The 57,671-nt window shown below is 55.3% G+C and carries 48 protein-coding genes (2 of these 48 cut by a window edge); 14 read left to right on the forward strand and 34 right to left on the reverse strand.

Features of this window, described 5'->3' with window-relative positions; translation table 11 throughout:
• The 3 genes in view from RAHAQ2_RS11945 to RAHAQ2_RS11955 are tightly spaced (at most 15 nt apart) and all read left to right on the forward strand, a layout consistent with a single transcriptional unit that may run on beyond the window.
• On the forward strand, nt 1-241 hold the 3' end of the coding sequence (locus tag RAHAQ2_RS11945; RefSeq protein ID WP_015697477.1) for a gluconate 2-dehydrogenase subunit 3 family protein. Its footprint begins 509 nt before the window's first position; 241 of the gene's 750 nt are visible here — the last part of the coding sequence; its start codon lies off the left edge, out of view; its stop codon occupies nt 239-241.
• 15 nt (nt 242-256) lie between these two features.
• Nucleotides 257-2,020 (forward strand): GMC family oxidoreductase, encoded by a 1,764-nt coding sequence (locus RAHAQ2_RS11950; protein ID WP_015697478.1) that lies wholly within the window; start codon nt 257-259, stop codon nt 2,018-2,020.
• Entirely contained in the window at nt 2,017-3,252 is a 1,236-nt protein-coding gene (locus tag RAHAQ2_RS11955) for a cytochrome c (protein WP_015697479.1), read from the forward strand. Before RAHAQ2_RS11950 ends, RAHAQ2_RS11955 begins: the two co-directional genes overlap by 4 nt.
• 66 nt (nt 3,253-3,318) lie before the next feature.
• On the opposite strand, the gene RAHAQ2_RS11960 is transcribed toward RAHAQ2_RS11955, so the two are convergent.
• The gene (locus RAHAQ2_RS11960; RefSeq protein WP_015697480.1) at nt 3,319-3,738 is read right to left on the reverse strand and encodes a hypothetical protein; all 420 of its coding nucleotides are present in this window, start codon (nt 3,736-3,738) and stop codon (nt 3,319-3,321) included.
• Nucleotides 3,739-3,955: 217 nt separating this feature from the next.
• On the opposite strand from RAHAQ2_RS11960, the gene rstA reads away from it, so the two are divergent.
• From rstA to RAHAQ2_RS12005, 9 genes are all read left to right on the forward strand, one after another.
• Nucleotides 3,956-4,687: a two-component system response regulator RstA gene (gene rstA, locus RAHAQ2_RS11965; RefSeq protein WP_015697481.1), complete on the forward strand. Its 732-nt coding sequence runs from the start codon at nt 3,956-3,958 to the stop codon at nt 4,685-4,687.
• Complete coding sequence (rstB, locus tag RAHAQ2_RS11970; RefSeq protein WP_015697482.1) at nt 4,684-6,027, forward strand: two-component system sensor histidine kinase RstB; 1,344 nt, start codon at nt 4,684-4,686, stop codon at nt 6,025-6,027. The genes rstA and rstB overlap by 4 nt, the downstream gene beginning before the upstream one ends.
• Nucleotides 6,011-7,492 carry a carboxypeptidase M32 gene (locus RAHAQ2_RS11975; RefSeq protein ID WP_015697483.1) on the forward strand — a complete coding sequence of 494 codons (1,482 nt, stop codon included), beginning with the start codon at nt 6,011-6,013 and terminating at the stop codon, nt 7,490-7,492. Before rstB ends, RAHAQ2_RS11975 begins: the two co-directional genes overlap by 17 nt.
• Before the next feature lie 513 nt (nt 7,493-8,005).
• A complete protein-coding gene (locus tag RAHAQ2_RS11980; RefSeq protein ID WP_015697484.1) occupies nt 8,006-8,920 on the forward strand; it encodes a dihydrodipicolinate synthase family protein in 915 nt (304 codons plus the stop codon).
• Between the two features lie 145 nt (nt 8,921-9,065).
• Nucleotides 9,066-9,830 (forward strand): siderophore-iron reductase FhuF, encoded by a 765-nt coding sequence (fhuF, locus tag RAHAQ2_RS11985; RefSeq protein ID WP_015697485.1) that lies wholly within the window; start codon nt 9,066-9,068, stop codon nt 9,828-9,830.
• 105 nt (nt 9,831-9,935) lie between these two features.
• Nucleotides 9,936-10,274 (forward strand): hypothetical protein, encoded by a 339-nt coding sequence (locus RAHAQ2_RS11990; RefSeq protein ID WP_015697486.1) that lies wholly within the window; start codon nt 9,936-9,938, stop codon nt 10,272-10,274.
• Between the two features lie 191 nt (nt 10,275-10,465).
• Nucleotides 10,466-11,785: an MFS transporter gene (locus RAHAQ2_RS11995; protein WP_015697487.1), complete on the forward strand. Its 1,320-nt coding sequence runs from the start codon at nt 10,466-10,468 to the stop codon at nt 11,783-11,785.
• A 3-nt stretch (nt 11,786-11,788) separates the two neighbouring features.
• Complete coding sequence (locus tag RAHAQ2_RS12000) at nt 11,789-12,643, forward strand: MurR/RpiR family transcriptional regulator (RefSeq protein WP_015697488.1); 855 nt, start codon at nt 11,789-11,791, stop codon at nt 12,641-12,643.
• A 64-nt stretch (nt 12,644-12,707) separates the two neighbouring features.
• Nucleotides 12,708-13,796 carry an iron-containing alcohol dehydrogenase family protein gene (locus RAHAQ2_RS12005; RefSeq protein WP_015697489.1) on the forward strand — a complete coding sequence of 363 codons (1,089 nt, stop codon included), beginning with the start codon at nt 12,708-12,710 and terminating at the stop codon, nt 13,794-13,796.
• A gap of 608 nt (nt 13,797-14,404) precedes the next feature.
• Here the strand turns inward: RAHAQ2_RS12005 and RAHAQ2_RS12010 are convergent.
• From RAHAQ2_RS12010 to RAHAQ2_RS12040, 7 genes are read right to left on the reverse strand one after another with little or no spacing between them, the layout of a single operon-like run.
• A complete protein-coding gene (locus RAHAQ2_RS12010) occupies nt 14,405-15,520 on the reverse strand; it encodes a M24 family metallopeptidase (RefSeq protein WP_015697490.1) in 1,116 nt (371 codons plus the stop codon).
• Nucleotides 15,521-15,537: 17 nt separating this feature from the next.
• Complete coding sequence (locus RAHAQ2_RS12015) at nt 15,538-16,761, reverse strand: M20 family metallopeptidase (RefSeq protein ID WP_015697491.1); 1,224 nt, start codon at nt 16,759-16,761, stop codon at nt 15,538-15,540.
• A 17-nt stretch (nt 16,762-16,778) separates the two neighbouring features.
• Nucleotides 16,779-18,413, reverse strand: a complete 1,635-nt coding sequence (gene nikE / locus RAHAQ2_RS12020; RefSeq protein ID WP_015697492.1) for a nickel ABC transporter ATP-binding protein NikE — start codon at nt 18,411-18,413, stop codon at nt 16,779-16,781.
• A complete protein-coding gene (locus tag RAHAQ2_RS12025) occupies nt 18,413-19,240 on the reverse strand; it encodes an ABC transporter permease (protein ID WP_015697493.1) in 828 nt (275 codons plus the stop codon). The genes nikE and RAHAQ2_RS12025 overlap by 1 nt, the downstream gene beginning before the upstream one ends.
• Nucleotides 19,233-20,180 carry an ABC transporter permease gene (locus RAHAQ2_RS12030; RefSeq protein ID WP_015697494.1) on the reverse strand — a complete coding sequence of 316 codons (948 nt, stop codon included), beginning with the start codon at nt 20,178-20,180 and terminating at the stop codon, nt 19,233-19,235. Before RAHAQ2_RS12030 ends, RAHAQ2_RS12025 begins: the two co-directional genes overlap by 8 nt.
• A gap of 15 nt (nt 20,181-20,195) precedes the next feature.
• A complete protein-coding gene (locus RAHAQ2_RS12035) occupies nt 20,196-21,791 on the reverse strand; it encodes an ABC transporter substrate-binding protein (protein ID WP_015697495.1) in 1,596 nt (531 codons plus the stop codon).
• A 2-nt stretch (nt 21,792-21,793) separates the two neighbouring features.
• Nucleotides 21,794-23,110 carry a M20 family metallopeptidase gene (locus RAHAQ2_RS12040; RefSeq protein WP_015697496.1) on the reverse strand — a complete coding sequence of 439 codons (1,317 nt, stop codon included), beginning with the start codon at nt 23,108-23,110 and terminating at the stop codon, nt 21,794-21,796.
• Between the two features lie 77 nt (nt 23,111-23,187).
• Between RAHAQ2_RS12040 and RAHAQ2_RS12045 the strand changes: the two genes are divergently transcribed.
• Nucleotides 23,188-23,961, forward strand: a complete 774-nt coding sequence (locus tag RAHAQ2_RS12045; RefSeq protein ID WP_015697497.1) for a GntR family transcriptional regulator — start codon at nt 23,188-23,190, stop codon at nt 23,959-23,961.
• Between the two features lie 453 nt (nt 23,962-24,414).
• Here the strand turns inward: RAHAQ2_RS12045 and RAHAQ2_RS12050 are convergent, their stop codons facing one another.
• From RAHAQ2_RS12050 to RAHAQ2_RS12140, 19 genes are all read right to left on the reverse strand, one after another.
• Nucleotides 24,415-25,305 (reverse strand): LysR family transcriptional regulator, encoded by an 891-nt coding sequence (locus RAHAQ2_RS12050; RefSeq protein WP_015697498.1) that lies wholly within the window; start codon nt 25,303-25,305, stop codon nt 24,415-24,417.
• Between the two features lie 7 nt (nt 25,306-25,312).
• A complete protein-coding gene (locus RAHAQ2_RS12055) occupies nt 25,313-26,134 on the reverse strand; it encodes a M55 family metallopeptidase (protein WP_015697499.1) in 822 nt (273 codons plus the stop codon).
• 84 nt (nt 26,135-26,218) lie between these two features.
• On the reverse strand, nt 26,219-27,283 hold the full coding sequence (locus RAHAQ2_RS12060) for a DmpA family aminopeptidase (protein WP_015697500.1): 1,065 nt from the start codon (nt 27,281-27,283) through the stop codon (nt 26,219-26,221).
• 44 nt (nt 27,284-27,327) lie between these two features.
• On the reverse strand, nt 27,328-28,239 hold the full coding sequence (locus RAHAQ2_RS12065) for an ABC transporter permease subunit (RefSeq protein ID WP_015697501.1): 912 nt from the start codon (nt 28,237-28,239) through the stop codon (nt 27,328-27,330).
• Nucleotides 28,240-28,248: 9 nt separating this feature from the next.
• Nucleotides 28,249-29,169: an ABC transporter permease subunit gene (locus RAHAQ2_RS12070; protein ID WP_015697502.1), complete on the reverse strand. Its 921-nt coding sequence runs from the start codon at nt 29,167-29,169 to the stop codon at nt 28,249-28,251.
• A gap of 237 nt (nt 29,170-29,406) precedes the next feature.
• Complete coding sequence (locus tag RAHAQ2_RS12075; RefSeq protein ID WP_015697503.1) at nt 29,407-30,951, reverse strand: glutathione ABC transporter substrate-binding protein; 1,545 nt, start codon at nt 30,949-30,951, stop codon at nt 29,407-29,409.
• A 36-nt stretch (nt 30,952-30,987) separates the two neighbouring features.
• The gene (locus tag RAHAQ2_RS12080) at nt 30,988-32,856 is read right to left on the reverse strand and encodes an ABC transporter ATP-binding protein (protein ID WP_015697504.1); all 1,869 of its coding nucleotides are present in this window, start codon (nt 32,854-32,856) and stop codon (nt 30,988-30,990) included.
• Nucleotides 32,857-32,890: 34 nt separating this feature from the next.
• On the reverse strand, nt 32,891-33,856 hold the full coding sequence (gene dgcA, locus RAHAQ2_RS12085) for an N-acetyl-D-Glu racemase DgcA (protein ID WP_015697505.1): 966 nt from the start codon (nt 33,854-33,856) through the stop codon (nt 32,891-32,893).
• Nucleotides 33,856-34,866, reverse strand: coding sequence for an N-acetyltransferase DgcN (gene dgcN / locus RAHAQ2_RS12090; RefSeq protein WP_015697506.1), 1,011 nt, complete (start codon nt 34,864-34,866; stop codon nt 33,856-33,858). Before dgcN ends, dgcA begins: the two co-directional genes overlap by 1 nt.
• Nucleotides 34,867-35,138: 272 nt before the next feature.
• Entirely contained in the window at nt 35,139-36,248 is a 1,110-nt protein-coding gene (locus tag RAHAQ2_RS12095) for a porin OmpC (protein WP_015697507.1), read from the reverse strand.
• Nucleotides 36,249-37,024: 776 nt separating this feature from the next.
• Complete coding sequence (locus tag RAHAQ2_RS12100) at nt 37,025-38,737, reverse strand: ABC transporter ATP-binding protein (protein ID WP_015697508.1); 1,713 nt, start codon at nt 38,735-38,737, stop codon at nt 37,025-37,027.
• Between the two features lie 105 nt (nt 38,738-38,842).
• Entirely contained in the window at nt 38,843-39,148 is a 306-nt protein-coding gene (locus tag RAHAQ2_RS12105) for a hypothetical protein (RefSeq protein ID WP_015697509.1), read from the reverse strand.
• A gap of 14 nt (nt 39,149-39,162) precedes the next feature.
• Complete coding sequence (locus RAHAQ2_RS12110; RefSeq protein WP_015697510.1) at nt 39,163-39,687, reverse strand: hypothetical protein; 525 nt, start codon at nt 39,685-39,687, stop codon at nt 39,163-39,165.
• A gap of 270 nt (nt 39,688-39,957) precedes the next feature.
• The gene (locus RAHAQ2_RS12115; protein WP_015697511.1) at nt 39,958-40,866 is read right to left on the reverse strand and encodes a D-amino-acid transaminase; all 909 of its coding nucleotides are present in this window, start codon (nt 40,864-40,866) and stop codon (nt 39,958-39,960) included.
• Between the two features lie 168 nt (nt 40,867-41,034).
• A complete protein-coding gene (locus tag RAHAQ2_RS12120; RefSeq protein WP_015697512.1) occupies nt 41,035-41,274 on the reverse strand; it encodes an LPXTG cell wall anchor domain-containing protein in 240 nt (79 codons plus the stop codon).
• Between the two features lie 97 nt (nt 41,275-41,371).
• Complete coding sequence (narI, locus tag RAHAQ2_RS12125; protein ID WP_015697513.1) at nt 41,372-42,052, reverse strand: respiratory nitrate reductase subunit gamma; 681 nt, start codon at nt 42,050-42,052, stop codon at nt 41,372-41,374.
• Nucleotides 42,049-42,771, reverse strand: coding sequence for a nitrate reductase molybdenum cofactor assembly chaperone (gene narJ, locus RAHAQ2_RS12130; protein ID WP_015697514.1), 723 nt, complete (start codon nt 42,769-42,771; stop codon nt 42,049-42,051). The genes narI and narJ overlap by 4 nt, the downstream gene beginning before the upstream one ends.
• Nucleotides 42,771-44,306, reverse strand: coding sequence for a nitrate reductase subunit beta (narH, locus tag RAHAQ2_RS12135; RefSeq protein ID WP_015697515.1), 1,536 nt, complete (start codon nt 44,304-44,306; stop codon nt 42,771-42,773). Before narH ends, narJ begins: the two co-directional genes overlap by 1 nt.
• Nucleotides 44,303-48,067, reverse strand: a complete 3,765-nt coding sequence (locus RAHAQ2_RS12140; protein ID WP_015697516.1) for a nitrate reductase subunit alpha — start codon at nt 48,065-48,067, stop codon at nt 44,303-44,305. The genes narH and RAHAQ2_RS12140 overlap by 4 nt, the downstream gene beginning before the upstream one ends.
• 385 nt (nt 48,068-48,452) lie before the next feature.
• On the opposite strand from RAHAQ2_RS12140, the gene RAHAQ2_RS12145 reads away from it, so the two are divergent.
• Nucleotides 48,453-49,472, forward strand: a complete 1,020-nt coding sequence (locus RAHAQ2_RS12145) for a transporter (protein WP_015697517.1) — start codon at nt 48,453-48,455, stop codon at nt 49,470-49,472.
• A gap of 22 nt (nt 49,473-49,494) precedes the next feature.
• Here the strand turns inward: RAHAQ2_RS12145 and RAHAQ2_RS12150 are convergent, their stop codons facing one another.
• From RAHAQ2_RS12150 to RAHAQ2_RS12180, 7 genes are all read right to left on the reverse strand, one after another.
• Nucleotides 49,495-51,198 carry a chloride channel protein gene (locus RAHAQ2_RS12150; protein ID WP_015697518.1) on the reverse strand — a complete coding sequence of 568 codons (1,704 nt, stop codon included), beginning with the start codon at nt 51,196-51,198 and terminating at the stop codon, nt 49,495-49,497.
• 222 nt (nt 51,199-51,420) lie between these two features.
• Nucleotides 51,421-52,995, reverse strand: coding sequence for an ABC transporter substrate-binding protein (locus tag RAHAQ2_RS12155; protein WP_015697519.1), 1,575 nt, complete (start codon nt 52,993-52,995; stop codon nt 51,421-51,423).
• Nucleotides 52,996-53,244: 249 nt separating this feature from the next.
• A complete protein-coding gene (locus tag RAHAQ2_RS12160; RefSeq protein WP_015697520.1) occupies nt 53,245-53,922 on the reverse strand; it encodes an ABC transporter ATP-binding protein in 678 nt (225 codons plus the stop codon).
• Complete coding sequence (locus RAHAQ2_RS12165) at nt 53,915-54,784, reverse strand: ABC transporter ATP-binding protein (protein ID WP_015697521.1); 870 nt, start codon at nt 54,782-54,784, stop codon at nt 53,915-53,917. The genes RAHAQ2_RS12160 and RAHAQ2_RS12165 overlap by 8 nt, the downstream gene beginning before the upstream one ends.
• Nucleotides 54,774-55,643 carry an ABC transporter permease gene (locus RAHAQ2_RS12170; RefSeq protein ID WP_049796153.1) on the reverse strand — a complete coding sequence of 290 codons (870 nt, stop codon included), beginning with the start codon at nt 55,641-55,643 and terminating at the stop codon, nt 54,774-54,776. Before RAHAQ2_RS12170 ends, RAHAQ2_RS12165 begins: the two co-directional genes overlap by 11 nt.
• A 14-nt stretch (nt 55,644-55,657) precedes the next feature.
• On the reverse strand, nt 55,658-56,710 hold the full coding sequence (locus tag RAHAQ2_RS12175) for an ABC transporter permease (RefSeq protein WP_015697523.1): 1,053 nt from the start codon (nt 56,708-56,710) through the stop codon (nt 55,658-55,660).
• Nucleotides 56,710-57,671, reverse strand: the 3' portion of a protein-coding gene (locus tag RAHAQ2_RS12180) for an ABC transporter substrate-binding protein (RefSeq protein ID WP_015697524.1). The gene runs 607 nt beyond the window's last position; 962 of the gene's 1,569 nt are visible here — the last part of the coding sequence; its start codon lies off the right edge, out of view; the stop codon is at nt 56,710-56,712. Before RAHAQ2_RS12180 ends, RAHAQ2_RS12175 begins: the two co-directional genes overlap by 1 nt.

Below are 57,671 nucleotides of genomic sequence, written 5' to 3' on the forward strand. Positions count from 1 at the left end.
AAAAATTGCCCTTGAAGGGATCGATTCTAAATTGTTCTTCGCCATCGCACTGAAGAACACAATGGAAGGTTTCTTTGCTGACCCGATTTATGGCGGTAACCGCAATATGGTGTCGTGGAAAATGCTGGGCTTCCCCGGCGCGCGCTACGACTACCGCGAATATATCGGCAAACATAACCAGAAACTCGATCTCGAACCGCTGAGTATTTCCGGCGGCGACGCATGGAAAATGAAAAGCTAAGGGCAGAACAACATTATGGCAAAAAAATTACCCAAAACAGACGTGGTGGTGATCGGGCTTGGCTGGGCAGGTTCGATCATCGCCAATGAATTGTGTGACGAAGGTCTGAATGTGGTGGCGATTGAACGTGGTCCGTGGCGTGATACCGCCCGTGATTTCAACGTGTCGACGGTGACGGATGAGTTACGCTACAGCTCCCGCCAGGAACTGATGTTACGCACCCGCCAGAACACCATCACTATCCGAAACAACCCGGCGCAGACGGCATTACCGATGCGCGAATGGGGTTCTTTCCACCCGGGAAACGGTACCGGCGGTGCGGGCAACCACTGGGCGGGGATTACTTTCCGTTTTCAGCCGGATGAATTCCGCCTGAAAAGCCATCTGACCGAACGTTACGGCGCTAATGCCATCCCGGAAGAGTTGGTGCTGCAAGACTGGGGCACCGACTGGGAAGAAATGGAACCGCATTACGCCTCTTTCGAGCGTCTGGCCGGCGTTTCCGGTAAAGCCAGCAACGTCAAAGGCGAACATCATGAAGGCGGCAATCCGTATGAAGGGATGCGCTCCATTGAATATCCGACCCGCCCGCTGGATCAGCCTTATGGCCCGACCTTGTTTGCGCAAGCCGCGCGCAATATGGGTTATAAAGCGTTCCCTGTACCCTCTTCCCTGATTTCCGAGCCTTACACCAATCCGCTCGGCGTGAAAATGGGGCCATGTACATTTTGCGGGTTCTGCACCAACTTCGGCTGTGCGAACTATTCCAAGGCCAGCGCTATCACTACCGTATTACCGGCACTGATCCGCAAGGAGAATTTCGAAGCCCGTACCAACTGTGAAGTGATGCAGGTGCTGACCGATTCCACCGGCAAACGCGCGACAGGCGTGGTCTATATCGATTCTTCCGGCGATGAATGGGAACAACCGGCTGATCTGGTGATCGTGAGTGCGTTTACCTTCGAAAACGTCCGTCTGATGCTGCTTTCCGGCATCGGCAAACCTTACGATCCGGTCACGTTAAGCGGCACCACGGGCCGTAATTATGCCTATCAGACCGCTAACGGTGTGCAGTTGTTCTTTGATGACAAGAACTTTAATCCGTTCATCGGCGCAGGTGCGGTCGGGATGGGCATTGACGATTTCAACAATGACAACTTTGACCACAGCGGTCTGGGCTTCTTTGGCGGCGGCAGTATCCGCGTGACCCCCATCGGCGGCGCCCCCATCGGCTACCGCCCTGTTCCGCCGGGAACGCCGAAATGGGGCAGCGAGTGGAAAAAAGCGACGGTCGCCAACTACCTCAGCTCGATGTCGATCGGTTGTGAGGCCAGCAGCTACACCACCAAAACCAACTATCTGTCGCTGGATCCGAACTACAAAGACCGTCTGGGTCGCCCGCTGTTGCGCGTGACGTTCGACTTCCCGGAAAATGACCTGAAAATGGCCGCGTATTGCACCGGTAAAGTGGCCGAAATCGCCAAAGCGATGAATCCGCGTCAGCTGGTCGCCAGCCCGATGAAAGGTCACTGGAACGGTACGCCGTACCAGTCATCCCACGTCGTCGGCGGTTTTGTGATGGGCGCGGATCCGTCCACCAGCTCAGTGAACAAACATCTGCAAGTCTGGGACGTGCCTAATCTGTTCGTGGTCGGCGCGTCTGCCTTCCCGCAAAATCCGGGTTACAACCCGACCGGTACCGTGGGTGCGCTGGCATTCAAAGCCGCGCATGCGATCCGTCATTACTATCTGAAAAAACCGGGAGAGATGATCGCATGAAAAAGTTAACCTCATTCTCACTCGGTTTGCTGGCCATGAGCATCAGCGGGCTGGCCCACGCGGCGGGCGACGGCTCTTTCGAACAGGTTGAGCGTGGCCGTTATCTGGCGACAGTGGGCGACTGCGCCGCCTGTCATACTGCCTCCACGCCGGACGCCAAACCTTTTGCCGGCGGTGTGCCAATTGAAACCCCGTTCGGCCGTTTAGTCGGTGCAAACATTACGCCGGATGTGCAAACCGGTATCGGTAAATGGAGTTTTGATGACTTCCAGCGCGCGATGTCCGAAGGCATCGGCCACGGCGGCAAACGTCTTTACGGTGCGATGCCGTTCACGGCGTACACCAAAGTGACCCGCGAAGATAACGCGGCGATCTGGGCGTATTTGCAGACCCTGCAACCGGTGCACAACGAAATCGAAACTAACCAGTTGCCGTTCCCGTTCAACGTGCGTACCAGTCTGATGGGCTGGAACTGGCTGAACTTCAGCAAAGGCGAATTCAAACCGCAGATGGATAAATCGGCGCAATGGAACCGCGGCGCCTACATCGTTGAAGGTCTGGGACACTGCGGTACCTGTCATACACCGAAAAATATGCTCGGCGGCGATAAGGACAGCGAGTTCCTGCAAGGGGCGGTGATAGAAAACTGGGTCGCACCGGACATCACCAGCAACAAGCACACTGGTGTCGGTAACTGGACGCAGGAAGATCTGATGCAGTATCTGAAAACCGGTTCTAACCGTTTCGATATTGCTTCCGGTCCGATGGCGGAGGAAGTGACGAACTCATCCCGGCACTGGACGGATGCCGACCTTGAAGCCGTGGCGGTCTATCTGAAAGACAGCGGTCATGACAGCGGCAATAACGCCCCTGCGCCAGTGAAAGCTGACGATAAGGCAATGATTGCCGGGAAGAATATCTACGCTGACCGGTGTTCCGCATGTCATACGCCAGGCGGTATGGGTCAGGAAGGTCTGTTCCCACGGCTGGCAGATTCACCGCTCATCAACCAGACCAACGCCACGTCGCTTATCCGCGTGGTGCTGACGGGCAGCCGCCCTGTGGCTACCGACAGCAAACCTACCGCGCCGTCGATGCCATCGTTTGATGCCAATATGAGCGATGCCGATGTGGCTAACGTGCTGACGTATATCCGTAACAGCTGGGGAAATGCCGCCGCGCCGGTTTCTGCCTCAGACGTGAAAGACTTACGCGCCGAACTGAAGAAATAAACGGCAAACGACTGAAATGATAAAGGCCGCGAAAGCGGCCTTTATTTTGAATGCATCACCGAGAAATCAGTGCCGGGAAGGCATCTGCATAATCTGTACTAACAGATGATCATTATTCTGGCTTAATTGCACCAGATGTTTGCATTCCACTTTTATTGCAGTGAGCTGTTCTTCGGTCAGCGAGTACGGCAGGTTGATATCAATGTTGTACATATTTTGCTGCTCTGCCAGTTCAATCAGCCGGACAATATTGGTCTCGTCGCTGACCTGGGTGGAAACTACCTGTAAGGCCAGTGCGCGCAACGCTTCCTGCCGGGATTTTTCTTTTATCGAACGGGATTTCAGAACCATGCCAAAGAACGGCATCACGCCATAAATAGCGTCAACAAAACTCCATTTCTTTTTGCAGGATGCGGACAAGTATTCCATGTAGTCAAAGGAGGCTTGTTGACTGCGCGCATCGGGTACCAGGCGGTTTTCATTCATCCCCTCTTCCTCTTCCTGGTCAGGGTCAATCAATTATTTAATCAATGTATAACGCCGAAGATATTCAGCTATATAATGGCATAATTCACTGACACTTTGCCAGTCGCTTCCGGTGCTTTGCGTAACGGAAACTGACATGTTCTATTACGCTAGCACGATAGCGTCGTCCTGCGGGTCACGCTATGCTAATCACCGGATTTCTTAAAGCAGCAAGCCAATGAATAAAATCGTTTTTGTAGAAGATGATGCAGAAGTCGGCAACCTGATCGCCGCCTATCTGGGTAAACATGATATCGACGTGCTGGTTGAACCCCGTGGCGATACCGCGCAGGCGCGCATTGAAAAAGAAAAACCCGATCTGGTCCTGCTCGACATCATGCTGCCAGGCAAAGATGGCATGACCTTATGCCGCGATCTGCGTCCGGTTTTCCCCGGTCCGATTGTGTTGCTCACTTCGCTCGACAGCGACATGAACCACATTTTATCGCTGGAAATGGGCGCCAACGATTACATCCTGAAAACAACGCCACCGGCGGTGCTTCTGGCCCGTTTGCGGCTGCATTTACGTCAGAGTCCGGTACAGAATACTCAAAATGAGCAACCGGTTCAGACGCTACAAAGCGGCAATGCCCTGCATTTCGGTCAGTTGTGCATCGACCCGGTTAACCGCGAAGTGACGCTGGTGGATGAAACGATCGTGCTTTCAACTTCCGACTTTGATTTGTTGTGGGAACTGGCGACACACGCCGGGCGCATTATGGATCGCGAAGCGCTGCTGAAAAACCTTCGTGGAGTGAGCTATGACGGGCTGGATCGCAGCATTGACGTCGCGATCTCCCGCCTGCGTCGCAAGCTGTACGACAACACCCTGGAGCCCTTTCGCATTAAAACGGTGCGAAATAAAGGCTATCTGTTTGCTCCCAACGCCTGGGAGACGTTACAGGAATGAAAAAGCTTTTCATCCAGTTCTTTCTGTTACTGCTGGTCTGTTTTCTGGTGATGGCGATGCTGGTCGGGCTGGTTTACAAAGTCACCGCAGAACGTACTGGCCGTCAGTCCATGAACGATTTGATGAAAAGTTCGCTCTACCTGATGCGCAGTGAGCTACGGGAAATTCCGATAAAGGACTGGAACAAGACCATCAATACGCTGGATCTGAACCTGTCCTTCAAACTGCATATCGAACCGCTCGGCAAACGCAAGCTCAGTCCCGCACTGGATCAGCGTCTTAAAGATGGCGAAATTATTGCGCTCGATGACGAATACACCTTTATTCAGCGGGTGCCGCGCAGCCATTACGTGCTGGTGGTCGGCCCTATTCCGTACCTGTTTTATATGCACGAAATGCGGCTGCTGGATCTGGGCTTGCTGATCTTCATCGGTTTATCGCTGGCCCTGCCGGTATTCCTGTGGATGCGCCCGCACTGGCAGGATTTACTGCGGCTGGAAAATTCCGCACTGCGCCTCGGTAACGGCCATCTCGACGAACGTATTGATTTTGATTCAACCTCCAGCCTCAACCGCCTGGGCGTAGCCTTTAACCAGATGGCCGACAACATCAGTACGCTGGTCGCCAGTAAAAAACTCCTGATCGACGGTATTGCCCATGAGCTGCGTACGCCGCTGGTGCGCCTGCGTTACCGGCTGGCAATCAGTGAGAACCTGCCGGAATCGGAACAAAATGCCATCAACCGCGATATCGGGCAGCTTGAAGCGCTGATCGATGAACTGCTCACTTACGCGCGTCTGGACCGTCCGCAGGTGGCGCTGAATCTGGAAAAAGTCAATCTGCCCGAATGGCTGGAAGACAAAGTCGATGATTTCCGGCTGATCACCGAGCGCACTATTCTCTATAACGCACCACAAAATGCCGACTTCGGCGGCGTGGATTTACGCCTGATGGAGCGCGTGCTGGACAATCTGGTCAACAACGGTCTGCGCTATTCACAAGAGACATTACGCGTCAGCCTGTGGCTCGACGGTGAACTGGCCTGCCTGCAGGTTGAAGACGACGGACCGGGCATCCCGCCGGAAGAACGGACCCGCATCTTTGAGCCCTTTGTTCGCCTTGACCCGAGCCGTGATCGCGCCACCGGCGGTTGCGGGCTGGGGCTGGCTATTGTTCATTCCATCGCTGTCGCTTATCAGGGGCGTGTCGCCGTTGACGGCAGCCCGCTCGGCGGTGCCAGCCTGCGTTTCAGCTGGCCGGTAAAACCCACATTCAATCTGGCTGCAGAACAGCCTAATAACGAAAATCAGGAAGGGAGCCACAATGATCATCGCCTATAAAAAATTGCACGACACTTTCGCCCGTCTGTCCCGTTTTGGCCATTTATCGGCTATTGCAGGCTGGGATGCCGCAGCCATGATGCCACCGGAAGGCGGCCAGGCCCGCTCGGAAGCGCTGGCTGAACTGAGCGTGCTGACGCATCAGATCCTCACGGCGAAACAGGTCGGCGAATGGCTGGAACAGGCCGGCGGCGAACAACTTAATGACGTGGAGCAGGCAAATCTGCGCGAAATGCGCCGTCACTATCAGCAGGCGGCTTTGCTGCCGGAAAGCCTGGTACAGGCAAAATCACTGGCAGGCGCACGTTGCGAGCAGGCGTGGCGGATCCAGCGCAAATCGAACGACTGGGAAGGCTTCTCGGATAACCTGAAAGAAGTGGTGAAACTCAGCCGTCAGGAAGCACAGCTGCGCGCCGAAGCTGCCGGCATCAGCCGCTACGACGCCCTGCTCGATTTATACGAGCCGGGCATGACTTCGCAGAAACTGGATGTCCTGTTTGGCGATCTGAAAACCTGGCTGCCGGATCTGTTACAAACCGTAGTCGAAAAGCAAAAATCCGAAACCTGCATTGCACCACAAGGACCGTTTGACATCGAAAAACAGCGCCAGCTTGGTCTGAAAGTGATGGGTAAACTGGGCTTTAATTTCGATGCCGGTCGTCTGGATGTCAGCGCGCACCCGTTCTGCGGCGGCGTTGCGCAGGATGTGCGTATCACCACGCGTTACAACGAAAATGAATTCCTCAGCGCCATGATGGGGGTTATCCACGAAACCGGTCATGCACGTTACGAGCAAAACCTGCCAAAAGAATGGCTGGGCCAGCCGGTTTCCAACGCCCGTTCAATGGGTGTACACGAATCTCAAAGCCTGCTGCTTGAAATGCAACTGGGTTGCAGTGAGCCGTTCCTGAAATCTGTCTATCCGCTGGTTATCGAACAATTCGGCCATCGCGAAGGACTGGACGAAAGCAACTTTATTAAGCTGAACCAGCGCGTCCAGCCGGGCTTTATCCGTGTCGACGCCGATGAACTGAGCTATCCGGCACACGTCATCCTGCGTTATGAAATCGAAAAAGCGCTGATGGAAGGCGAAATTGAAGTGGATGATATTCCGGCCCTGTGGAACAGAAAGATGAAGGAGTATCTGGGCATCAATACCGTTGGCAACTACCGCGACGGCTGTATGCAGGATATCCACTGGACCGACGGCGGCTTCGGTTACTTCCCGACCTACACCCTGGGCGCGATGTATGCCGCACAACTGTTCCAGACTGCCAATAAAGCCATACCGACGTTGCAGGATGACATTGTCCGTGGCGACCTGACGGCGCTGTTCCAGTGGCTGCAACAGAATATCTGGCAGCATGGCAGCCGGTTCACGACAGATCAGCTGATGAAAAACGCGACAGGCGAAACGCTGAACCCGGCGTTCTTCCGGGCGCATCTGGAAGGGCGATATTTGTAATTAAAGCGTTTAAAAATTAACGTCAACATCGTGGGTTGCCACCCAACCTGGCCAGGAGGACGCGTAAGCGCGAAGCCCTGGGTTAACGGGTCTCTGGTCAGTGTGGGTGGCAACCAAGGATCTTAACCTTGAAGTTGAATTTAAGATTCAGCTGAACCATTCCCTGACTCATCTTATTTCTTTGAAACGCCTTTCATCTGTGCAAACCTTCCACCCCTCATCCCTGTAACATTCATTTAACGCACTGTATTTATGCGTAGTTTCAACCGGTGCGTGATGCTGTATCCGCAGAATCCGGCAGGAGGCTATCTGGCAGGCACAGAATCACGCAAAGACGGTCAGGCGCTGGTGATGTAAGTGGGGATTTGGGAAGGGAGTTACCCCGTCTTTGTGACTTCCCTTCCAAATATTGGCTAAATCCATGTAATTCGATCCCATCGCTATAAAAATATGAAACAGCGTTCTATAAATGGGGTGTTGAGTATTTTGCACTTTCATATGGAGAACGAATGTATGACCAGCCCACTGTTTCATGGCGTGATCCCACCTGTCGCAACGATCCTGAATGAGAATGAGCAGCTTGACCGTCAGGGGATGGCGCGTCTGATTGATTTTGTGATTGAAAGCGGCGTGAATGGCCTGTTTTTCCTCGGCAGCGCGGGGGAATTCGCGCATATGTCTCAGGCGCTGCGTCATGAAGTGGCTGAGTTTTGCACCAAACATGTCGCCGGGCGTGTACCGGTATTGATTGGCGCGGCGCATCCGGGCACGGCAGAAACGCTGGCGTTCGCACAGCACGCGAAAAGCGTCGGTGCCGACGGCGTCGTGGTGGTAAATCCCTACTACAACCCGGTAACCGAAGATGCGCTGTATCTGCATTACCGCACGATTGCTGAAGGCGCGGGTTTGCCGGTGATCATGTACAACTATCCGGGACTGACCGGTCAGCCGCTACCGGTCAGCCTGATCAAACGTCTGGCGCTGGAATGCCCGAACATTGTCGGCCTGAAAGATACCGTGGACAGCCTCAATCACATTCGCGAAACGATACAGGCAGTGAAACCTGAGCGCCCGGATTTCGCCGTGTTCTCCGGTTATGACGAATACCTGTTCGGCACGCTGATCCTCGGCGGCGACGGCGCTATTCCTGCCAGCGCCAACTTCGCCCCGCAACTCACCTGCGGAATTTACCGCGCCTTTAAAGAGAAAGATTTCGCCACCGCCGTCGGACTGCAACAACGGCTGTCATTCCTGCCACCGCTGTACACGCTGGATACACCGATTTACAACGTCATCAAATACGCCATTTCACAGATCATCAGCGATATGCCGGTGTATTCACTCAAACCGGCACTGCCGCTGAGCAATGACAAACAAAAGATTGTGCGTGAGATTTTGCAACAGGCGGGTGTCAGTGCCGTCTGCTAACCCCCCGCCCAGCATCCCCCTTCGCAGGGGGATGAGCAAAACCCGATACAGTCGCCTCAATCTAAATCGAAATCATTACTATTCCGCTTTAATATTCGTTACTCTATTCCCATGATTTACCAAGCCGAATGACTTTTATAACGTAATGATGCAAACACTCCTCGACAGTTTCCGCGAAACGCCGGTCAGCTGGGTTGCAGAAACTTTCAAACCGATGTCACCGCGGGTGACTAATGCGGTGCCCATGTCGCGACTGACCACTGCTGAAGGTTGCGCCAGCGTGCTCAAACGTTATCTGGACGCCAATGCCGCCGATGCCGCGCAGTGCGATAAACGCCGGGCACGGATCTCGATGTGGTCGCAATGGTATTTTGCCACCCTGCTGCCGAGCTGGGTAATTGTCTCGCTGCGTCACGGCTGGCAACTGCCGATCGCCGCTGAAAATGTCTATCTGTGCATGCAGGAAGAAGGCTTACCGGCGCAGATTTATCTCGACGGCGAAGGCGAAGCGCTGACATCCGCTGAACCGATGGCGCGTTTTGATGTGATGATCGAACAGCAATTGCGCCCGGTTTGCGAAGCACTGGCGGAATTCTCCGGCCTGAAGCCGGGTATTTACTGGAGCAACGCGGCGATCCGCGTCGGCTGGGGCGTCAAACAGGCGGAACTGGTTAATGCAGATATCACGGACGGCATGCGCCTGATGGAATCGCGCGAGCTGCGTTATGGCGGAAAAAATCCGTTATTTCAGCCGCTGCGTGCCGAAGACCCTTCCGACCCCGACAGCCCGCAATACCGTAAACAATGCTGCCTGCGCTACGATCTGGAAGACCATGCCATGTGCCCTTCCTGCCCGTTATTGCTAGCAGAACGTAAATCAGGCAAAAGACGCAAAACCGTCGCCGGATAAATCAACCACTTACAAAAGCTGACTAAACTTAGCGTAAAAAATGATTGGATCTTAGCGGCAGATAATTATAAGAATTGGGTTATATAGACCAACGAGGTATTTATCATGACTATGAAAAAACCTGAGAGCTGGCCCTCGGCTCTTAACTCGCTGGCCTCAGAGGTGATGGTTTCTCTGGCGCAACCCGTTAACCGCGTATGGAACACGTTAACCGGCAAGCAGCAGCCGCTCAGAGCAAGGATTGTTCATCGTTATGCTATTCCGTCTACCCGGACCATCAGCGTAACGGAAGGATTCTTCGGTTTTATTCCGGTTGAATCCTATGAAAACGAACGTTTTATTCTGGAAGTCGCTTACGCTGACAAACAGTATCAGGTAGAAGTCCCGCGGGCTTACTACCAAAAAAGTAATATCGGCGACGGTATCGACATCCACACGCTGTAACTGCTCCGCTTTTAAACAGGCTGCACCTTTCGGGGCGCAGCCTTTTTTATGCCCAAAACCTGCCTGACCCCACACTTCCCGCTTTAATTTTGTTCAATACATGAAAACTATTGACATAATAACCTCAGAAATTTAGAAAAATATTTACATCCTATTCTTATAACAATGTTCCTTTTCTGAAGAGGTTAATGATGACCCGCACCGGACCAATTACTCCTGCTACCGCCAGCCAGTCACGCCGTGCACTCGTTGCCGGTTCGGTCGGTAATTTTATCGAATGGTATGAATTTGGCGTTTACGGTTACCTGGCGACCCTTATCGCCGGTAACTTTTTCACCCTGGAAGGCCAGACCGGCATGACCGGTTTACTCCTTACTTATGCGTCGTTCGCACTGGCGTTTTTCTGCCGCCCGATTGGGGCAATCATTTTTGGCCGTATCGGTGACCGAATTGGCCGTAAACCGACGCTGATCGCTGTCGTTCTGCTGATGACGCTGGCGACTGCCATTATTGGTCTGCTGCCAACCTACGCGCAGATTGGCGTGGCCGCACCGTTATTGCTGACGCTGATGCGTATGTTCCAGGGTTTGTTTGCCGGCGGTGAATTTGGCGGCGCGGTGTCGCTGATGACCGAATTTGCGCCAAAAGGCAAACGCGGTATTTACGGCGCATGGCAGTCGTTTACGGTGTCGCTGGGTTTGCTGACCGGCGTGGCGCTGGTGGCGGTGCTGGTTCAGACCCTTCCCGAAGCCCAAATGAAAGACTGGGGATGGCGCATTCCGTTCCTGCTGGCGCTGCCGATGGGGCTGGTGGCGCTGTATCTGCGCCTGAAGCTCGACGAAACGCCGAACTTTGTTGCCATTAAAAAAGCTGAACCGGCAGCACAAAAAACCGCCGCAGAAAAAGCCTCTGCGATCGCCACCGCCAAAGCCATCGCGCTGGGGATTGGCCGCATGATGGGCTGGTCGGCGGGCGGTTATACCTTCCTGGTGGTGATGCCGTCTTATCTGCAAACCTCCCTGCATGCCACGTTTTTACAGGCTCTGGTGGCGACGGTGCTGGCGAACGTTGGTTTTGCGCTGGCGATTCTGCCTTCCGGCTGGCTGAGCGATAAAATTGGCCGCAAGAAAGTGATGATGTTCGCCGTATTTGCCGTCATCGTGCTGAGTTTCCCGCTGCTGCACCTGTTGCAAAATCCTGAAAGCAGCCTGCTGACCAAAGGCATTGCGGTGCTGATTGCCGGTGCGACGATCGGCATGATTGCCGGTCCCGGCCCGGCGATGCTGGCGGAAATGTTCCCGACCCGCGTGCGTTATACCGGGCTGGGGTTATCTTATTCCCTGTCGAATGCGGTGTTTTCCGGCTGTGCGGGTCTTATCATCACCGGTCTTATCAAAGAAACCGGCAATCTGGATATTCCGGCCTATTACGTGGTCGCCACCTGCGTGGTCAGCCTGTTTGCGTTGATGACGTTGCGCAAGGACGATCATTTGCGTGATCTGGATGAATAAGCGATGAACGACACGCATTTGCAGTCGCGTCTGAACGCATTACAGGGCAGCTTCTCGCCGGCGGAAAAGCGGATCATCACTCTTATCCGCCTTGATCCGCCGGGTGTGGCCAACATGGGCGTGACAGAACTGGCGAAATACGCCGAAACCAGCACGGCCACGGTGGTGCGCACCAGCAAACGGCTGGGGTTTAGCGGCTATCCGGCGTTGCGGCTGGCCTTAGCCGCTGAATCCTCCCGCCCTATGCCCGCCGACATGCCGCTGGCGGCCGATATTGGCGACCATGATTCGCCCAAACAGATCCTGCAAAAACTGCTGGAATTTGAGGTCAAAGGTGCCACCGAGACCACACAGTTACTCAGCGCGGCGACGCTGGAGCAGGCGGTCAGCATCCTTTCACAGGCACGCCGGATTGATATTTACGGTGCCGGGGCCTCGGCACTGGTGGCGCAGGATTTGTGTCAGAAACTGCGACGCATCGGCGTTGTCGCACAGACTTACGGCAGCACCGACGAAAGTCTGGTGAGCGCCTGTCAGCTTACCGCCGGGGATGTCGCGCTGGCGATTTCCCACTCCGGCAAAACCGCCGGAGTCGTCGAAGCGCTTTCACAGGCCAGAACCGCCGGCGCAACGACGCTGGCGATCACCGCTAACGGGCGTGCTGCCCTCGCACGCAAAGCCGATGTGGTATTGCGAACCAGCAACCGCGAAATGGGTTTTCGTGCCGCCGCAATGGCCAGCCGCACCAGCCAGTTACTGATTATCGACTGTCTGTATATCGGCGTGGCGCAGCGTCTGCCGGGCGCGCGTGAGGCCTTACGTAAAACCCACGACGCGGTACAACAGCACCGCCGCTGATATTCCTCCGTTCCACGGCGTGCCTTCTATACTTCATAAAACACCTGAGTTTATGAGGGCATGCATGTTCACCCATCGTTTGGTATTTCCTGCCAGCGTCCTGCGCGGGCGCGGCGCCATTAAGCATCTGGGCGCGATGTGCGGTCGCTTAGGCCAGCGGGCGCTCTTAGTGGGCGGCAAACGCGCCATTGCCAGCGTCGAGGCGAAAGTCGCCGATCAGCTCGAGCAGCAAATGGTCAGTTATCTCGGCAGTGAAATCTTCAACGGCGTGTGTTGTCAGGAAGAAATCAACCGGCTGGCGGACGTTTTCCGTACTCAGGGCGTGGAAGTGATTATCGCCACCGGTGGCGGAAAAGCGCTGGATACCGCGAAAGCGGCAGGCGTGGCGTGCAATATTCCGGTGGTAACACTGCCGAGCATTGCGGGCACCTGTTCGGCGGTGACGTCGCTGGCGTTTCGTTATCATCAGGACGGTGAATTCCGCGACATGATGCCGTTACCCTGCGGCCCCGCCGCGGTGGTGATCGACGCCGATTTGCTGGCATCCGCCCCGCTGTCATGGCTCTCGGCGGGCATCGGCGATACGCTGGCAAAATGGTATGAGTACCGCGCCATCAGTGACCTCAACCAGCTCACCGGACTGGCCGGTGTTGCCCGCACCAACAGTGAACTCTGCTATACGCTTATCGAACACTTCGCCGCCGACGCCTGTTTCGCGGTGCAGGATGGCAAAGCCAACAATGCGCTCGAACAGGTGCTCGACGCTATTTTCCTCTACGCCGGACTGACTTCCGTCATGAGCAACGGCGCACACACCGGTGCCGCCCATGCGTTATACGAAGGGTTCACCGCCTGTCCGAAAACCCGTCACATCCCCCACGGTTTGCTGGTCGGTTACGGCAACCTGTGTCTGCTGGCACTGGAAAACCGCAGCGACGATGAACTGCAAACCGCCATCGCTCTGGCCCGCGCCAGCGCCATACCGACGCAGTTAGCGCATATCGCGACGGGGCTGACGGAACAGGATCTGGCGGTGATTATCGACCGGAGTCTGAGCACGCCGGATATGGCGAACATGCCGATGGATATGACATTTGAAGATGTCAGGAAGGGGATTGAGAGAGTGGAGAGACTCGGGGCAAAAATTAATTGATGTGAGAACGCACATCAGAACGTTTTTGAAAGATAAATGGTGAAAGTTTCGGTTTCTCAATTGCCGTGATCACTTATCGGGTTGCGCCGAAACCGCCCAAAGGAGGAAAGTGCTTTTCCTCCTTTGGATTCCTCCTCGCTTTTTCAACAAGCGCTCCGCTCGCTGGCTATGTTTCAGGTATCGCAGCGACAGGCTGGAAATCTTGCCGCTTCGCGGTGCCTTCATTTCGGGATTGCAGCCTAGGGTCTGCAACCTCTCATTCAGCAAGCTTTCTGAAACGCCCGCACGATTTTAAATTCAAAAGCAGACTATTTTCCTCTTTTAAAAAAGTCGATTGGCGTGCTCAAAATTCAGCTGAACGGAGCGGCTTCGAGACCTGTGGCTCGAAGACCGAGAGAAGGCAGTGCGAAGCACCTGAATTTGCGCCACTCACAATTGCGGCGGAACATGTCCGTCGTTCCAGCGAAGCGCGCAGTGAAAGAGCCCGGGGGTCTTGGGGGGTGGCGGCGATAGGCCGCCCCCCAAGTCGGTGTGGGCCGACGCCCACGACCTTGAATTTGAATTTGAATTTGAAATTAAGCCGGGATCCAAAAAGGCCCCCTTTTTTTTCAAATCTCCATCACTTCCCTCGGTAACCGACTCATTCTGATTCCGCCTTCCGGTCTCACCACGACTGTCTCGCTGAACGCCAGTCCGGCTGCCGAAGTGTACATATGGAACACCATGTTTTCCTCAAGCCTCCAGTCTGCTGCTGGCGTAAAGCAATGCGAAAAATCACTCGGGCGTGGCGTACGGGTGTAAAGCCCGAGCGCGTAACCGGTGACGTTACCGTAATCAGCGCGTAACCCGGCGGCGAGCACGGCGTTGCGTAAAATCGCATCGACGTCACGGGCTTTCGCGCCCGGTTTCATGGCGGCGATCTGCGCATCCTGCAGGGCGATAAGCTGGCGGGCAATGTGTTGTTGCTCCGGACTGATTCCGCCGGGGATAAACGGGCGCATCAGGCGGGCGCTGTAGTGTTTTACCTTCGGGATCAGTTCCACATGCAGAATGTCGCCGTTCTGGATAATATCCTCATGCGTCTGTGCATGCAGAAAACCACTGTCTCCGGTGGAACGGACAACCGGACCGGTTTCACCGGTATCGGCACCTTCAGAAAGAAAAATTTGTGCCGCCAGCGCGGCAATGTCCCGCACACGCCAGCCCGCTTTCACCTGCTCTTTCAGCGTCAGAAACGCGGTATCCGCGATATGTGCCGCCTCCTGAAGGAGATCCAGCTCATAAGGAAATTTCACCTGCCGCAGACTGTCGCTGACACCCGGCATAGGCCGCCAGACGGCTTCGGGTAAATGTTCGGAAATCTGCTGCCAGGTATCTGCCGTCATGCCGTAAGAACGGGTGTCCACGCCAAGACGGCAGTCGCTATAGCCGCGTGAAATCAGGCTTTGTGCCACACATTTCCTGGGGTTCTCAGCGTCATCATAAGTGACAACGTCACGCAGCCAGCTCGACTGACGACAAGGCGCTTCATCGAGCTTGCGCAGCACCATCCACGGCTCGCCGCTCAGCGGCACCAGACAGGCTCGGTACATCGTTTCCGATACGGTAAAACCGGTCAGCCACGCCAGCAGTTCACCGCTGTCGACCAGCATAACGTCGGCCTCCGCCATGCGCATGGCGTCACGCAGGCGGCTCAATGCCGCCAGATTCACAGCCATCGACATCTGTTGCCCCTCTTCAATCAGGCTTCAACCGGCTGACAGATTTCGAGGATTGCCAGCAGGTAAACCCGTACGGTATCGAGGAAATCTTTAATATGAACACGCTCGTCCGGCATGGTGTTGAACTTGCCACCCGGCCCGCAGACCACGCCTTCCATGCCCAGCATCTGGAAGAAATGCGCGGCATCAGTGCCATAAAAAGCCGGTGGCGTAATAACGCCGGTGGGCTGTTGTTCACCGCGTACCGTCTGATAGGCACGGTTCACCGCTTTAACGATGGGCGATTCCGGCGACACTTCGAACGGCAGCATGGTCGGGCGATGGCGTTTACCGTCATCAAACAGTTCTGCCTGCAAGCCGGGGAATTCGCGGCACAGGTTATCGAGCAGCGCCTGTAAATCGGCCAGCACGGTATCGACCGTTTGCCCCGGCGCAAAACGCGCAGATCCGCTGAGGCGCACGAAGTCAGCGACCTGTGGCGGACGCCATTCCTCTAAATCACGTCCCAGCGCGCCGTGGATGGTGCCGATATGGCCGCGGTTAATTTTGCGGTGATCGTCTGTTTCCGCGCCGGTAAAAGTGATGTTATTGATTTGCGGGATTAACCTGATGGCCGCCTGAATCGCATCGACCGCTTCTTCTCGCTTTGAAAGATGGCGCGTATCGCCGGTCAGTTCGATGGTGAACATCAGCGACCCGGCATGCATGGTCATTGCCTGCACATCAGTCGGTTCTGAGTTGATAAAATAATCGGCTTTGATGCCCTGTTCGATGGCCGCAATGGTCCCTATCCCACCCTGCAATTCACCGACCACATACGTCAGGATAACGTCGCCTTTGAGTTTCACACCGTTGTCGATCAACGTTTTCAGCGCACAGAAATAGGCCGCGTCACCCGCTTTCATATTTGAAACACCGATGCCGTAAATGAATTCGTCATCGATTTTTCCTTCCCACGGATCGACCGTCCAGCCTTCGGTCACCGGGTTGGTGTCGAGATGGCCGTTGAACAGCAAACTGTGGCCGCTGCCCTCTCCGCGAAGCGTGCCGATAGCGTTCAGACGCTCGCCCGGCACCGGTTGCAGTTGCGTTTCCAGCCCGAGCATCTGCATCTGGCTGGCCATATATTCTGCCAGCTTGCGCTCGCCGTCTGTCTGGCTGTAACTCTTGTGCTGCACCATACGCGCCAGAAAATTCAGGCAATAGTCATCGTCAACTGCGGCCAGTAATTGTTGAGAATTCATGTGTAACCCTTTCAGTATCAAAGATGTTCTGTGATGGCCTTTTCAGGCGTATGCACCGCTGCCAGCAATGCTTTCGTATAATCGTGACTGGCATATTGCGCCATAGCCTCGCCCGGCAGCACTTCCAGCAAATCCCCGCGATACATTACCGCCACGCGATGTGCAATCTGGCGGATCAGGTTCAGATCGTGGGTAATAAACAGATAAGCGGTGCCGTAGCGACGGCGCAATTCCAGCAACAATTCAATCACCGTCGCCTGCACCGAGACATCGAGTGCGGCAGTGATTTCATCGCAAATCACCAGTTCAGGCGGATGCGCAAACGCACGGGCAATCGCCACACGCTGCTTCTGTCCACCGGAAAGTTCATGCGGAAAACGCCGGGCGAAACTGGCAGGCAGCCGGACATCCTCCAGCAAGCGCGCTACCGCCTGCGCTTCGTTTTCACCCTCTGGCAAACCGTACAGCCGCAACGGACGGGCGATGATTTCACCGATACGCTGACGCGGATTGAGCGAGGCGTCAGGATGCTGGAAAATCATCTGCACGCGGCGGCGATAGTCTTTACCCATTTCGGCGCGGCCAGACAGGTTGTAACCGTTAAAGTCCACTTTGCCGCTGAACGGCACCAGACCGGTCAGTGCTTTCGCCAGCGACGATTTACCGGAGCCGGACTCCCCCACCACGCCGACGATTTCCCCGCGATGTACTGTCAGGCTGACATCCGACGCAGCACGGGTTTTACCGTTTTCACGGCGAAACAGCCGATCGAGCAAACCGTGGCGACCGTAATCAATATTGATGTTTTGCAGGCTAAGCAGCGGCTGCGCTGACACCGGAGTGGCATCTGTCAGACGATGCGCAGGATCCGGCACTGCCGCCACCAGCTTTTGCGTGTAGGCATGTTGCGGCGAAAGGAACAGCGTGCGGGCGGTGGCCTGTTCAACAATGTGACCTTTTTCCAGCACACAGACGCGGTCTGCCACCGCTGACACCAGCGCCAGATCATGCGAGATGTACAGCGAGGCAACGCCGGTTTCCTCACGCAGACGGGCAAACAACGCCAGAATTTGTGCCGAACTGATGACATCAAGTGCAGTGGTCGGCTCATCAAAAATCAGACATTGCGGCTCGCAGGCAAAGGCCGTGGCGATCAGTACACGTTGCTTTTCACCACCGGACACCTGATGCGGATAACGCTTCATCATTGCCGCCGGATTTTTCAGCTCGACGTTGCTGAGCAACTGAATGCCCAGCGCCAGCGCTTGTCTGGCATCCAGCCCGCGATGGCGGATCAGCACTTCGATGATCTGTTCGCCCAGGGTCAGTGTCGGATTCAGCGAAGCTCCCGGATCCTGAAAAATCATGCCCAGCTTGCCGCCGCGCAGGTTTTCAAGTTGTGGCGCAGACATCTGGCATAAATCCTCACCCGCCAGCAGAATACGCCCGCTGCGTTCCCGCGCATTGGCAGCCATGTAGCGCATAACCGACCAGCCCAGCGTGGTTTTACCCGAACCGGATTCTCCGACCAGCCCGACCACTTCACCGCGCTGCACACTGAGTGAAATGTCCTGCAAAACCTGCAACGGCTCTGACTGAGGCAACAGGTAGTCGAGGCTGTAATTTTCTATGGTTAATACGGCGTCGCTCATCAGTGGCTCCTCGGGTTAAGCGCATCGCGCAGGCCATCGCCCAGCAGGTTAAAACCAATCGCCACCAGCGCGATCGCCACACCCGGGATCAGCATCATCCATGGCGCGTTAAAGAAATATGCACGGGCTTCCGACACCATCAGTCCCCATTCCGGCTCAGGCGGTTGCGCGCCGAGGCCGAGGAAACTCAGTGTGGCAAATAACATGATGGCGAAGGCCACGCGGATAGTGGCTTCCACGATGATTGGCGCGACAATATTGGGCAGCATTTCACGCAAAATGATGTAGTGCGTGGCTTCACCACGGGCAATCGCCGCACTGACGTAATCCTGCTGACGCGCTGCCAGCGAGACGCTGCGGGCGATGCGCACCATGCCGGGCACAAATGCGATAGTGATCGCCAGCACAGCATTGAAGCTGCTCTGACCGAGAGTGCTGACAATCAGCAGCGCGAACAGCAGGCTCGGGATCGACATTACCGCATCCATGGTGCGCATAATCGCTTCGTCCGTTTTGCCGCCCAGATAGGCGCTGGCGGTGCCAATCACCGCGCCAGTGACCATCGACATTAATGTCGCCAGCAGTGACAGCACTATCGTGGCGCGCGCACCGACCATCACGCGGCTGAAAATATCGCGTCCGAGCTGATCGGTACCGAACCAGTGTTCTGCCGAGGGGGCTTTGTACCGCGCCAGAATCGAAATCGATTCCGGATCATAAGGCGCGATATGCGCCCCGCCGCACACCATCAGCGCAGCCATCACTAAGATAAATAACCCGACAGCGCCCTGCGGCGAACGGATTAAATGCTTCATCACATCACGCATAACTGATCCGTTTATCGAGGAAAACATAGGCCAGATCGGCCAGGAAATTGACGATGGAATAGGTCGCGGCAAGGATCAGCACCCCGGCCTGAATGGTCGGTAAATCCCGCGACTGGACAGCGACGATCAGTTCGCGACCAATCCCCGGAATGGCGAAAATCTCTTCCACCACCACGATACCGCCGAGCAGATAACCGACATCAAGCGCCACAATGGTGATGGTCGGCAGCAGGCCGTTACGTAACGCGTGCCGCCACAAAACCCTGCGGCGCGACAACCCTTTGAGATGTGCCGCGCGGATATAATCGGTCTGCAATACATCGACCATCTCCGAGCGCACCATGCGGGAAACATGCGCCACCAGAATCATTGCTACTGTCACCGACGGCAGGATCAGATGACTGATGCCTCCCCGGAAATCCTCCGTCAGGGGTACATAACCGGTGGCGGGCAGGATCTGCCAGACATCGGCAAACAGCAGTAATAACAATGTGGCGGTCACGAATTCCGGAAAAGAAATGCCGACATATGACAGTACGCTGACCAGCATATCGGCCAGTTTTCCGCGCCGGACCGCCGCCCAGATCCCCAGCGGGATCGCGACCACCAGCATCAGCAACAGTGCACAGACCGCCAGCAGCAGGGAACGCCCAAGGGCGGCCATAATGGTCGGCGCCACCGGCAAACCATTACGCATCGAGACGCCGAAATCACCGTGCAGCACGCCGCGCAACCAGTGCCAGTATTGCAGCCAGGCCGGATCATTCAGCCCGAGACGCGCACGCACGGCGGCCAGCGCTTGCGGCGTGGCGTTCTGCCCCAGCAGGGTGACGGCGGCATCCGCCGGTAACAATTGCGTAATGCCAAAAACCAGCAGCGACACCACCAGCAGGGTGTAAATCACCAGCATGAAACGTTTGAACAAATAACTCGCCGTCACTGTCAATGCCCCCTGTTATTTTCGGGTCGGGGCTTTCGCCGTCAGCCACACATGATCAAGACGGAACACCGCACCACGCGGATGCAGTTGATAACCGGCAACATAATCTCGCCCTGCCGCCAGCAAATCGAAGAACGCCGGAATAAGTGACGGCACGTCATCGTGCATCAGTTTTTGCGCCTTGCCGTACAGTTCGGTGCGTTTTGCCGGATCCGCTGTTTCACGCGCGGCTTTCACGGCGGTATCAAATTCAGTGTTATTCCAGCGGGTTTCGTTCCAGGAGGCCGTCGAGGTGTAAAGCAGGGAGAAAACGGCATCCGGCGTTGGCTGCATGTTGTAGAAGCCGACGTAAAAATTGCCTTTTTTCCACACCTGATCGAGATAAGTACTGTGTGCCATCGTCTGCACATTAATGCGAAAACCACCCGGTTTGGCCATTTCGCGCAACGCAATCCCAAGCTGGGTGCGGGTGGACGGTTTGTCGGAAGCGATCAGCGTCAGATCTAATCCGTCGGGATAACCGGCATCTTTCAGCAACGCTTTGGCTTTGGCGTAATCCGGTTCTTTGAGGGGTTCGTTAAGGTAATACGGATAGGCCGTGTTGAGCGGCGTATCATTACCTGCCGTGCCGTAGCCTTCGGCAACAAAATCCACAGTAGCTTTGCGATCCACACACAGCGCCAGCGCCTGACGGACACGCACATCGTTAAACGGTTTGGTGTCACATCCCATATTCACGTTGAGGAACTGACCGGACGACACACGCAGTGGCACGATGCCGGAGGATTTCGACAGGCGGGCAAATTCAGTAGAGGCGGCGGAAAGCATCAGATCGGTATCACCGGCAATCAGCGCCGAGCCTTCAGCAATGGCATCCGGATAGACCACCACTTCAACGCGGTCCAGATGCGGACGGGACGGATCGTAATAATGCGGATTGCGCTCAACAACAATCAGGCGTTCAGGGTCAAACGACACCAGTTTAAACGGTCCGGTGCCGATGGCCTCTTTGCTCAGGCGTTCGGGCTGGCCGCCCGCAATCGCCGCGGGAATGATTTTGGCATCGGGATACGCCAGCATCACCGGCAGATCGGCGTACGGACCGTCAGTGCCAATCACTACCGTAGTGGCATCCGGCGCGGTGACGGTTTTGATCGGGCCAATATTGTGTTGCCCCGGAGAAGCATTTTTCGGGTCGAGAATGGCATTCAGGCTGGCCACCACATCGGCGGAGGTACAGGCAGAACCGTCGTGGAAGCTGAGGTTTTTACGCAGGGTAAAGGTCCACTGCGTCAGGTCGTCGCTGGCTTTCCAGGACTCGGCCAGATCCGCTTCAGCTTTCATGTCCTGCGTCAGACGGGTCAGCCCGCTGTACAGTAACTCAGCCAGCAGATATTCCGGATTGACGCGCGCCTGCTGCGGATTAAGCATACCGGCAGCCTGATCTACGCTGATGCGCAGCACCCCGCCCTTGCGCGGTGAACCGCTGGCGTCAGTGGCGCTGGAAACGGCAGCGGCGACATTGCCCGACCACGGCAACATCGCCGCGCCGGTGAGAATGGTGGATCCTGCGATAAACTGACGGCGGTTTACGCCTTTCATTGCACACATTATTAAACCCTCTCTGCTGAATTCGAAAAGCCCTGGGTTGGCGAATTTTCTGTCGGAGTAAAATCAGAAGCTAAATAAGCAAGAATTGACTGCGATAACGCGACGACGTCCTGCATCGTTGTGTATTCGTCCGATGCATGGATACGGTTTTCCGGCCGGGCGAGCCCGCCGAGTAAAATTTCCTGAATGCCTGCCTGCTGAACCCAGCCCATGTCGGAACTGGTGGACGAACCCCAGACAGCGAAATCGTTTGCGTGGAAGCCAAAACCCTGACTTAGCGCCGCAAGCCAGCGCGGCCAGTGCGGACCGGTCGGATCGCTAACCGGAGCCAGATGGCCGATCAGGTGATATTCCACCGCCAGCGCCGCAGAACCTTTCATCGCCTGCCCGATACAATCCGTGAGTTCTTTAAAGACGGTTTCGAACGCTTCTTCCGGGGAATAGCGGCGGTTAACCAGCAGTTCAAAGCGTGCGGGCAGGGTTGAACCTTTGCCTCCCCCTTGCGCGGCAGCCAGCGTGAGACGAGATGTGAGCGGACGTCCTTCAAAATGAGGGGGGGCAGGCATGGCGGAAGCGCGCTGTTCAACGTCACGTTTGAGCGTATGCAGCGCATTCATCAGCGGCAGGCTTTCTTCAATGGCATTGATGCCCCCGACCGGATCGCCGGAATGCGCCGATCGGCCGGTGATACAAATTTTGAGGTCGATGCTGCCGAAACAGCCGCCCCAGATACGCGGTACCGCCCCGCCGTTAAAGCTGAGCATGTGGCCGGAGAATAATTTTTGCTCCGCCAGATAGCGCACCCCGGGGTACAGACCGCCTTCTTCATCGGTACACAACAGCAGAACCGGATTGAATTTCAGCGCCAGCCCGTGACGTTGCGCAGCACGAATTGCCGCGAGCGCCGCCACAATCGTGCCTTTCATGTCTGCCGCGCCGCGACCGATCAGTTTGCCATCAGCCTGCGTCAGCGTCAGTGGCGGGTAATTCCAGCCATCGCCCGCCGGAACAGTATCGACGTGAAAATAGAGATTACAGGCTTCGGCGGCGCTGCCCGGCAAGGTAGCAATCACATTCACCCGTTCGCCCTGCGCACTGCCGTCCGGCGTTTGCCACAAATTTTCCGGTACGCTGACGCGCTCACAGACAAAACCAACCGGCTCCAGCAGAGATTCCATCAGACTGGCAAATGCCGGATAACCGGTGCCCGGTGGGAAGCAGGTGTCCACTGCCAGCATCTGGCTGAGATCCTGTAAAATGGCGGTTTCGTCCTGCCGGATGGAGTCCAGCGCAATTTGCAAACTTCCTTCACACGACATGCTATACTCGCTTTATTCTATTTCTATATAGTTTATAGATAAAGCAGATGCCCGTTCAGGTCAATAGGTAATCAGGTATGACACAACAAAATAAAGCAGAGCAGGACGCTTCCCCTTTTGGCCGGTTAAGCGAAAGGGAATCCGCGCCGTTATATGAAGTGGTGAAACGTCACATCAGCGAATCCATTCTGATTGGCGAACTGCCGCCGGGTACGGTTTTGCCGAGCGAAAATGCGCTGGCGGCCGACTTCGGGGTTTCGGTGGGAACGGTACGCAAAGCGCTTTCGGCGCTGACGACGGAAGGCATGCTGATGCGGCGTCGCAAGACGGGCACCGTGGTCACTGGCTGGGCACCACTGCACAATCTCAGTTATTTCTTTCAGTATTTCCGCCTGCATGGCCGCGACGGTGCGTTACTGAATTCCGAGACGATTTTGCTCGATCATCAGACCGGCGAAGCCAGCGCCCGTGAAGCCGAAAAGCTGCAAATCGACGACGGCGCACCGGTTATCCGCATCCGCCGTTTACGCCGGGTTAAAGGCATTCCCGCCATGCACGAACGGCTGGTATTACCGGCCGAACGCCTGCCGGATTTCCCTGCTGCGGATGATTTACCGCCGCTGCTTTACCGTTTTCTGCTGGAAAAATACGGGGTTCGCGTGGCAGCCGTGCGCGAGCAGCTCATCGCCGAGATGGCCGATGCCGACGACCTGAAATGGCTGGAACTCGAGGCCCCGCACGCGGTGATGGTGATCGACGAAGTGTCGTTTGATCAAAGCGCCGTACCGGTGATCATGGCGCACCACAGGTTCAGCACCGATCACTTTATGTATGTGAATGAGATCCGCTAGTGGCAGGGGGCGGCTGCAACGGGGCCGCTTTAAAATCAACTTCAACTTCAAATTCAAGGTCGTGGGCTCGCCGCCCACACTGGCCCAGAGGACGCGTAAGCGCGCGCCCTCTGGACTCCCGCGCTTTTTTACTGCGCGCTTCGCTCGCTGGCTATGTTTCAGGTAGCGCAGCGACAGGCTGGAAATCTTGCCGCTGCGCGGTGCCTTCTCTCGGTCCTGGAGCCTTTGGTCTCCAGGCCGCTCCGTTCAGCAAGATTTCTGAATCGCCCGCACGATCTTAAATTCAACGGCGGACTGTTTTATCTTTACTCCTCCCCCTGCGAAGGGAGGTTGGGAGGGGGAGGTTGGGAGGGGGTTTTACGGGCTAACACTTTGTCGAAGCCAACTTTAACTTATTGATTTTACTTTAATACCCCACCCCAACCCTCCCCTTCGCAGGGGAGGGAGTAAGGCTCAGACTCCCTGAATTCTGAGATCCCACAGCTTATTCCGTATCAGTTGTTTCAGCCTCAGCGCCGCCTGTGACGCAGGCTGATCCCGCCGGCTCAGCAAAATCACCTCAAACGGCAGCGGTTCCGCGACTGCCACGATCTTCAGCTGATCGACATACCGCCGGGCGGTAAAGGTATCGACCACGCCGACACCGCCGCCCGCCAGCACCATGTCAGCGATCACTGAGTAGGTTTTGATATACAGCGCCGAGTGCGGCATCAGGCCGTTTTCGCGCAGGACGCGGTTGAGCACCTGCCCCAGCGGATCCTGTTGCTGCAACATCAGCAAATCGTTCTCACACAACCACGCCAGTGATACCGGCCCTTCGACCGGGGAATCTTTGGGCAGGAGTGCGACCATATTGGCCTGATAGATCGACTCAGCAACCAGTTCCTGCGTGGCCTGCTCGCCAAATGCCAGCGCGAAATCCATTTTGTATTGCAGTAAGTCCTGACTCAGGGTGTTGAAATGCCCGGTCACCAGCTCAACGCTGCCGCCGGGCGTCTGACGGCGGAAATCCACCAGCACCGGCGCCATCACGCTGTGGCCGAGGGCGTGCGCCGAACCGATGCGCACATGCTGGCCTTCGCCCTGACGCAGTTGTTCCGCCAGCTCACCGATGGCCTGAATATGGCTGAACAACGCTTCGACTTCCGGCATCAACCGCCGCCCTTCCGGCGTCACAATCAGCCCTTGCGGCGTGCGGTCAAACAGCGTGAAGCCCAGTTGCTGCTCAGCGTGATTCAGTACGCGGCTGACATTCGGCTGCGACACGTTCAGCAGGCGCGCCGCGCCGCTGACGCTGCCCGCCTGTAACACGGCCTGAAACACTTCGATGTGGCGTAAGCGCATTGCTGCCCTATTTCTGCGTGGTGGCTAAGTACGAGAAAGCACTTAACAGGCTGATAATATTAGCAACGGTCGGACTGTGATAACCGACGGTGACGGCATCAAGGCGCTCGACACCGGGGATCAGACAGAATAAATCTGCCAGGACCGGTTTCGCAGTCATCAGTTCGAGATGATACGGCGCACTGAATCTTCCGGCGGTGAGCGGCGCAGGTTTGCTGACCGCAATTGTCGCCTGTTTGCGGATTTTGGCGCAGGCAATCGACGGGCTGTCGGATTCGGCGGCATTGGCGGAAATCGCCCGTTTGACGCAGACATACTGCGATTCAGGGTAATAACGACGGATCCAGCTTTCGAGATGATCGTCGCCGGTCACCAGCCACAACGGAACGTTGAGTTCAGCACCGGCGGCGGCGTATAAGTCGCTTTCGCCCACCACATTGCCATTGAGTTTTACCCGGTAAAACGCACGACCATTGATGGTGTGCGCCAGTACACCGTTTTCACCCGCAGCCGTGTGATAACCGACAAACATCAGGCCATCGTATTGCTGTTGTTGCAGCCCTTCGACCATCGACAATCCGCGTGGTTTGCCCTGTACCAGCCGGGCGCGCGGGTCGATTTTATCGGCGCGCAGGTTTTGCATCATCGCGTGGCTGTCGGCCACCGTCACTTCCATCGCGCCACCGGCAAACGCACCATCGATAGCGGCATTAACTTCGCCTTCCATCAGCGCACGGGCAGCCTCATAATCCGCGTTTCCCGGGCTGCATTGTTCCGGGCGCATCACGCCTGCAATACCTTCAATGTCTGCAGAGATAAACACTTTCATCAGTTGTTCCCTTTTAGTTTGGTTACCAGATGGAGGTCACACCCACACCCCAGCCTTCCCATCGTGAGGGGGGAAGGCGCCAGGCTAGTTCGCCAGGTTATCTAATACGTCACTCAACCCCAGCCGGTAATGCCCGTCAAATCCGCAGACGGTTTCCGCACTCAGTAAGGCATCAATAATAGCGTGTTCTGTGGCGTCTGCCGCCAGCGCCAGTAACGGCTCAAGTTCGGCATCCGGTAATGTGACGCCGTCACGTTGCGTCGAGAATGCCAGCGCGATATCTCCTGAACCATGCCCCCAGTAACTGCCCAGACGCCCTAACCCGGCACCGGCGCGTTTGGCGATGCGTCCGAGCTGGCGGCTGTCGAGATAGCGGTCGCAGGCCATCACGATGATCACCGAACCGGCATCCACCTGCGGGGCCAGTTGCGGCTGGATTTTTGCGATGGCTTCTCCGGCGCGCACACCGTCAAGCGTCAGGTCCGAGAGTTTGCCGAAGTTTGCCAGCACCAGTACGCCTAACGTCGCGTTAAGCGTTTCGCACCAGCGCGAAGCCGTGCCGATACCGCCTTTTAAGCCGAAACTGCTCATACCACGTCCGGCCCCCACGCTGCCACGGGCGAAGGCTTTTGTCGCGCCGTCGAGTGCGGCCAGCGCGTCGTCTTCACTGACCGCCATCGCCTGTATATCGTTAAGATAGAAATCGTTGCACTCAAGGATAACCGGATTGATGGTAGCGTCAGGACGGCCAATCTGCGGGAATTGCCGGCAGCTGCGCTTTACCAGCGCATTAAACAAGGTGCCGGTGGCGAAGGTATTGCTGAGCAGTAGCGGGGTTTGCAGCTCGCCCAGCTCCATCACCTGGATAAGCCCCATCGGTTTGCCGAACCCGTTTAACACTGCCACGCCGCACGGCAACGGTTTTCCATACAGATTGTCGCCGGGTGGCACAATGGCGGTGACGCCGGTCTGCACATCCCCCGCCGACAGCGTGCTGTGACCGACGGTCACTCCGGCGACGTCGGTGAGGCTATTGGTTGCACCGCAGGGAAATCGCGGGCGGAAAATCTGGCGCGAGGTGCGCCAGCGTTGCAGCAAGGCAGACAGCGCCTGCTGCTGAAATTCGTCTTCATGTTCTTGCGAAGGCATCAGTTTTCCGTTTCAGACTTTCGGTTCACAAAGGCGTGTTCCGATTACTTTTTCAGTTTAGGATCCAGCGTGTCACGCAACGCGTCACCGAGCAGATTAAATGCCAGGACTGTGAGGAATATCGCCAGCCCCGGAAACACACTGACGTTCCATTTGCCCGCCATCATCATATTGCGGCTCATCGCCAGAATATTGCCCCACTCCGGCACATCAGGCTCCGGCCCCAGACCGATAAAACTCAGGCTGGCCGCGGTCAGAATACTGGTGCCGATACGCATGGTGAAATAGACGATGACGTTTGAAAGCGTGCCCGGCAGGATATGGCGTAAAATCACCACCCTGTCCGGCGCACCGACGCAGCGAACCGCTTCGATATAGGCACTTTGTTTAATCGATAACGTGGCGGCACGCACGATGCGGGCAAACACCGGCACACTGAATACCGCGACCGCAATAATCACGTTATTCAGCCCCGGCCCCAGAATAGCCACCACGGCAATTGCCAGCAACATACCGGGAAAGGCGAACAGCACATCGGAGCCGCGCATGATCAGCATGTCCAGCCAGCGGCCGTAATATCCGGCCAGCAGCCCCAGTAACACACCGGCAATCATGCCAAGTGTGACCGAAAAAATGCCGACGTAAAGGGAGATACGCGCGCCGTAAATGATACGACTGAGAACGTCGCGGCCTAAGTCGTCCGTGCCGAACCAGTGTTCAGGCGTCGGACCGACACCGAGTGCCATCCAGTCCGGCGTCATCGGATCAAAAGGTGCCAGCCACGGCGCGAACACCGCGACAAGCACCAGCAGCAGGAGGAATCCTCCCGACACCAGCGCCATCGGATGACGAATAAAGGTGTGGAAAAAGTCGTACCACGGCGAACGGATGTCATCGTTTTGCGAGGCCACCGCAGCCGGTGTGGTTTCTTCCAGCACAGAGACAGGATCGGTCATGAGCAGCTCCTAACGCAGACGGATAGCCGGATTGACCACCGCATAAAGCAGGTCAACCAGCAGGTTTATCAGAATAAATTCAAAGACAAACAGCATCACCAGCGCCTGAATCACCGGCTGATCCTGCGTTTTGATGGATTCAATCAGTAACCAGCCCAGCCCCGGCCAACTGAACACGCTTTCGACGATAATCGAGCCACCGAGCAAAAAGCCAAATTGCAGGCCCAGCATGGTGATAATCGGGATCAGTGCATTGCGCATGATGTGTTTCCAGGTCACCCGGCGTGCGCGTAAACCTTTGGCATTAGCGGTGCGCACATAATCTTCCTGCGCCACATCGAGAAATGCCGAGCGGGTGAAACGCGCCATGACCGCCGCCACCGACGAACCCAGCGTTATCGCCGGTAAGATAATGTCAGCAGGCGAGTTAAATCCGCTGACGGCGAATATCCCGAACGGCATGGCGACAAACTGGATCAGCAGCAATCCGAGCCAGAACGGCGGCATGGAAATCCCGCCGACCGCCATGCTCATCAGCGTCCAGTCCTGCCATTTTCCGCGTTTGAGCGCGGAAACGACGCCAATCACCAGTCCCAGCACCACCGACCACGCGAAACCCGCCAGCGCCAGCAACAGGGTCGGCATAAAACCGCTTTCAATGACACTTAACACTGGCTGACGGGTGCGGTAAGTCGTGCCCAGATCGCCGTGGATCATGCCGTCCAGCCAGTGCCAGTACTGCGCAGGCAGCGGATCGTTCAGGCCAAGCAGTTGCCGTGCTGACTCAACCGCCTCAACCGGCGCATCCTGACCGGCGTAAATACGCGCGGGGTCACCCGGCAGCAGCTTGATAAATCCGAAAACCAGTAACGACACCACCAGTAAAACGGGGATCATTTCCAGTATCCGGCGGATAAAGTAGGTCAGCATAAAAATGATTCCCTGAATTCAGTAAATTCCCTCCCCTGCGAAGGGGAAAGCAGACCGGAACACACATTGGTTTTGCCCTTTGCTCCTCCCCCTGCGAAGGGGGCGGTTGGGAGGGGGTTTACCAGACAAAACCACTGTCAAGACACACATAAACTTTGGTTTTTGACCTTAATACCCCACCCCAACCCTCCCCTTCGCAGGGAAGGGAGTTACCCGCGAACATCTTCCGGCAATTGATTATTTAAATTGTGCCTGATTAAAAATCAGCGAGCCGTCGGCCAGCATGTAAACCCCGGAAAGATCTTTGCTCTTGCCCACCAGGTTATCCGGCACGCCGAGATAGGCCATCGGCGCATCCGCCCACAGCAGTTTTTGCGCATCGGCATAAGCCGCTTTACGTTTCTCCACATCAGCCGTTTGCAGACCGGCAGTGATCGCCGCATCCACCTGTTTGTTGCTGTAATAAGAAACGTTATAAGCCGAAGGGATCCAGGATTCGGTGGCGAACAGCGGGCGCAGCGCCCAGTCTGCATCACCGGTCGAGGCCGACCATGCACCGTAATACATTTCCACTTTGGCATCCGCCGGTTTCGGTGTGCTCCACAGACGTTGTGTCAGCGTTCCGGCATCCATCGGCACCAGCTTGACGCGAACCCCAATCAGGGAAAGCTGTTGTTTCAGGAATTGCGCACTGCGGATACGGTCGGTTTTGTTCGAGCTCCACATCTCAACGTCGAAGCCCTTTTCATATCCGGCTTCCTTCATCAGCGCCTTCGCTTTAGCGATGTTATAGCTGTAATCCGGCGTGGTTTGTTTCTGATAGAACTGGACATTTTTCGGCAGCGGCGAGGTAGACGGCGATCCCAGACCGGCGAAACCAACTTTCAGCCACAAATTACGGTCGATGGCGTAGTTGATCGCCTGACGGACACGCACGTCAGAGAACTCTTTTTTCTGCGTATTGAAGGCGATGTAATACAGATAAATACCCGGATCCTGTGCGATATCCAGTTTCGGATCGCTCTTCACGGTATCCACCAGATCGGAGGGCAACGGATAGACGGCGTCCACGCCGCCCGATTTCAGTTTCGCTACCTGCGTGGAATCTTCCGGTGTCGGGTATAACGTGACGGAATCCACTTTCGGCCAGCCTTTCTGCCAGTAATTGTCGAATTTCACCAGTTTGACGTCTTTACCCTGCTGCCATTCCACAAATTTAAACGGACCGGTTCCTACCGGATGCACGCTCAGGTCCTGTTCGTTCGGGTATTGTTTTAACGACGCCGGGCTGTGCATCACCGCAGACGGGTGTGCGAGGGTGTTGATCATTGCGCCAAACGGTTTGTTCAGGGTGATTTTTACCTGATACGGGCTGACCACTTCAACGGATTTAATCATGCTGAACAGTGAGTTACGTTTCAGGTGATTGGCCGGATTGGCCAGACGATCAAGGTTGGCTTTTACCGCGTCAGCATTGAACGGCGTGCCGTCCTGGAAAGTCACGTCGTGACGCAGATTAAGGGTGAATTCGGTAGCATCGCTGTTACTGGTGTAATCGGTCGCCAGCACCGGCACCACGGCCATTTTGCTGTCGAACTGGAACAGACGTTCAAAAATGCCGCTCTGAATGGAATAGCTCAGCGTATCTGTGGTGTCGTGCGGGTCAAAACCGGTCACGTCGGCATACATGGAAATACGCAGATCTTTGGCCTGAGCCGATGCCGCAAAACAAAGCGCCAGTCCGGCGGCAAGCAGGCTTTTACGCACTAAAGTCGGATGCATGGTGTTCTCCTGTGTGTCCCAAAAAAGAATGTTGAGTTATCCCTGTGCGACCCAGTGATGTTCACTGACGCGGGAATATTTGAGTTTTTCTATCTGTACACCCGCCGGATGCACCGGCGATTTCACGTCCACATCATCAAAATTGCGTAAAGCACGTTGCGTCGGATCCGCCACCGGAACCGAACTGAGCAGGCGCTGGGTATATGGATGTTTAGGATTACTAAACACAGCATCGCGCGGGCCTATCTCGACAATCTGTCCGCTGTACATCACCGCCACGCGATTGGCGATCCGCTCCACCACCGCCATGTCATGCGAAATAAACAGCCAGGCAACGCCGGTATCGCGCTGAAGATCCATCATCAGATTGACCACCTGCGCCTGTATCGACACATCCAGCGCCGACACGGCCTCGTCGGCAATGATTACCTGCGGCTGCAATGCCATGGCACGTGCGATCGCGATGCGCTGACGCTGGCCGCCGGAAAATTCGTGCGGATAACGCCGCGCATGGGAAGGTTCAAGTCCGACACTTTTCAGCAACTGACTGACCACCGGCGTGGCATCGGCCAGAGACTTTTTCAGGCCATGCAGTAATAAAGGTTCGGCAATAGAAAACCCGACGGTCAGACGCGGATTCAGTGACGCATACGGGTCCTGAAACACCATCTGGATCTGGCGACGAACGGCCTGAAACGGCGTGTCGCGCATCAGGGTAATTTCTTTACCTTCAAGATGAATGCTTTCGGATTCGCTGCCGACCAGTCGCAAAATCGCCCGGCCGGTGGTGGATTTGCCGCAACCGCTCTCGCCCACCAGCGCCAGCGTTTCACCCGGCCAGATGGAGAAGTCGATTTGTTCGACAGCGTGGACTTCTTTGGTCACACGGGACAACACACCGGAGCGGATCGGGTAACAGACGCGCAAACCGCGCACATCCAGTAACGGCGGTGCAGCATAATTGGCAGTTTTCTGATCACCGTCATCGTCTGAAGTGTGATGAGGATCATCTGCAACCGATTGCTTTTCTGGCGAAATTTTTTGCCCGCTTTTGTCCCCTAATAACGGGAAGCGGCGCGGCCATTTCAGCCCCTGCATGTCGCCCAGTTTCGGCACGGCGGCCAGCAAGGCGCGGGTATAAGGATGCTGCGCGTTGGCGAAAATCTCCGTCACGCTGCCCTGCTCCACCACTTTGCCCTGATACATCACCACCACGCGATCGGCGATTTCCGCCACCACGCCCATGTCATGGGTGATAAACAGAACCGACATATCGGTGCCCTGTTGCAGGTCGCGCAGAATTTGCAGGATGCGCGCCTGTACCGTGACATCCAGCGCCGTCGTGGGTTCGTCGGCAATCAGCAGCGCCGGATCGCAGGCCAGCGCCTGCGCAATCATCACACGCTGACGCATGCCGCCGGAAAGTTCGTGCGGGTAACATTTTAGGATGCGTTCAACGTCAGGAATGCGAACCTGTTTGAGCAGCTCGCGGGCTTTGTTCAGCGCCGTGGCTTTATTCGCCATGCCGTGATCCAGCAGCCCTTCGGTCAGCTGATCGCCCACGCGCAGCACCGGATTGAGCGAGGTCATCGGCTCCTGAAAGATCATCGACATTTCCTGACCACGCAGCTTGCGGCGTGATTCTGCCGACATGGCGGTCAGCGCATGACACGTGCCGTTACGGCCAAAAAATTCGATACTGCCCGCGTCAATGTGCGCCGAATCCGGCAGCAACCCCATGACGCTCAGTGAAGTGACGGACTTACCGGATCCGCTTTCGCCGACCACCGCCACCACTTCACCTTTATTCACCGAGAAGGAAACGCCTTTCAGCGCCTGCGTTTTGCCTTGCCGGCCGGAAAACGTCACCGACAAATCGTTAATCTGCAAAATGGGCACTGTCATCAATAAACGCCTCCTTTATAGACAGGCTGAACTGTTAAAGCCAGACTTCACCGTTTTCATAGCGCAATGCCGGTTCGGCGTCCTGCGCCAGCCAGATCGGGCCATCAAGATCGACCCGTTCCGCCTGCACCGCCACCGGCAGCGCCGCCTCCATCGCAAGGGATGAACCCAGCATGCAACCGACCATAATGCGCAGACCGGACTGCCGTGCCACCCCGGTCATGGCCAGCGCTTCCGTCAGGCCACCGCATTTGTCGAGCTTGATATTGATCATCTCGTAACGGTCACGCAGCCCTTCGATATCTCCGCGTTCATGACAGCTTTCGTCGGCGCAGACAGGAACAGGATGCAAACAACGCACCAGATCGTTGTCATTACCGGCAGGAAGGGGTTGTTCGATCATCGCCACGTTCAATTCGTGCAGCGCCTGAAACAGGCTGCCGAGATCCAGACCCGACCAGGCTTCGTTAGCGTCCACCACCAGCGTAGCCTGTGGTGCAGCGGCACGGATGGCCGCCACTTTCTCGATAATCTGCTCGCGGTCGAGTTTGATTTTCAGTAGTTGCGCGCCACCGGCGACGGCCACAGCGGCGGCATTTGCCATGTTTTCCAGCAGATCCAGACTCAGGGTTTCGGCGGTAATCACCGAAACAGGCTTAGGCATATCAAGCAGTTGCCACAGGTCTTTGCCCTGTTTTGCCGCATCAAGACGCCACATTGCACAATCGAGGGCATTGCGCGCCGAACCAGCCGGTAACGCCTGTTGCAGCGCTTCGCGGCTCAGCCCCTGTTCAATCTGCGGGCGGATAAGCTCCAGTTGCCCGCACACACTTTGCGGGGATTCCTGATAACGGGCGGTCGGCGTACATTCTCCGACTGCGGTAAATTTGCCGTCCGTCAGGGAAACACGCACCACCGTGACGGCAGTGCGTGTACCACGGGAAATCGCAAAGGGTTTTGCCAGCGGAAGTTCAACGGTCTGGAAAGTCATCTGGATCATCAGGCGTTTTCCTTGATCCATTGCGCGATGTTTTTGATCCCGAAGCGCACCGGATCGGTAGCCGGTACGCCAAATTCTTCGCTGATCTCCGCCAGCGCAATTTTGGCTTCTTCTTCACTGACAGAGGACGTGTTAAGCGAGAAACCGGCGAGTCTGACATCGGGGCTGGTCAGGCTGGCAGCCGCCAGATTGGTATCGAGGCACTGGCGCAGTGTTGGCATAAACTGATGCGGGAGATGGCGCATATGCGGGCGGCCCAGTTCATGGCACATCACCAGTAAATGCGCCTGCGCGCCGTGGATCAGGCCCATGCTGACACCGGCAAAAGACGGGTGATACAGCGAACCCTGCCCTTCAATGATGTCCCAGTGATCGTCATCATTGGCCGGGGAAAGCGCTTCGACAGCACCGGAAATGAAGTCGGCAATCACCGCATCAATGGCAATCCCGGCACCGGCCACCAGTACGCCGGTCTGGCCGGTAGCGCGGAAGTCAGCGTTTAAATCCAGCTCGCGCATGGCGGCTTCAAGCGCCAGCGAAGTGTACATTTTGCCCACGGAGCAGTCAGTACCGACAGTCAGGATGCGTTTGCCGCTGCGTTTTTTACCGGTGCCGGTATCCAGTTCCGGTTGCATGTGGCGCACATCGAACAACTGCACATTATTTTCTGCGGCCAGCGCGACCAGCTCAGGAATGTCATTCAGCCCCTGATGCAGGCCGTTCGCCACATTCAGACCGGCGCTGATCGCCGCTTTTATCGAATCAATCCAGTGTGCCGGTAATTTACCGCCGGAGTTTGCCGTACCCAGTACCATGGTTTTCGCGCCCTGCGCTTTTGCCGTGGCGATATCCAGATCCGGTAACCCTAATGATACAGAATCTGTCGCCAGACGAATCTGCCCGACGCAGGCTTCAGGACGCCAGACGTGAATACCGCGCGCGGTTTTTGCCGCCAGCGGATCCATCACATCACCAAGGAATAAAAGATACGGCTTTGGAATTTGCTGCATGTCAGTTTCTCCGGGATTATTTTTCTAATGGGGTTTTAATCAGACTGCAGAGAATATTCCATGGCTGACACTGGCTGACGAATACTTGTTTGGGGCTGGGGTATAACCTGAGGCTATAGCTTTAGCTATATGAATTTATTGTTGTTATTTAAGATGGGGAGATGACGTAAAGACGGGGAATGACAGGCACAAAAAAAGGCAGAGCCAATGAACTCTGCCTTTGCGATTACCTTTTTCAGACACAGAATGGGGTAATAATGTAATCCACTAACTTAGAAGCGGTAAGTCAGTGCTACAGCAACGATGTCGTCAGAGCTTACGCCCAGTTTATTGTTGTCATCGATCTGATTGATCATGTAGTCAACATAGGTATACATGTTTTTGTTGAAGTAGTAAGTCGCACCGATTTCGAAGTATTTGACCAGGTCAGCATCGCCAACGCCTTCAACATCTTTCGCTTTAGACTGCACGTAACCGATTGACGGACGCAGGCCATTTTCAAACTGATACTGTGCAACCAACTCATAACCCTGAGTTTTGTTAGCGTAACCACCCTTGATCGGTGCCAGATTGCGGGTTTCGTTATACATTGCAGAGAGATAAATCTGGTTTGCGTCATATTTCAGCGCAGTTGCCCATGCAGAAGCTTTATCACCAGCACCGATTGTGGAGCTGGTTTGTGCATTAGTACGGTCAGAAGAAGAACCCGCAATAACTGCACCGATACCAGAACCTGCGATATCTTCATAATCGATGGATGCACCGTAACCGTCACCGTTGCCTTTAGACGCTGAACGACCGTCGTTTTCGTTTTTACCCTGATATTGCAGTGCAATGTTCAGGCCGGTAACCAGACCGAAGAAGTCCTGGTTACGGTAAGTGGCCAGGCCATTTGAACGACCTACCATGAAGTTGTCATTGTTAGCCGTATCACCACCAAACTCAGGCAACATATCGGTGAAGCCCAGTGCGTCGTAAACCACACCGTAGTTACGGCCGTAATCAATAGAACCGAAATCTTTAATTTTCAGGCCAGCAAAGCCCAGACGCGTTTTAGTCCCTTCGGTACCGCCGTGGCTGCTCGTAGTCCCATCTGAATTCAGGGTAGTTGAGGTACTTTCAGTATGGTTAGCCTGAATATTGTATTCCCACTGGCCATAACCGGTCAGTGTGTCGTTAATTTGAGTTTCGCCTTTAAAGCCCAGACGCGCATACGTCATGTCGCCGTCAGAACTTTTATCATCGGAGAAATAATGCTTAGCGGTTACACGACCATACAGGTCCAGTTTGTTACCGTCTTTATTATAAATTTCACTCGCATTTGCGGTAGATCCCACTGCAATTAAAGAGACCGCTAAGGCCAACACACTGCGCTTCATCATTATTTAAGTTTCCTTGATTTTTTTATAAAGGAGTTCTCATGCCCGCTTTCTTTTATAGGTCTGGAATATCGGGCTGTGAGTATTTGTACATGTTTTTAAATACGTCTGTCTGTAAAGCGATTCGAACCTTAACACTGAGCACGAAAAGTTAAAATGGAAAAGTTCGCCTCAATAAGTCTTTTTAGCGTAAAGAGTTGTAACATTATGTTTCTATCATAAGTCGCTAACCCGCTGATTATATGCGGTTTTAGCATAACGTTTTGCACCACAACAGTGCGGTGCGCTTTTTTGGTGCAAAACAGCACTCACTTTGTAAAGTTGTTGCAAGCCAGATCACCTTTATCAAAAGGTTTTTAACTGTTAACAATCGTTAATGAATTACGGCGAGATTATGAGGCATTGCATTTAAATGGTGCATAGCAGAGTAATTATCACAAGGGTAAGTTCATTATCACATTAATAGAAAAAGCAGCCATAAGATTTTTGTACGACTGAATTTTTTTAGTCTTAGGATTTTTAATAAAGCCATTGAACAAAATAAAGCCAAATTAAAGGCAATAATAATTACCTGCGTGATTTAATTGAACGAAATTGAATATTTTTCCCTGACCGAATTGCGTCATTTTTATTCAAAACGGGCTTTTACTAAAAGAGAAATATTAAAAGAGAGCGTACATCGGAAAAGGATCGGGAAATGTTGGGAGAGAGTTTGATTTTGAGCGGCGATTAATTCGCCGTTTAAACCCTCTCCTTTTGCAGGAGAGGGAGCCACAGTATTAGCGGAACTGTGCGGCGTGAAGTTGTGCGTAGCGCCCCTGAAGAGCCAGCAGTGATTCATGTGTACCCTGCTCAACAATGCCTTCTTTATCGACCACAATAATGCGGTCAGCATTTTGAATCGTTGCCAGGCGATGGGCAATCACCAGCGTGGTCCGGCCCTCAGAAAGCTCCGCCAGCGATTGCTGGATAGCCTGCTCGGTAGCCGTATCAAGTGCTGACGTCGCTTCATCCAGTATCAGGATCGGTGGATTTTTCAGGAAAATTCGCGCAATTGAAAGACGCTGTTTCTGCCCGCCGGAAAGTTTCACGCCCCGCTCACCAATGACCGTGTCCATGCCGAGCGGCAGGGCGTCAATCACGTCATCAAGCCGTGCGCGGCTGGCGGCCAGGCGGATTTCGGCTTCGCTGGCATCGAGCTTACCGTAAGCAATATTCTCGCGGATCGTTCCGCCAAACAGGAACACATCCTGCTGCACAATACCGATATTATGGCGCAGAGAGGTCTGGGTCATGTCGCGGATATCAATGCCATCGATAGTGATGCTGCCGCTGTCCAGCTCATAAAAACGGGGCAACAGCGAACACAACGTGGTTTTTCCCGCACCGGAAGGCCCGACGAACGCCAGCGTTTCTCCGGCATTGATGGTCAGCGTGATGCCGTTGAGAATTTTACTGACCGGCGTATAGCCGAACACCACATTGTCGTAATGAATGTCACCACGTAAATGGCTCACTACCCGTGCGCCCGGCCGGTCAGTGATATCCGGCGACGTATCAATAAGCTGCGTGAAGCGTTTAAAACCGGCAATCCCTTTCGGATAGCTTTCCAGTACCGAGCTGATTTTTGCCACCGGGCGGAAAAACACTTCCACCAGCAACAGGAAACCGACGAATCCGCCGTACGTCAGCTGGTCGTTAATCACATACCAGGTGCCTGCGACCATCACAATCAGCTGAACCAGGCGCGTGCTCAGATAGCTGAGCGTCAGGCTGGCGGTCATGATCTGATAGGCTTTCAGCTTGGTGGTCCGGTAACTGGCGTTATCAGAAGCGAACAGCTTTTGCTCATGTTCTTCGTTGGCAAAGGCTTTGACCACACGAATACCGCCGATGCTTTCTTCTATACGTGCGTTGAAATTCCCCACCTGCCCGAACAGACGCCGCCAGGTTTCAGTCATCTGCGCCCCGTAACGGCTGACCATCCAGGTCATCGCCGGCACAATAATGATGGTCATCAGCGCCAGTTGCACATGCACGGTCGCCATCAGAATGAACGCACCGACGAAAGTCATTACTGCGATAAAAACATCTTCCGGTCCGTGATGCGCGATCTCGCCCACTTCTTCCAGATCTTTGGTGACGTGGGTGATGATATGGCCGGTTTTTGTATTGTCGTAATAACGGAAAGACAGTTTCTGTAAATGGCTGAACGCCTCGCGCCGCATGTCAGTTTCAATGCCGACGCCCAGCGCATGTCCCCAGTAGTTGACGATCGCCATCAGCGCGGTATTAAAAAGGTAAATCAGCAACAGTCCGACCGTCGCACCGATGATCAGCACCCAGTCGTGCGCGGGCAGTAATTTATCGATAAAGGTTTTAATCGCCATCGGAAAGCCCAGTTCCAGCAATCCGGCCAGAATGGCGCACCCGAAGTCGAGGAAGAACAGTTTTTTATAAGGCGCGTAATAAGAGAAGAAACGGCGGAGCATCAGACATCCTCATAGAAACGGCCCGGAGGCGGGCAAGTCCGTCAGTCTAAATGAAAATGGTTATCGATAAAGATAATTTTAGACTCACCCGCCAGAACGCCGTTTTCACAAAACTTTGCGCACCCCGCTCAAAATCACGGCAAACGCCGCATTCAGAGCCTGCCAGGCTATCTCCGCGGTGATCGCCTCATAGGTAGTCAGCACCGCCACGAAAGTGGATTTTTGGGTCGCCAGCAAAGATTCATACTCCCCCGAACGGAAACTGCCTTTGCCCTTTTCGATTTCCCATGTTAGCTGAAGTAAAGCTTCTATCTGCGGAACGGCACTGTTTGCCACCGTATTCCAGTTTGCGCCCAGTGACGCTTTTGCCGCATTGATTGCCCTGTCTCTTAAATCAAAAATATCACTCATTCTGTTCACCCTGATTATCGTAGTGATGTGCCTGTGCCATTTTTTAATACCAACTGGTATGTCAGCATTGACTGCATAATCACTGCCACCTGTTTGCGCTGAATATTGATATACGCCGGGGAATCCTGTTGCGAACAATGCTGTCTTTTATATTTAATCTGATAGAAGATATTTCTCAGACCGGACATCTGCTGGTCAATCGCAGGATTGTTATTCAGGACTTTGGTGCGCGATTCAATCAGCGCTAAATCGGTTTCAGTGGAATTGAAAAACTGATTGTCTGGTTCAGAAAAGGAAGAAACAAGGGAAAGCGGTTGCCCTGCGGCTACGGGCGCAGCCTGACAGGCAACAACCGGTGAGGCAGGTTGCGTATTATCAGCCATTGCCTGCGCACTCCAGGTCACAAATTGCCGGTCGGCTTTAATCTGGAATTCGGTGATTTGATTATCTAACGTCGTGTCGTACTGATGCGTGGAACAACCGGCCATCGCCATCACGATAATTAATATCGCGACCTGGAATTGAATTCTTAATTTCAAAATACCTCTCCTGTGACTGATTCCGAAGGTGGACATTATTCCATTGCCCCTGCCTTCAAAAATTAGTCACAAGAGAGAAACGGTGCAATCAACCGGTAAATCATTTTCAATCAAATGATGAGGTCATTTTTATCATTGAAATAAAAAAGCGATGAGAGATTACTTTCAGGTTAAAAACGTTCACTCCCTCCCCTGCGAAGGGGAGGGTTGGGGTGGGGTATTAAGGTCAACATCAAAAAGTAAAAGTATGCTTCAACAAGGTGTTAGCCATTAAAACCCCCTCCCATCCTCCCCTTTCGCAGGGGGAGGAGCCGTCTTCCCTTGGCTCGCTTCCACCGCCATCGCCACATAAATCGCCCGCAATTTTGCGGCAACCGTACCCGGTTTTCCGTCGCCAACCGGCTTCCCGTCCAGCGCGATCACTGGCCAGATAAAGGTGGTGGCGGAGCTGATAAAGATCTCCCGCGCATTCAGTGCCTCATCCAGCGTGAACGGACGTTCCTCAAAGTGGATATGGTGCTGCTTCGCCAGTTCCAGCAGTGCCTGACGGGTGATGCCATGTAAGATGTGCGTACTCAGCGGTCGGGTGATCAGCGTGCCGTCAGCATCTACGATCCAGGCATTGCTGGAGCTGGCTTCGGTGATCAGACCATTTTCGATCAGTAAGGCATCGTCGGCGTCATGCTGATGGGCATACTCTTTCGCCAGACACGGGGCCAGCAGGCCAACGGTTTTGATGTCACGACGCTGCCAGCGGATATCCTCAACGGAAACCATGCGGATACCGCTTTTTGATTTCGGGTGGTCTGTCAGCGGGCGCGCCTGCGTAAACATCAGAAAAGTCGGCGTTACGCTTTCACCGGGGAAATCAAAATCACGGTCGCCGCTGTTGCCGCGACTGATTTGCAGATACACCGCCCCTTCCACCAGATTGTTTTCAGCGATCAGACGTTTTTGCAGAGTCTCAATATCACTGAGCGCACAAGGCAGACGCAGGTTCAGCGCCTGACAGGAACGCGCAAGCCGCGCAAGATGAGCCGTGTTGTCGAGCAGACGTCCGTTCAGTACGGCGCTGACTTCATAGACGGCATCCGCAAATAAGAAACCGCGATCAAATACCGACACCTTCGCGTCATGCTCGGCAACAAACTCCCCGTTGAGGTATACCGTTCTGGTCATGTTATTTTTCCTGGCCAACGTTGATTAGGATTTTTATTAGCTGTAATACGAGTGAAAGAATAAATTGCGTGAAAACTGAGCGCGTGACGTTGACGTAACGCAGGTTTACGCCACTGCTGACATAAAAAAAGCGCCCTGATGAGCGCTGATTCGGTGTGTAGCGAAAGATCAGAGTTCGCCTTTTTTCTTTTTGTTGCGGATCACTAACCCGCTGATCAGCGCCATCACGCAGCCGATAAAGATAAACCAGATGCCGAGCATCAGTTGCGGTGCCATTTCTCCCGGCGGGGTTTCCGGACTGCCGACCACTAAACCGTGGATCGTGGCAACAATACCGATAACCAATAAAATCAGGCTGTTGCGAAGTAAACGGCGGGCTACGGTCATAGGTTGTCTTGGGGTGGCCATCAGATGCGTCCTTGAGCAATAAAATAAAGATAAGGGCGCATCATAGCGCCCTTCGTTTTTATGTCAAAATTGCCCGTTCACAATCCGTGAAGGTCAATCAGCGACGATTACGTACCAGCTGATAACGGCGGGTGAGATATTCCACCGGTGCGCTCCAGATATGCACCAGACGGCAGAACGGGAACAACAGGAACAGCGTCATCCCCAGCACCAGATGCACGCGGAAGATAAACGCTACGCCGTCCAGATGTGCTGCCGCACCGCCACGGAATGTCACCACTGACTGCGCCCAGCCGACCAGTTTCATCATTTCGCTGCCGTCCATATGCTGCGCGGAGAACGGAATGGTGCTCAGCCCCAGGGCACATTGCACTACCAGCAGAATGATGATCATGATGTCACCAAAACTGGAAGTCGCCCGCACACGCTCGTTGCTCAGACGCCGCCACACCAGCATGCCGCCGCCAATCAAAGTCATCACGCCACAGGCACCGCCCGCCCACATCGCCATCTGCTGTTTCACCGGCACCGGCAGGAAGGATTCATACATCCAGTGCGGCGTCAGCATCCCGAAAGCGTGCCCTGCAAAAATGCCGAGAATACCGACGTGGAACAGCGGCGAGGCAATACGCAGCGTTTTTTTCTCCAGTAACTGGCTGGAACCGGCGCGCCAGCTGTACTGACCATAGTCATAACGCAACCAGCTACCGGCCAGGAATACTGTGCCGCACAGGTACGGATAGATATTGAAGAAGAAGTTGTTGAGGAAGTCGGTCATTTGCGTGGTTCCCCCGCAGGCGTGTCATCAAGGTTCAGATACTGTGGTGCGACCGCACCGGCGAAGCGTTTCTGGTGCGCAGTTTCATCACCCGACGCACAGCTTTGCTCGCCAAGGAACGTGATTTGTTCCTCTTCCCACACCGCGTCCAGCGCGGCAGGCGTGTCATCACGGGCTTCCTGTTTGATCCCCTCACGCACCGTGGCGGTCGCGATATCGCTGCCGGACAGGGTCAGCAGCAGATCAAACAGTTCCGCGTAATGACTGTCCCGCTCCTGCATTCGGGCGCTGAGTAATGCCAGGATCGGTGAGATGTCACGCAGCCCTTCCCGCGCCTGATGTTCATCACGCGTGGTCAGGTATTCCAGATACAGCGGCAGGTAATCCGGCAGCTCGCGGCTGTCGATTTCCAGCCCGGCTTCACGGTATTGCCCCATCAGATCGACCATCGCCTGACCGCGGTCACGGGATTCGCCGTGCACATGTTCAAACAACAGCAACGAGGTGGCGCGACCCCGATCGAACAAACCGGTGTACGCCGATTGCGCATCCAGCAGATCCTGTTTGCAGAACGCCGTGATGTACAGCGCCAGATCGTGGCGCTGTTCTTCAGTCAGTTCCGCAGATTCTGCCACCGCTTCGAGCAGCTCCGGCTGGTGTTCCCACAGCTCATCAGACGGGTAATCGAGCAATAAACCAATGAGTCGTAAACTGTTCATCAGCTGTTCCTTTCTGTTTTCGCGCCGATGTCGATGGCATCGATGCGTTTACTGTTGAACAGGTTAAATTTGCTGTCGCTGCCGTGGCAGCCGTCGCCGAAGCTGAAACCACAGCCTTTGGCTTCCGGGAAGGCTTCACGCGCCTGTTCACGATGGCTGGAAGGCACCACGAAACGGTCTTCGTAGTTGGCAATCGCCAGATAGCGGTACATTTCTTCGGCCTGCGCCGCAGACAATCCGACCTGTTCCAGCGCACTGGTGTCGGTTACGCCATCCACCGTTTCAGCACGTTTGTAATGACGCATCGCCAGCATGCGCTTCAGCGCACGCAGCACCGGCGCGGTGTCGCCCGCCGTCAGCAGGTTCGCCAGATATTCCACCGGAATACGCAGGCTTTCGACGTCCGGCAGCACGCCGCTGTGCGGTAATGCACCGGCATCAGCAGCAGACTGGATCGGCGACAGCGGCGGCACGTACCAGACCATCGGCAGCGTGCGATATTCAGGATGCAGCGGCAGCGCCAGCTTCCATTCAATTGCCATTTTGTAGACCGGCGACTGGCGCGCGGCATCCATCACGGAAATCGGAATGCCGTCTTTTTCGGCCTGTGCAATCACCTCAGGATCGTTCGGATCGAGGAAGATGCTCATCTGGCTTTCGTACAGGTCTTTCTCGCTTTCCACCGATGCGGCTTCGCCGATACGATCGGCGTCATACAACACCACGCCAAGGTAACGGATACGGCCGACGCAGGTTTCGGAGCAGACCGTTGGCTGGCCGGCTTCGATACGCGGATAACAGAAAATACATTTTTCTGATTTGCCGCTTTTCCAGTTGAAGTAGATTTTTTTGTACGGGCAGCCGGTCAGGCACATGCGCCAGCCACGACATTTGTCCTGGTCGATCAGCACGATACCGTCTTCGCCGCGCTTATAAATCGCGCCGCTCGGACAGGTCGCCACGCAGGCCGGATTCAGACAGTGTTCGCACAGACGCGGCAGGTAGGCCATAAAGGTATTTTCGAACTCACCGTACATCTCTTTCTGCATATTGGCGAAGTTCTGATCGGCAGAACGTTTACTGAACTCCGTGCCCAGATCGTCTTCCCAGTTCGGGCCGCCGGTAATTTTCTTCATGCGTTTGCCGGTCAGCAGCGAGCGCGGACGGGCCACCGGCTGATGTTTACTGTCTTTCGCGGTGTGCAGATGCTGATAATCAAAATCAAACGGTTCGTAGTAATCATCGATTTCCGGCATATGCGGGTTGGCGAAGATTTTATGCAGCAGGTTGGCTTTGTTGCCCATACGCGGCTGCAGTTTGCCGTTGATTTTGCGGATCCAGCCACCCTTCCATTTTTGCTGGTTTTCCCAGTCGTGCGGATAACCCAGACCCGGTTTGGTTTCGACGTTGTTGAACCACGCGTATTCCATCCCTTCGCGGCTGGTCCAGACGTTTTTACAGGTGACGGAACAGGTGTGGCAGCCAATGCATTTGTCGAGATTCAGCACCATGCCGACTTGTGAACGAATTTTCATTGGGCTTTCTCCTGTTGCACGGCGTCCTGCACGTAGTCATTGCCTTCATCGTCTAACCAGTCGATGCGGTTCATTTTGCGCACAATCACAAATTCATCGCGGTTAGAACCGACCGTGCCGTAGTAGTTGAAGCCGTAGGCCAGTTGCGCGTAACCGCCGATCATATGGGTCGGTTTCGGGCAAACGCGGGTGACCGAGTTGTGAATACCACCGCGCTGCTGGCTGATTTCCGATCCCGGAATATTCACGATGCGTTCCTGCGCGTGGTACATCATGGTCATCCCCGCCGGTACACGCTGGCTGACCACCGCACGGGCGCTCAGTGAACCGTTGGCGTTAAACGCTTCGATCCAGTCGTTATCTTCAATACCTAACTGTTTCGCATCGTCTTCACTCAGCCAGACAATCGGGCCGCCGCGACCTAAGGTCAGCATCAGCAGGTTGTCGCTGTAGGTGGAGTGAATGCCCCATTTCTGGTGCGGCGTCAGGAAGTTCAGCGCCATTTCCGGATTACCGTTCGGTTTCGCGTTCAGCAACGGCTGCGCCGCGCGGGTGTCGATTGGCGGACGGTATACCAGCAGGCTTTCACCGAACGCACGCATCCACGCGTGATCCTGATAAATCTGCTGACGGCCGGACAGCGTGCGCCACGGGATCAGCTCATGCACGTTGGTGTAACAGGCGTTGTAAGAAACGTGTTCATCTTCCAGGCCAGACCACGTCGGGCTGGAGATGATTTTGCGCGGCTGCGCCTGAATATCGCGGAAGCGGATTTTCTCGTCTTCTTTATTCAGCGCCAGATGCGTATGGTCGCGACCGGTATTCTGGCTCAGCGCCGCCCAGGCTTTCACCGCCACCTGACCGTTGGTTTCCGGTGCCAGCGTCAGGATGACCTCTGCCGCATCAATGGCGGTGTTGATCATCGGCTGGCCTTTGGCCGTACCGTCCGGTTTGGTGTAATTCAGTTTTTTCAGCAAACCGACTTCGCTGTCAGTATTCCAGCTGATGCCTTTGCCGCCGTTACCGAGTTTTTCCAGCAACGGACCGACAGAGGTGAAACGCTCGTAAGTATTCGGATAATCACGCTCAACGACCATCAGGTGTGGTGCAGTGCGCCCGGGGATCAGGTCACATTCGCCTTTTTTCCAGTCTTCCACGCCAAACGGCTGCGCCAGTTCAGCGGCGGAATCGTGCTGGATCGGCAAGGTCACCATATCGGTTTCGACACCCAGATGGCCGACGCAGACGCGGGAGAACTCTTTGGCGATGCCTTTGTAAATTTCCCAGTCGCTTTTCGAATCCCAGGCCGGATCAACGGCCGCAGACAGCGGATGAATAAACGGATGCATATCAGAGGTATTCATGTCGTCTTTTTCGTACCAGGTGGCGGTCGGCAGCACGATGTCGGAATACAGACAGGTGCTGGACATACGGAAATCAAGTGTCACCACCAGATCCAGTTTGCCTTCGCCGCCCTGCGCCTGCCATTCGACTTCTTCCGGCATCACGCCGCCCTGAATACCGAGATCATCCCCCTGAATACCGTGTTCGGTACCCAGCAGATATTTCAGCATGTACTCGTGGCCCTTACCGGAAGACCCCAGCAGGTTGGAGCGCCAGACGAACAGGTTGCGCGGGAAGTTCTGCGGATTGTCCGGCTGTTCCGCCGCAAAACGCACGCTGCCGTCTTTAAGCGCTGCCACGGTAAAATCAGCCGGTGATAAACCGGCAGCTTTCGCCTGTCCGGCAATGTGCAGCGGATTAACGTTGAGCTGCGGCGCAGACGGCAGCCAGCCCATGCGTTCAGCGCGCACGTTGTAGTCAATCATGCTGCCGGTGAATTTGGATTTATCCGCCAGCGGAGATAATAACTCCTGTGGCGCGACGGTTTCGTAACGCCACTGACTTGAATGGTTGTAGAAGAACGAGGTGCTGTTCATCTGGCGCGGTGGACGCTGCCAGTCGAGGCCAAACGCCAGCGGCTGCCAGCCGGTTTGCGGACGCAGTTTTTCCTGCCCGACGTAGTGGGCCCAGCCGCCACCGCTCTGACCGACGCAACCACAGAAGATCAGCATATTGATCAGACCACGGTAGTTCATGTCGAGGTGATACCAGTGGTTCATCCCGGCACCGACAATGATCATCGAACGACCGTGGGTTTTATTGGCGTTATCAGCAAATTCATAGGCGATACGCTCGATGTTCTGCTGAGAAACACCGGTGATTTTCTCGGCCCAGGCTGGCGTATAGGCTTTGATTTCATCATAGCGTTGCGCGCAGTTTTCATCGTTCAGACCGCGTTCGATGCCGTAGTTTGCCAGCGTCAGGTCGTAAACACTGGCCACCAGACCGGTGCTGCCATCCGCCAGTGGCAGGCGTTTGACCGGCAACTTGTGCATCAGAATTTCATCCAGCGCCACGCTGTTGAAATGCTCGCTGACCGCGCCGCCGAAGTACGGATAGCCAACGTTGACGACTTCATCATGATCGTCAAGCAGGCTCAGCCTCAGGCTGACATCTGCGCCGTCTTTCCCTTCGCGGGATTCCAGATTCCACTGGCCTTTTTCGCCCCAGCGGTAACCAATCGAGCCTAACGGCGACACCAGTTCACCGGTGTTTTCATCGAAGGCGATGGTTTTCCATTGCGGGTTATTTTCCTGACCGAGATTGTCCACCAGATCAGACGCACGCAGCATACGGCCTGCGGCATACGAACCGTCTTCACGCGGTTCAAGCATCACCAGCATCGGCATGTCGGTGTAGCGGCGCACATAGTCGGTGAAGTACTGGCTCGGATTATCGATATGGAAGGACTTGAGGATCACATGGCCCATCGCCAGCGCCAGCGCGCTGTCGGTACCCTGTTTCGGCGCCAGCCACTGGTCGCAAATCTTGGCGATTTCCGCGTAATCCGGCGTAATGGCGACAGTTTTGGTGCCTTTGTAACGCACTTCAGTGAAGAAGTGGGCGTCCGGCGTACGGGTCTGCGGAACGTTGGAACCCCAGGCGATAATATAAGAAGAGTTGTACCAGTCAGCCGATTCCGGCACGTCGGTTTGCTCGCCCCAGGTTTGCGGAGAAGCCGGTGGCAAATCGCAATACCAGTCGTAGAAACTCAGACACACGCCGCCGATCAGCGACAGATAGCGTGCGCCGGAAGCGTATGACACCATCGACATCGCCGGAATGGGTGAAAAACCAATAATGCGGTCCGGGCCGAAGGTTTTGGCGGTATACACGTTGGACGCGGCAATCAGTTCATTCACTTCCTGCCAGCTTGAACGCACAAAACCACCGCGACCGCGTGCAGCTTTATATTCTTTGGCTTTTTCCGGCTGGCTGACAATCGAGCCCCAGGCATCGACCGGATCGCTGTAATTCAGTCTGGCTTCACGCCATAACTGGATCAGTTTCTTGCGCATCAGCGGATATTTCAGACGGTTTGCACTGTAGAGATACCAGGAATAGCTGGCCCCGCGCGGGCAACCACGCGGCTCGTGGTTTGGCAAGTCCGGACGGGTGCGCGGATAGTCGGTCTGCTGGGTTTCCCAGGTCACCAGGCCGTTTTTGACGTAAATCTTCCAGCTACAGGAACCGGTGCAGTTCACACCGTGCGTGGAACGGACCACTTTGTCATGCTGCCAGCGGCTGCGGTAGCCGTCTTCCCAGTCGCGATTGGTATTCAGCGTCTGGCCGTGGCCGTCAGCAAAGGGTTCAGCTAGCTGTTTGAAATAGCGAAACCGGTCAAGAAACTTGCTCATCCGGAACTCTCCTGTGCAAAGGCTTCATTGCGCTTTGTCATTATGTGAATGGCGGGGAATACAACTACATTGCTCAATATGGGCTCAGGGTATGCACGCGCGGGAGCCTTCTACTTGATTGCGATCAACGCCTTCGCGTCATGTATTTATTTACATAACGCCAGATACCCCCAAAGAGGTACAAATTTAAACAGAGTTAACTTTATGATTTATGGGTAATAATTTCGGAAAGAAAACAAAAAGGCGGGAGTGACATCATCTGACGGAAAATTGGGGGTAAGGCTGTTTGAATGTGACAAAATTGTGAAATCAGGCGGGAGGTTATTGTATTTATGCCGATGTCTGGCGTAATAGAACAACCTGCTTTCGCCACCAGAAACCTTTAATGCAGACAGAAAAACCCGCCGTACTCAATTTCAACGATGAAGTTACCGGAATGATATACGGTTTCGTTTTTCGTCCGGACCGCCCTGCCGAACGCGTTTCTTCACAACAGGTTCAGGAAGCCTGGCAGCAGATTTGCCACGACAAAGGATTCGTCTGGATCCACGTCAACCTCAATCACGCCATGTCAGAAAAATGGCTGAAAAAGCATTTTGGTGTCGGCGAGCCCTTTTTCGAGGAAATCCGCGAAGGCTCGCGCAGTACGCGCATTGAACGGCTCGATGAGACGTTGCTGGCGGTGCTCAACGACGTGATTTTCCGCCCGGATGAAACCAGCGATGAAGCGTCGACGTTGTGGCTGAGTTGCCATCAGCAACTGGTGGTCACAGCGCGCCACAAACCGGTCAGACTGATCGAGCAGTTATTCAAACGGCTGGAGTATCTGAACATCACCACGCCGACCGCGCTGCTGGTGCATCTTTTAGAGGAACAGGAAGATTTACTGGAGCAGATTGTACGGCGTGCCAATCAGTACGTGGATACCATTGAAGAGCGGCTGCTGAGTCATCACGTCAAAAAGAACCGCGCCGATCTGGGGCGTCTGCGCCGGATGCTGCTGCGGTTTCAGCGTTTACTGGCACCGGAACCGACCGCACTTTTCCGCCTGCTGAACCGTCCTCCCACCTGGATAGCACCCGCTGTGGTACAGGATTTACGGCAATTTGCCGAGGAGTTTTCCGTGGTGCTGAATGACCTTATCGCACTGACCGAACGCATCCGGTTATTGCAGGAAGAAATCACCTCACGGCAGATGGAGCAAAGCAACCGCACACTGTATGTGCTGACGGTGATCACCGTGCTTGCGCTGCCGATCAATATTGTGGCGGGTTTCTTTGGCATGAACGTCGGAGGCATTCCGCTCGCCAGCAATCACCACGGTTTTATTTTGCTGGTGATGATTGTCGGCGTGTTTACCCTGCTGACGGGCTGGTATGCATTAAGGCATCGCGACGACGACTGATGGCGGCGGCCCGCACAAAAAACTACAGGAAATCTTTGGCTTTATTCAGCAGCGCGGCTTTGGTGATCACGCCCAGCAGACGGCGGGATCCGGCGTTTTCCAGCACCGGTAAACGTTCAAGCGGCGAATTGCTGAACATCGCCCACGCCTGTTCGTAACTGGCCTGCTGGAAAATCGTCGTGAATTCCTGCTCAATAAACGGGTCTATCGGGCTGTCAGATTTCACACTGCCATCGATAAGCCCGGCCGCCACCACATTGGTGGGTACCACGCCGAGAAAACGTTCCTGTCTGTCCACCACGTACACATACCGCGTGCGCTGTTTCAACCCTTCGCTGACCACTTCAGACAGCGAGGCATCGACGTACATTTTTGAACAAGGCGAAATCAGCGATGCCACCGTGCTGTATTCAAAAGCATTTTTCGCTGCGAACCGCGCGTTGTGCCGTGTCAGCACCGGATACGTGCCGCCGACTTTCAGGCGCGAGGCCACGACATAAGAAATCGCCGTCGCCAGCATCAGCGGGAACAACAGCGAGCTGTTGAGGGTCATTTCGAACGCCATCATGATCGACATCAGCGGCGCGTGACTGGTCGCCGCCAGCAATGCACTCATGCCGATCGCGGCATATAACCCGACCGGACCGGGATCGAACCCCAGCCATTGCAGGAAAGTACACACCAGCGCCCCGCCCGCCGCACCAATCAGTAACGACGGCGTAAACAACCCGCCGACCGCACCGGACCCGATGGTGATCGCCGTGGCGACAATTTTCAGGATCAGCAGCACCAGTAATGACGTCTGCAAATCGCCGTTATTGAGGATTAAATCAATCACCTCGAAACCGTTGCCGAGCACCCGCGGCGAAATCATCGCCACCAGCCCGACGCCCAGCCCGCCCAGGCCCAGACGCAGCGCGGGATGCGAGATGGGTTTCATCCACTGGCGCACTTTATCGATTGATGAGATGAATAACGGCCCGAGGATCCCCGTCGCCATGCCGATAATCAGCACGGTAAAAATCGCGCCAAAAGAGGGGCTGAACGAGGCGGAAGAATACAAATACAGCGGCGCGTAACTGGTCAGCGACCGCACGGTAAGCACCGCGACCGACGCGGAGATAAACAGCGGGATCAGGCGCTGAACAGCGGTCACCCCAAAGGCGATTTCCGCCACAAACAGCGCGCCGGCAAACGGAGCGTGATACACCGCCGCCAGCCCGCCCGCAGCGGCCATGGCGATAATATCTGACTGATGTACGCTTTTAAAACGCGAAAACCGCCCGAGCAAACTGCCGCTCAGCGCGGATAACTGCACCATTGCACCTTCGCGACCGATTGAACCGCCGCTGGCAATACTGGCAAGCGACGACAGCCCGCGCAGCACGGTACTGACAACCGGAATACCCGGCAGGCGCTGATCGATAACATCCAGATAATCCGGCATCTTGCCGTGCTTGTTTTCGTAGCGCAGCGCCAGGATCAGGATAAAACCGGCAATCACGCCCCCAGCCGTGGTGATCAGCGGCCAGACAATTTTGGGATATTCATTGAAAGCTTTGGTGATGTCGCTGCCATCGGTGAACATCAGGCCGTTAATACCCGAAATCGCCCCGCGAAAAGCGATGGTCACCAGCGCGGCAATAATCCCGGCGGGAATGGCGATCAGCAGGTTAATCAGATCACCTTTTTGCAGGGCGTCAGGGTTGAAAGCTTTCAGGCGCATAAGATCTCAGTGGTCGGAAAAGTGGCTGGCAGAATAGCGAAGGAAATCATTATCATGCTTATAAGCCCGACGCAACCCGGGGCGCGGCTTAAAATCGAATTATGAAAAAGTCATGAAAAACCTGCTGCAGACAAACCTCAATGGCTCAATCAAGACCCTGCTGAAAGGAGAGTCCCCGGACCTGTGGCCTGGGGACCGCGAGAAGGGAGTATAAGGCTCCCCTTATTCCTTACTGATCGTATCCAGATACAACTGGCTCCCCGCCACATTCTGACTCGCGCCTTTCACATTATCGCGGATTGCCACCAGCAACTTGCTTTGCAGCGCTACCACAAAGGGTGAGTTTTTCTGCAACTCACGTTGTAAATCTGCGTACAGCGCCCTGCGTTTGGCCGGGTCGGATTCCGCCGCCGCTGCGCGGGTTTGTTTGCTGATTTCCGGGATTACCCACTGAATACGCTGCGCCAGAGTTTTCGGACCGCCCGGCACGTTATAGGCGAAGGTGCTGGCGTTGGTATTCGGGTCGAGGTAATCCGCGCCCCAGTAAGTGAAGATCGACTGGAATTTATGCGCACGCATGCGGGTCAGTACGTCGCTTTCCACCAGCGGATGCACCACTAAATTGATATCGGCTTTGGCAAAGCTGGCCTGCAATGCCTGCGCGATATCGGAATAGGGCGGTTGGTTAATCACGATTAAATCAATTTTAGTCCCCGGTGCAATACCGCCTTTACTGAGAATCGCTTTGGCTTTTGCAACGTCATATTTAAACGGCTGATCGTCAATGGCACCGGCTAAACCGTCCGGCAGGAAGGTCTGATGAATGCCGTACTGGCCTTTGAGCAGGTCTGTCGAAATCCCCTGGTAATCGACCAGCCAGCGGGCGGCCTCCCAGAGTGCCGGATTCGCCAGCGCCGGTTGGGAGGTATCGCCGACGTTAAACGCCAGATAAAACACTTTCGCCGCCGGGAACTGTGCGACATGTACGCCCTTCTCTTTTTGCAGCGAGCTGAACTGATCCGCACCTAAATCGTATGCCAGGTCCGCATCGCCGTTAAGAACCAGCAGACGGCGGGTAGACGGATCACCGACATTTTTAAACAGCACATTTTCAAGTTTTGCCAGCGGCTTAGCGTTCGGATTACGTTTGAAGATTAACGCTTCGTGAGGCACATAATTGCGCACTTCAAATGCGCCGCTGCCCGCAGAGCGTGAACGCAGCCAGCTGTTACCGAAATCGTTCTGATCGACATGCTCTTTCAGCAGTTTGCTGTCGACAATGCCCGCCACCGGTGCGGATAAAATGCTCAGCACCAGACCGCTGCCGATATCCGCAGGCCAGCTGAGTTGTAGTTTATCGTCAGACAGTTTTTTCAGATTGCCGTCGACATTTTCCGGCGTCCAGCCGAGTTCGCCGAGAATAAACGACGGGCTTTTATTGAGTTTGACCACACGGGTAAAGGAGTAGATGACATCGTCGGCAGTCAGCGGATTGCCGCTGGCAAATTTCTGCCCCGGCTTGAGGGTAAAGATCAGGCTGTGCGCGTCCGGTCCCGGCTGCCAGCTGGCGGCGTCAGGTTCGAGCTGGTCGGGATGCTGGCGGTTTGAAACCACCAGTTGCTGATACAGGTTGACCAGATTACCGGAACTGACGGTTTCAAAACTCTCCGCCGGATCCAGGCTGATAATACCTTCAAGCGAACCGGCCACCACCAGCGTATCCGCAGGGGTCGCCGCATCCACGCGGGTTACCGCCATCATGAGCAAAAATAACAGGGAAGGAACACGTACTTTCATTGAGGTCGATCTCCACAGGTGAAAAGACAGTTTTTCCGAGTGTAGAGGTGCAGCGGCAAGGCCCGAACAATGAAATAAAGCTTTGTTATTTAATAAATTAGATTAAGGAAATTGATTCCAGGACTACCCCTAAATCATTCGTACTGGATCAAGGCGGCAACTGAGTAAATCCCTGGGAGCATACACAAGTATGTGACCCGGGTTTACGAAGACAGCCAACGCTGACCCAGTGCGAAGGATGACGGGGGATCAACTGAGCACGTAACCCTTCGCCATATGCACTGCCCGGTCACACATATGATCAATCACGTCGGCATCGTGACTGACCAGAATCATGGTCAGGTCACTGCTGGCTTTCAGATCGTTGAGTAAATTAAGGATTTCCGCCTGCACGGACATATCGAGGGCAGATGTCGGCTCATCGAGCAGCAGCAGTTTCGGTTTAAGCAGGAGTGCGCGGACAATGGCCACGCGCTGACGCTGACCACCGGAAAGCTGGTGCGGATAACGGTTCATCAGCGTCGGATCCAGCCCCACCTGACGGAAACCTTCGGCAATCTTCTGTTCGATGTCCTGCTCTTTGAGAATTTTCAGCGGCTCTGCCAGCGTGCGTACCAGTTTGTGTTTGGGATGCAGCGAGGCATAGGGGTCCTGAAAAACCATCTGCACGTCGCGGCGCAGGCTACCGGTAAAAGGTTTACCGGGTTTCAACTGATGATCAAGCAGCGTCAGGCTGCCGTCCCAGTGTCCGTTCAGGCCAGCCAGTACCCACAGCAATGAGGATTTTCCGCAACCGGACGGCCCGACCAGCCCGAAACATTCCCCTTTGCTGATGGTCAGGTTGACGTTATGCACCACCGTGCGGGTTTCGTATCCCTGACGATGTGACACGCTCAGTTGATGCAGTTCAGCAATAACCTCACTCATGGCGCGGCTCCTGTTTCAAAGAAGCCAGCAGCGCGCGATCCAGCACCGGCAGGCGTTCACCGTGAGTAAATTTACTCGGACGGCACGACCACAGCGTATGAGTGTACGGGTGCGTGGCATTCGCCAGTTGATCTGCGGGAAGTTCGTCCAGCAGTTCGCCTTTGTACATCACCAGCACGCGCTCGCAATAATGTGCGACCTGTTGCAGGTCGTGGCTGATCAAAATCAGGCCCATATTGCGCTGCCCGACTAAACGCTCGATCAGCCCCAGAACCTGCTCACGCATATCGAAATCCAGCGCGGAAGTGGGTTCGTCGGCAATCAGCCACTGCGGATCGTTAATCAGTGCAATCGCCAGCATCACGCGCTGCCCCATCCCGCCGGAAAGCTGATGCGGATACTGCTGTTGCAGGAAAGCCGGATTCGGCAGACCGACCGCATTCAGCATCTCGGTGACCTTTTCCTGACGTTCCTTACGGCTAAGACGTGTGTGCAGGCGCAGCGGTTCTTCCACCTGCTTGCCGATTTTTTGCGTCGGATTCAGCGCATGTTTCGGATCCTGCATGACCATCGACACGCGGTTACCGCGCAACTGACTCCACTCGCGTTCTCTGAGCGTAGTCAGATCGTTATCACCCAGCGTCAGCTGCGACGCACGCAGTTTGCACGGATGCGGCAGCAACCCCATCAGCGCACGGGCGGTGAGGGATTTGCCGGAGCCGGATTCGCCGACCAGGGCCACGCGCTCCTGTCCGACGCTGAATGACAGGGATTTCACCAGTTCCAGCGGACGTTCACCCGGCAGGTAAATGGTGAGATCTTTTGCGACAAGTTTGTCGTTATGTGAAAAATCAGTTGCCATGTCGCGGATCCATTTTGTCACGCAGGCCATCGCCCAGCAGATTGAAAGCCAGGCTGGCAAACAGAATTGCCCCGCCCGGTGCAGCGGCGACCCACCACTGATCGAAAATCACTTTGCTGCCTTCAGCAACCATCGAGCCCCATTCGGCAGTCGGTGGCTGGATACCCATGCCGAGGAAGCCCAGACCGGCGGAAGCCAGAATAATGCCGCCGAGGCTGAGCGCCGCACGCACCACGGCGCTGGGCAGACACAGCGGCAGAATATGGCCGAACATCAGACGCAGCCCGCCGATGCCCTGCATCCGCGCCGCCGCCAGATAATCGCTGCGGCGAAGTGCCAGTGTCTCTGCCCTCGCCTGTCGCGCAAACGGCGGCCAGCTGGTGAAGGCCAGCGCCAGTGCGCCGTTCATCAGGCCGGGGCCAAGGATCGCCACCAGCGCCAGCGCCATCACCAGACTGGGCAAGGACATCACGATATCAGTCAGTCGCATCACAATGCGCTCATACCAGCCGCCAATGTAACCAGCGCTGATACCGATCAGCAGCCCTACCGGAATGGTCAGCAGTAAAATCAGTGACACCAGCAGCAGCGTCGGGCGCGCGCCATATACCACACGCGAGAGCAAATCGCGGCCAAAACCGTCGGTGCCCAGCCAGTGGGTTTCCGAGGGTGGCAGCAGGCGCAATTCGATGTGCTGAATGTTCGGGTCAAACGGTGCCAGCCACGGCGCGAGCAGCGCGGTGAGCACCAGAATAGCCACCAGCACCAGCCCCACGGAAAACGTGGTGATGCGCCGGGCGGGTTTCCAGACAGAGGTTTCGGCGTCGGCCTCAACCTGCGTGGGTTGTTCAGGGATCATTTGAGTCATAGAAACTACCGGGTTCGCGGATCGAGCAGATAAGTAAGGGCGTCAGCCAGCGCATTAAGCAGCACAAAGCAGGTGCCGATCAGCAGCGTAGCGCCAAGAATTGCCGGGGTATCCGCAGCGAACAGTGCGGTGGTCAGGTAACGTCCGACACCCGGCCAGGCAAAGACGGTTTCCGTCAGCACCGCGCCTTCGAGCAGGCTGGCGTAGGAAAGCGTCAGCACCGTGATCAGCGTGCCGAGTACGTTCGGGAAGACATGGCAAAGCAGAACACGCATCCTGCCAGCCCCTTTAGACCGCGCCAGAATCACATATTCTTTATTCATTTCGCCGAGCATCGACGCACGCAGCAGGCGCGTAATACCCGCCATCGACAACATCGCCAGCACCGTTACCGGCAACCATAAATGGCTGATGGCGTTGTAAAACATGTCGCGGTCGCCGGAAAGCCAGGTATCAATCAGCACAAAACCGGTGCGCGGCGTCATGGTGTACATATACAGGTCATCAAGCCGGCCCGGCCCGCCCGCCCAGTGCAGCACGGCGTAAAACAGCAAAAGGCCGAGCAGGCTCAGCCAGAAAATCGGTACGGAATACCCGAGCAGAGATACCAGCCGCGCCACGTTATCCAGCCAGCTTCCCGGTTTCCACACCGCCAGGAATGCCAGCAGGATGCCGAACGTGCCGCCAAGCAGGATCGCACAGGTCGCCAGTTCAACCGTTGCCGGGAAGGTGCGCATTAAGTCACTGGCCACCGGCTGCGCGGTGATACGGGAGATGCCCATATCGCCGTGTGCAAGATTTTCCAGATAACGGACAAATTGCACCGGTACCGACTGATCGAGACCTAAATCGCGACGCACCTGCGCATAGGTGGCTTCGCTGGCATGATCGCCCGCCACCTGCAACGTCGGGTCAATCGGGGCGAGATGGGAAAGCGTAAACGTAAACGCCAGCAGACCGAGTAACGTCAGCGCCAGTGAAATCACGCCGGTCAGCAAACGGCCTGACCAGCGCCAACCCTGCCGGACGAATCCGGCGGGTGCTGAACTGTCTGTCATTACTTGGTGACCTTGCTGTAGAAGACCATGTCAGGGTTAATGCCCTGCACGTAACCTTTGATGTTGTCGCGTACGGCAATCAGGCTTTTGGCTTGCAGGCCAATCACGAACGGCGAGTTTTTCTGCACTTCCAGCTGCAACTGATGGTAATCCGCCACGCGTTTGGCCTGATCCGGTTCCGCAATGGCGGCCAGCGTCAGTTTATTGAGCGCCGGGATTGACCAGTTGGCACGCCATGCCAGCGTTTTGCTGCCATCTTCCGGGTTGAAAGCAAACGCCGAAGCATTGGTGTTCGGGTCAAAGTAATCCGGCCCCCATGAAGACATGTACGCGTCGTAATTGTGTGATTTCACCTTGGTGGAGATCTGCGAGCTCAGGCCCGGATCCAGTTTCACCGTTACGCCGCCCTGCGCGAAGCTGGCCTGCAATGCCTGTGCGATGTCCAGATACGGTGGCTGATTGGCAGTAGAGAGCGTGAAACTGACGTTGGTCAGCCCGGCTTTTGCCAGAATCGCTTTGGCTTTCGCCGGGTCATAGGTGTATGGCGTGTCGTTCAGCGCGCCCAGATAACCTTCCGGCAGGAAGGCCTGATGCACCTGGAACTGATCTTTCATCAGATCGTGCGCAATGTGGTTGTAATCGAACAGGTAACGCGCGGCTTCCCAGAAGGCCGGATTCCCCAGCGCCGGAGAAGCTTTGGCATTGAACTGCATGAAGTACAACGAGGCATACGGGATCGCCAGAGGCTTAACGCCTTTTTTACCGGCGAGTGCGGCCATCTGGTCAGAACCGAGATTACGCGCCATATCGGCATCGCCCTGTTCGATCAGCAGACGGCGGGCGGCGGGATCCGGTACGTTTTTAATCAGAATGGTTTTCAGCTTCGGCGCGCCTTCCGGCGAGGTCGGATTCGCGGACAGAATCACGACTTCATGCGGAATGTAGTTGCGGATCTGGTACG

The organism is Rahnella aquatilis CIP 78.65 = ATCC 33071 (assembly GCF_000241955.1).
GTDB classification, from domain to species: domain Bacteria; phylum Pseudomonadota; class Gammaproteobacteria; order Enterobacterales; family Enterobacteriaceae; genus Rahnella; species Rahnella aquatilis.

Bases quoted from the DNA above. Each gene is read 5' to 3' on its own strand.
- RAHAQ2_RS11950 (WP_015697478.1), top strand. From the start codon at position 257: ATGGCAAAAAAATTACCCAAAACAGACGTGGTGGTGATCGGGCTTGGC.
- RAHAQ2_RS11955 (WP_015697479.1), top strand. From the start codon at position 2,017: ATGAAAAAGTTAACCTCATTCTCACTCGGTTTGCTGGCCATGAGCATC.
- RAHAQ2_RS11960 (WP_015697480.1), bottom strand. From the start codon at position 3,738: ATGAATGAAAACCGCCTGGTACCCGATGCGCGCAGTCAACAAGCCTCC.
- rstA (WP_015697481.1), top strand. From the start codon at position 3,956: ATGAATAAAATCGTTTTTGTAGAAGATGATGCAGAAGTCGGCAACCTG.
- rstB (WP_015697482.1), top strand. From the start codon at position 4,684: ATGAAAAAGCTTTTCATCCAGTTCTTTCTGTTACTGCTGGTCTGTTTT.
- RAHAQ2_RS11975 (WP_015697483.1), top strand. From the start codon at position 6,011: ATGATCATCGCCTATAAAAAATTGCACGACACTTTCGCCCGTCTGTCC.
- RAHAQ2_RS11980 (WP_015697484.1), top strand. From the start codon at position 8,006: ATGACCAGCCCACTGTTTCATGGCGTGATCCCACCTGTCGCAACGATC.
- fhuF (WP_015697485.1), top strand. From the start codon at position 9,066: ATGATGCAAACACTCCTCGACAGTTTCCGCGAAACGCCGGTCAGCTGG.
- RAHAQ2_RS11990 (WP_015697486.1), top strand. From the start codon at position 9,936: ATGACTATGAAAAAACCTGAGAGCTGGCCCTCGGCTCTTAACTCGCTG.
- RAHAQ2_RS11995 (WP_015697487.1), top strand. From the start codon at position 10,466: ATGACCCGCACCGGACCAATTACTCCTGCTACCGCCAGCCAGTCACGC.
- RAHAQ2_RS12000 (WP_015697488.1), top strand. From the start codon at position 11,789: ATGAACGACACGCATTTGCAGTCGCGTCTGAACGCATTACAGGGCAGC.
- RAHAQ2_RS12005 (WP_015697489.1), top strand. From the start codon at position 12,708: ATGTTCACCCATCGTTTGGTATTTCCTGCCAGCGTCCTGCGCGGGCGC.
- RAHAQ2_RS12010 (WP_015697490.1), bottom strand. From the start codon at position 15,520: ATGTCGATGGCTGTGAATCTGGCGGCATTGAGCCGCCTGCGTGACGCC.
- RAHAQ2_RS12015 (WP_015697491.1), bottom strand. From the start codon at position 16,761: ATGAATTCTCAACAATTACTGGCCGCAGTTGACGATGACTATTGCCTG.
- nikE (WP_015697492.1), bottom strand. From the start codon at position 18,413: ATGAGCGACGCCGTATTAACCATAGAAAATTACAGCCTCGACTACCTG.
- RAHAQ2_RS12025 (WP_015697493.1), bottom strand. From the start codon at position 19,240: ATGCGTGATGTGATGAAGCATTTAATCCGTTCGCCGCAGGGCGCTGTC.
- RAHAQ2_RS12035 (WP_015697495.1), bottom strand. From the start codon at position 21,791: ATGTGTGCAATGAAAGGCGTAAACCGCCGTCAGTTTATCGCAGGATCC.
- RAHAQ2_RS12040 (WP_015697496.1), bottom strand. From the start codon at position 23,110: ATGTCGTGTGAAGGAAGTTTGCAAATTGCGCTGGACTCCATCCGGCAG.
- RAHAQ2_RS12045 (WP_015697497.1), top strand. From the start codon at position 23,188: ATGACACAACAAAATAAAGCAGAGCAGGACGCTTCCCCTTTTGGCCGG.
- RAHAQ2_RS12050 (WP_015697498.1), bottom strand. From the start codon at position 25,305: ATGCGCTTACGCCACATCGAAGTGTTTCAGGCCGTGTTACAGGCGGGC.
- RAHAQ2_RS12055 (WP_015697499.1), bottom strand. From the start codon at position 26,134: ATGAAAGTGTTTATCTCTGCAGACATTGAAGGTATTGCAGGCGTGATG.
- RAHAQ2_RS12060 (WP_015697500.1), bottom strand. From the start codon at position 27,283: ATGCCTTCGCAAGAACATGAAGACGAATTTCAGCAGCAGGCGCTGTCT.
- RAHAQ2_RS12065 (WP_015697501.1), bottom strand. From the start codon at position 28,239: ATGACCGATCCTGTCTCTGTGCTGGAAGAAACCACACCGGCTGCGGTG.
- RAHAQ2_RS12070 (WP_015697502.1), bottom strand. From the start codon at position 29,169: ATGCTGACCTACTTTATCCGCCGGATACTGGAAATGATCCCCGTTTTA.
- RAHAQ2_RS12075 (WP_015697503.1), bottom strand. From the start codon at position 30,951: ATGCATCCGACTTTAGTGCGTAAAAGCCTGCTTGCCGCCGGACTGGCG.
- RAHAQ2_RS12080 (WP_015697504.1), bottom strand. From the start codon at position 32,856: ATGACAGTGCCCATTTTGCAGATTAACGATTTGTCGGTGACGTTTTCC.
- dgcA (WP_015697505.1), bottom strand. From the start codon at position 33,856: ATGATCCAGATGACTTTCCAGACCGTTGAACTTCCGCTGGCAAAACCC.
- dgcN (WP_015697506.1), bottom strand. From the start codon at position 34,866: ATGCAGCAAATTCCAAAGCCGTATCTTTTATTCCTTGGTGATGTGATG.
- RAHAQ2_RS12095 (WP_015697507.1), bottom strand. From the start codon at position 36,248: ATGATGAAGCGCAGTGTGTTGGCCTTAGCGGTCTCTTTAATTGCAGTG.
- RAHAQ2_RS12100 (WP_015697508.1), bottom strand. From the start codon at position 38,737: ATGCTCCGCCGTTTCTTCTCTTATTACGCGCCTTATAAAAAACTGTTC.
- RAHAQ2_RS12105 (WP_015697509.1), bottom strand. From the start codon at position 39,148: ATGAGTGATATTTTTGATTTAAGAGACAGGGCAATCAATGCGGCAAAA.
- RAHAQ2_RS12115 (WP_015697511.1), bottom strand. From the start codon at position 40,866: ATGACCAGAACGGTATACCTCAACGGGGAGTTTGTTGCCGAGCATGAC.
- RAHAQ2_RS12120 (WP_015697512.1), bottom strand. From the start codon at position 41,274: ATGGCCACCCCAAGACAACCTATGACCGTAGCCCGCCGTTTACTTCGC.
- narI (WP_015697513.1), bottom strand. From the start codon at position 42,052: ATGACCGACTTCCTCAACAACTTCTTCTTCAATATCTATCCGTACCTG.
- narJ (WP_015697514.1), bottom strand. From the start codon at position 42,771: ATGAACAGTTTACGACTCATTGGTTTATTGCTCGATTACCCGTCTGAT.
- narH (WP_015697515.1), bottom strand. From the start codon at position 44,306: ATGAAAATTCGTTCACAAGTCGGCATGGTGCTGAATCTCGACAAATGC.
- RAHAQ2_RS12140 (WP_015697516.1), bottom strand. From the start codon at position 48,067: ATGAGCAAGTTTCTTGACCGGTTTCGCTATTTCAAACAGCTAGCTGAA.
- RAHAQ2_RS12145 (WP_015697517.1), top strand. From the start codon at position 48,453: ATGCAGACAGAAAAACCCGCCGTACTCAATTTCAACGATGAAGTTACC.
- RAHAQ2_RS12150 (WP_015697518.1), bottom strand. From the start codon at position 51,198: ATGCGCCTGAAAGCTTTCAACCCTGACGCCCTGCAAAAAGGTGATCTG.
- RAHAQ2_RS12155 (WP_015697519.1), bottom strand. From the start codon at position 52,995: ATGAAAGTACGTGTTCCTTCCCTGTTATTTTTGCTCATGATGGCGGTA.
- RAHAQ2_RS12160 (WP_015697520.1), bottom strand. From the start codon at position 53,922: ATGAGTGAGGTTATTGCTGAACTGCATCAACTGAGCGTGTCACATCGT.
- RAHAQ2_RS12165 (WP_015697521.1), bottom strand. From the start codon at position 54,784: ATGGCAACTGATTTTTCACATAACGACAAACTTGTCGCAAAAGATCTC.
- RAHAQ2_RS12170 (WP_049796153.1), bottom strand. From the start codon at position 55,643: ATGATCCCTGAACAACCCACGCAGGTTGAGGCCGACGCCGAAACCTCT.
- RAHAQ2_RS12175 (WP_015697523.1), bottom strand. From the start codon at position 56,710: ATGACAGACAGTTCAGCACCCGCCGGATTCGTCCGGCAGGGTTGGCGC.